45 protein-coding genes and 4 pseudogenes (1 of these 49 running past the window's edge) are annotated in these 57,671 nt (G+C 54.3%); 17 read left to right on the top strand and 32 right to left on the bottom strand.

All coding sequences use genetic code 11. The features are described 5' to 3' along the window. Positions 1 to 54 (bottom strand): annotated as a pseudogene (locus tag ACLRGG_RS03025) (transposase); its annotated part reaches 356 nt to the left of the window's first position; the annotation flags it as partial. Here ACLRGG_RS03025 and ACLRGG_RS03020 point away from each other — a divergent pair. The 3 genes and pseudogenes from ACLRGG_RS03020 to ACLRGG_RS03010 all read left to right on the top strand — a co-directional run. Then, positions 23 to 353: pseudogene (locus tag ACLRGG_RS03020) on the top strand (recombinase family protein); the annotation flags it as partial. The pseudogenes ACLRGG_RS03025 and ACLRGG_RS03020 sit on opposite strands and share 32 nt — an antisense overlap. Before the next feature lie 77 nt (positions 354 to 430). After that, complete coding sequence (locus ACLRGG_RS03015) at positions 431 to 3,145, top strand: hypothetical protein (RefSeq protein ID WP_416248360.1); 2,715 nt, start codon at positions 431 to 433, stop codon at positions 3,143 to 3,145. 289 nt (positions 3,146 to 3,434) lie between these two features. Continuing rightward, a pseudogene (locus ACLRGG_RS03010) lies at positions 3,435 to 3,521 on the top strand (type VI secretion system tube protein Hcp); the annotation flags it as partial. A gap of 202 nt (positions 3,522 to 3,723) precedes the next feature. Here the strand turns inward: ACLRGG_RS03010 and guaA are convergent. Beyond that, complete coding sequence (gene guaA, locus ACLRGG_RS03005) at positions 3,724 to 5,304, bottom strand: glutamine-hydrolyzing GMP synthase (protein ID WP_416248359.1); 1,581 nt, start codon at positions 5,302 to 5,304, stop codon at positions 3,724 to 3,726. A gap of 156 nt (positions 5,305 to 5,460) precedes the next feature. Further along, positions 5,461 to 6,927 (bottom strand): IMP dehydrogenase, encoded by a 1,467-nt coding sequence (guaB, locus tag ACLRGG_RS03000; RefSeq protein ID WP_416248358.1) that lies wholly within the window; start codon positions 6,925 to 6,927, stop codon positions 5,461 to 5,463. Positions 6,928 to 7,098: 171 nt separating this feature from the next. On the opposite strand from guaB, the gene xseA reads away from it, so the two are divergent. The 3 genes from xseA (at position 7,099) to ACLRGG_RS02985 (ending at position 9,935) form a co-directional block, all read left to right on the top strand. Further along, positions 7,099 to 8,469, top strand: a complete 1,371-nt coding sequence (gene xseA / locus ACLRGG_RS02995; RefSeq protein WP_416248357.1) for an exodeoxyribonuclease VII large subunit — start codon at positions 7,099 to 7,101, stop codon at positions 8,467 to 8,469. Between the two features lie 120 nt (positions 8,470 to 8,589). Further along, the gene (locus tag ACLRGG_RS02990) at positions 8,590 to 9,606 is read left to right on the top strand and encodes a M4 family metallopeptidase (protein ID WP_416248356.1); all 1,017 of its coding nucleotides are present in this window, start codon (positions 8,590 to 8,592) and stop codon (positions 9,604 to 9,606) included. Then, positions 9,603 to 9,935 (top strand): protealysin inhibitor emfourin, encoded by a 333-nt coding sequence (locus tag ACLRGG_RS02985; RefSeq protein ID WP_416248355.1) that lies wholly within the window; start codon positions 9,603 to 9,605, stop codon positions 9,933 to 9,935. Before ACLRGG_RS02990 ends, ACLRGG_RS02985 begins: the two co-directional genes overlap by 4 nt. An 82-nt stretch (positions 9,936 to 10,017) precedes the next feature. Here ACLRGG_RS02985 and ACLRGG_RS02980 read toward each other — a convergent pair whose 3' ends face one another. The 10 genes from ACLRGG_RS02980 to ndk all read right to left on the bottom strand — a co-directional run bounded on the left by ACLRGG_RS02980 (position 10,018) and on the right by ndk (position 22,643). Beyond that, positions 10,018 to 12,450 (bottom strand): glucose/quinate/shikimate family membrane-bound PQQ-dependent dehydrogenase, encoded by a 2,433-nt coding sequence (locus tag ACLRGG_RS02980; protein WP_416248354.1) that lies wholly within the window; start codon positions 12,448 to 12,450, stop codon positions 10,018 to 10,020. Positions 12,451 to 12,914: 464 nt separating this feature from the next. Next, positions 12,915 to 14,405: a ribosome biogenesis GTPase Der gene (der, locus tag ACLRGG_RS02975; protein ID WP_416248353.1), complete on the bottom strand. Its 1,491-nt coding sequence runs from the start codon at positions 14,403 to 14,405 to the stop codon at positions 12,915 to 12,917. Between the two features lie 175 nt (positions 14,406 to 14,580). After that, a complete protein-coding gene (gene bamB, locus ACLRGG_RS02970; RefSeq protein WP_416248352.1) occupies positions 14,581 to 15,762 on the bottom strand; it encodes an outer membrane protein assembly factor BamB in 1,182 nt (393 codons plus the stop codon). Positions 15,763 to 15,807: 45 nt separating this feature from the next. After that, positions 15,808 to 16,428, bottom strand: coding sequence for a YfgM family protein (locus ACLRGG_RS02965; RefSeq protein ID WP_416248351.1), 621 nt, complete (start codon positions 16,426 to 16,428; stop codon positions 15,808 to 15,810). A gap of 31 nt (positions 16,429 to 16,459) precedes the next feature. Further along, entirely contained in the window at positions 16,460 to 17,734 is a 1,275-nt protein-coding gene (hisS, locus tag ACLRGG_RS02960) for a histidine--tRNA ligase (RefSeq protein WP_416248350.1), read from the bottom strand. Positions 17,735 to 17,831: 97 nt separating this feature from the next. After that, on the bottom strand, positions 17,832 to 18,953 hold the full coding sequence (gene ispG / locus ACLRGG_RS02955; RefSeq protein WP_416248349.1) for a flavodoxin-dependent (E)-4-hydroxy-3-methylbut-2-enyl-diphosphate synthase: 1,122 nt from the start codon (positions 18,951 to 18,953) through the stop codon (positions 17,832 to 17,834). 38 nt (positions 18,954 to 18,991) lie between these two features. Then, positions 18,992 to 19,981 (bottom strand): cytoskeleton protein RodZ, encoded by a 990-nt coding sequence (rodZ, locus tag ACLRGG_RS02950; protein WP_416248348.1) that lies wholly within the window; start codon positions 19,979 to 19,981, stop codon positions 18,992 to 18,994. Next, complete coding sequence (gene pilW / locus ACLRGG_RS02945; protein WP_416248347.1) at positions 19,971 to 20,702, bottom strand: type IV pilus biogenesis/stability protein PilW; 732 nt, start codon at positions 20,700 to 20,702, stop codon at positions 19,971 to 19,973. Before pilW ends, rodZ begins: the two co-directional genes overlap by 11 nt. Before the next feature lie 83 nt (positions 20,703 to 20,785). Further along, on the bottom strand, positions 20,786 to 21,949 hold the full coding sequence (gene rlmN, locus ACLRGG_RS02940; protein WP_416248346.1) for a dual-specificity RNA methyltransferase RlmN: 1,164 nt from the start codon (positions 21,947 to 21,949) through the stop codon (positions 20,786 to 20,788). Positions 21,950 to 22,211: 262 nt separating this feature from the next. Further along, positions 22,212 to 22,643 carry a nucleoside-diphosphate kinase gene (ndk, locus tag ACLRGG_RS02935; RefSeq protein WP_048915172.1) on the bottom strand — a complete coding sequence of 144 codons (432 nt, stop codon included), beginning with the start codon at positions 22,641 to 22,643 and terminating at the stop codon, positions 22,212 to 22,214. Between the two features lie 268 nt (positions 22,644 to 22,911). Here ndk and sseA point away from each other — a divergent pair, with 268 nt between their 5' ends. Continuing rightward, positions 22,912 to 23,757 (top strand): 3-mercaptopyruvate sulfurtransferase, encoded by an 846-nt coding sequence (gene sseA / locus ACLRGG_RS02930; RefSeq protein WP_416248345.1) that lies wholly within the window; start codon positions 22,912 to 22,914, stop codon positions 23,755 to 23,757. Positions 23,758 to 23,965: 208 nt separating this feature from the next. Here the strand turns inward: sseA and ACLRGG_RS02925 are convergent, their stop codons facing one another. The 6 genes from ACLRGG_RS02925 to trmJ form a co-directional block, all read right to left on the bottom strand. Further along, positions 23,966 to 25,621 carry an FAD-binding oxidoreductase gene (locus tag ACLRGG_RS02925; RefSeq protein WP_416248344.1) on the bottom strand — a complete coding sequence of 552 codons (1,656 nt, stop codon included), beginning with the start codon at positions 25,619 to 25,621 and terminating at the stop codon, positions 23,966 to 23,968. Positions 25,622 to 26,021: 400 nt separating this feature from the next. Continuing rightward, positions 26,022 to 26,792, bottom strand: a complete 771-nt coding sequence (gene sseB / locus ACLRGG_RS02920; protein WP_416248343.1) for an enhanced serine sensitivity protein SseB — start codon at positions 26,790 to 26,792, stop codon at positions 26,022 to 26,024. A gap of 109 nt (positions 26,793 to 26,901) precedes the next feature. Next, positions 26,902 to 28,185 carry an aminopeptidase PepB gene (gene pepB, locus ACLRGG_RS02915; RefSeq protein ID WP_416248342.1) on the bottom strand — a complete coding sequence of 428 codons (1,284 nt, stop codon included), beginning with the start codon at positions 28,183 to 28,185 and terminating at the stop codon, positions 26,902 to 26,904. Between the two features lie 152 nt (positions 28,186 to 28,337). After that, positions 28,338 to 29,498 (bottom strand): IscS subfamily cysteine desulfurase, encoded by a 1,161-nt coding sequence (locus ACLRGG_RS02910; RefSeq protein ID WP_416248341.1) that lies wholly within the window; start codon positions 29,496 to 29,498, stop codon positions 28,338 to 28,340. 112 nt (positions 29,499 to 29,610) lie between these two features. Then, positions 29,611 to 30,108: a Fe-S cluster assembly transcriptional regulator IscR gene (gene iscR / locus ACLRGG_RS02905; RefSeq protein WP_067707973.1), complete on the bottom strand. Its 498-nt coding sequence runs from the start codon at positions 30,106 to 30,108 to the stop codon at positions 29,611 to 29,613. Positions 30,109 to 30,272: 164 nt separating this feature from the next. Then, a complete protein-coding gene (trmJ, locus tag ACLRGG_RS02900) occupies positions 30,273 to 31,001 on the bottom strand; it encodes a tRNA (cytosine(32)/uridine(32)-2'-O)-methyltransferase TrmJ (protein WP_416248340.1) in 729 nt (242 codons plus the stop codon). A 119-nt stretch (positions 31,002 to 31,120) separates the two neighbouring features. Between trmJ and suhB the strand changes: the two genes are divergently transcribed. After that, positions 31,121 to 31,924: an inositol-1-monophosphatase gene (suhB, locus tag ACLRGG_RS02895; protein ID WP_416248339.1), complete on the top strand. Its 804-nt coding sequence runs from the start codon at positions 31,121 to 31,123 to the stop codon at positions 31,922 to 31,924. Between the two features lie 108 nt (positions 31,925 to 32,032). Here the strand turns inward: suhB and ACLRGG_RS02890 are convergent, their stop codons facing one another. Together ACLRGG_RS02890 and ACLRGG_RS02885 are read right to left on the bottom strand one after the other, a co-directional pair. Beyond that, complete coding sequence (locus tag ACLRGG_RS02890; protein WP_416248338.1) at positions 32,033 to 33,118, bottom strand: nickel/cobalt transporter; 1,086 nt, start codon at positions 33,116 to 33,118, stop codon at positions 32,033 to 32,035. Then, entirely contained in the window at positions 33,109 to 33,756 is a 648-nt protein-coding gene (locus ACLRGG_RS02885; protein ID WP_416248337.1) for a DUF1007 family protein, read from the bottom strand. Before ACLRGG_RS02885 ends, ACLRGG_RS02890 begins: the two co-directional genes overlap by 10 nt. A gap of 133 nt (positions 33,757 to 33,889) precedes the next feature. Here ACLRGG_RS02885 and csiE point away from each other — a divergent pair, with 133 nt between their 5' ends. Then, positions 33,890 to 35,158: a stationary phase inducible protein CsiE gene (csiE, locus tag ACLRGG_RS02880; protein WP_416248336.1), complete on the top strand. Its 1,269-nt coding sequence runs from the start codon at positions 33,890 to 33,892 to the stop codon at positions 35,156 to 35,158. A gap of 53 nt (positions 35,159 to 35,211) precedes the next feature. Here csiE and ACLRGG_RS02875 read toward each other — a convergent pair whose 3' ends face one another. Both ACLRGG_RS02875 and glyA read right to left on the bottom strand, forming a co-directional pair. Next, positions 35,212 to 36,348 (bottom strand): 3-phenylpropionate MFS transporter, encoded by a 1,137-nt coding sequence (locus tag ACLRGG_RS02875; protein WP_416248335.1) that lies wholly within the window; start codon positions 36,346 to 36,348, stop codon positions 35,212 to 35,214. A gap of 105 nt (positions 36,349 to 36,453) precedes the next feature. Continuing rightward, the gene (gene glyA / locus ACLRGG_RS02870; protein ID WP_416248334.1) at positions 36,454 to 37,707 is read right to left on the bottom strand and encodes a serine hydroxymethyltransferase; all 1,254 of its coding nucleotides are present in this window, start codon (positions 37,705 to 37,707) and stop codon (positions 36,454 to 36,456) included. A 331-nt stretch (positions 37,708 to 38,038) separates the two neighbouring features. Here glyA and hmpA point away from each other — a divergent pair, with 331 nt between their 5' ends. Continuing rightward, positions 38,039 to 39,223 carry an NO-inducible flavohemoprotein gene (hmpA, locus tag ACLRGG_RS02865; protein WP_416248333.1) on the top strand — a complete coding sequence of 395 codons (1,185 nt, stop codon included), beginning with the start codon at positions 38,039 to 38,041 and terminating at the stop codon, positions 39,221 to 39,223. 60 nt (positions 39,224 to 39,283) lie between these two features. Here the strand turns inward: hmpA and glnB are convergent, their stop codons facing one another. The 4 genes from glnB to ACLRGG_RS02845 form a co-directional block, all read right to left on the bottom strand. Further along, complete coding sequence (gene glnB / locus ACLRGG_RS02860; protein WP_067707944.1) at positions 39,284 to 39,622, bottom strand: nitrogen regulatory protein P-II; 339 nt, start codon at positions 39,620 to 39,622, stop codon at positions 39,284 to 39,286. 140 nt (positions 39,623 to 39,762) lie between these two features. Then, the gene (gene glrR, locus ACLRGG_RS02855) at positions 39,763 to 41,097 is read right to left on the bottom strand and encodes a two-component system response regulator GlrR (protein ID WP_416248332.1); all 1,335 of its coding nucleotides are present in this window, start codon (positions 41,095 to 41,097) and stop codon (positions 39,763 to 39,765) included. After that, positions 41,094 to 41,840 carry a two-component system QseEF-associated lipoprotein QseG gene (gene qseG / locus ACLRGG_RS02850; protein WP_416248331.1) on the bottom strand — a complete coding sequence of 249 codons (747 nt, stop codon included), beginning with the start codon at positions 41,838 to 41,840 and terminating at the stop codon, positions 41,094 to 41,096. The genes glrR and qseG overlap by 4 nt, the downstream gene beginning before the upstream one ends. After that, positions 41,840 to 43,270: a sensor histidine kinase gene (locus ACLRGG_RS02845; RefSeq protein ID WP_416248330.1), complete on the bottom strand. Its 1,431-nt coding sequence runs from the start codon at positions 43,268 to 43,270 to the stop codon at positions 41,840 to 41,842. The genes qseG and ACLRGG_RS02845 overlap by 1 nt, the downstream gene beginning before the upstream one ends. A gap of 815 nt (positions 43,271 to 44,085) precedes the next feature. Here ACLRGG_RS02845 and ACLRGG_RS02840 point away from each other — a divergent pair. After that, entirely contained in the window at positions 44,086 to 44,715 is a 630-nt protein-coding gene (locus ACLRGG_RS02840; protein WP_416248329.1) for a type III secrection system effector, WxxxE family, read from the top strand. 37 nt (positions 44,716 to 44,752) lie between these two features. Then, a pseudogene (locus ACLRGG_RS02835) lies at positions 44,753 to 44,905 on the top strand (Tn3 family transposase); the annotation flags it as partial. A 232-nt stretch (positions 44,906 to 45,137) separates the two neighbouring features. Here the strand turns inward: ACLRGG_RS02835 and purL are convergent. Next, complete coding sequence (gene purL / locus ACLRGG_RS02830) at positions 45,138 to 49,028, bottom strand: phosphoribosylformylglycinamidine synthase (RefSeq protein ID WP_416248327.1); 3,891 nt, start codon at positions 49,026 to 49,028, stop codon at positions 45,138 to 45,140. Between the two features lie 270 nt (positions 49,029 to 49,298). Here purL and mltF point away from each other — a divergent pair, with 270 nt between their 5' ends. Further along, positions 49,299 to 50,756, top strand: coding sequence for a membrane-bound lytic murein transglycosylase MltF (gene mltF / locus ACLRGG_RS02825; protein WP_416248326.1), 1,458 nt, complete (start codon positions 49,299 to 49,301; stop codon positions 50,754 to 50,756). Positions 50,757 to 50,833: 77 nt separating this feature from the next. Here the strand turns inward: mltF and tadA are convergent, their stop codons facing one another. The 3 genes from tadA to murQ all read right to left on the bottom strand — a co-directional run bounded on the left by tadA (position 50,834) and on the right by murQ (position 53,390). Beyond that, on the bottom strand, positions 50,834 to 51,352 hold the full coding sequence (gene tadA / locus ACLRGG_RS02820; RefSeq protein WP_416248324.1) for a tRNA adenosine(34) deaminase TadA: 519 nt from the start codon (positions 51,350 to 51,352) through the stop codon (positions 50,834 to 50,836). A 105-nt stretch (positions 51,353 to 51,457) separates the two neighbouring features. After that, entirely contained in the window at positions 51,458 to 52,096 is a 639-nt protein-coding gene (gene yfhb, locus ACLRGG_RS02815; protein ID WP_416248323.1) for a phosphatidylglycerophosphatase C, read from the bottom strand. A gap of 394 nt (positions 52,097 to 52,490) precedes the next feature. After that, positions 52,491 to 53,390, bottom strand: a complete 900-nt coding sequence (gene murQ, locus ACLRGG_RS02810) for an N-acetylmuramic acid 6-phosphate etherase (RefSeq protein ID WP_416248322.1) — start codon at positions 53,388 to 53,390, stop codon at positions 52,491 to 52,493. A gap of 180 nt (positions 53,391 to 53,570) precedes the next feature. Between murQ and ACLRGG_RS02805 the strand changes: the two genes are divergently transcribed. Both ACLRGG_RS02805 and ACLRGG_RS02800 read left to right on the top strand, forming a co-directional pair. Next, complete coding sequence (locus ACLRGG_RS02805; RefSeq protein ID WP_416248321.1) at positions 53,571 to 54,410, top strand: MurR/RpiR family transcriptional regulator; 840 nt, start codon at positions 53,571 to 53,573, stop codon at positions 54,408 to 54,410. A gap of 317 nt (positions 54,411 to 54,727) precedes the next feature. Beyond that, on the top strand, positions 54,728 to 55,474 hold the full coding sequence (locus ACLRGG_RS02800) for a glycosyltransferase family 25 protein (protein ID WP_416248368.1): 747 nt from the start codon (positions 54,728 to 54,730) through the stop codon (positions 55,472 to 55,474). A 219-nt stretch (positions 55,475 to 55,693) separates the two neighbouring features. Here ACLRGG_RS02800 and ACLRGG_RS02795 read toward each other — a convergent pair whose 3' ends face one another. After that, entirely contained in the window at positions 55,694 to 56,251 is a 558-nt protein-coding gene (locus ACLRGG_RS02795) for a recombinase family protein (RefSeq protein WP_416248320.1), read from the bottom strand. A gap of 23 nt (positions 56,252 to 56,274) precedes the next feature. Between ACLRGG_RS02795 and ACLRGG_RS02790 the strand changes: the two genes are divergently transcribed. Both ACLRGG_RS02790 and ACLRGG_RS02785 read left to right on the top strand, forming a co-directional pair. Further along, entirely contained in the window at positions 56,275 to 56,838 is a 564-nt protein-coding gene (locus tag ACLRGG_RS02790; protein ID WP_416248319.1) for a phage tail protein, read from the top strand. Beyond that, entirely contained in the window at positions 56,835 to 57,428 is a 594-nt protein-coding gene (locus ACLRGG_RS02785; RefSeq protein WP_416248318.1) for a tail fiber assembly protein, read from the top strand. The genes ACLRGG_RS02790 and ACLRGG_RS02785 overlap by 4 nt, the downstream gene beginning before the upstream one ends. The last annotated feature ends 243 nt before the right edge of the window (positions 57,429 to 57,671 follow it).

Raw genomic sequence — 57,671 nt, 5'->3', positions numbered from 1 at the left:
CAGCGCTTCGTTGCGGAAATCAGCCCGTAGCGTAAAACTGGCTCTCGGTACCAGCCTCTATAACCCGGCAGACCCGATGGGAAAAGTGTTCTTTAACGTGCTGGCGACTTTCGCTGAATTTGAATGCGACCTGATACGGCTGCGTACCCGGGTAGGAATGGCCATTGCCCCGGCGAAAGGGAAATTACGGGGAAACAAGCAAGTTTTCAGAGAAACACCAGAAAGAGCTGTACTGGATGCATGGAAACGGGCAGTACTCGATTAGCGACCTGACTAAATTGTTTTCAGTCTCACGGCCAGCAGTATACCGGACGTTAATACGGATCCGAACACTACCGGAAGGGAGTAAATAAGCGAAATGATTGTTAAATGAAAGTAATATAAGCAGAGATATGCGATTAAGTCATTTTACATATTACGGGACTTAATCATGCCAGTATCAGCGTTGCAGCACAGAGTTACAGCCGGAGCTTATCAGATTAAACTTCACAATAATATCAGGGTAAGCTCCACAACACAGGTTCAGGGCATAAACACTGACCGCTCTGCCATCCCGAAAGAAATACTTCATTTTGGAAGCAGTATTAACAGAGCAGTCAATTCTCACGAAGAAATGAGCAGCCCCTCTAACCAGACGACATCGCTGAGACAGGGCATAGCCGCACCGCTGTTTATGCTGTTGAGCCAGGTAAGACTTGATGGTATCCCGATTTCAGCAACAGCTGATATCCCAGCATTCACCTCAGAGGAGTGCGTTTCCCCCTCAGTTTGCCGAAATACAGCGCATTCAGATAACAGCGGTAATAGCTTCAGTGTAATGCTGAGGCCGTTTGCCAATACATTGTATGAAGCCGGTGAGTTTATTGCCCTGCATGACCCCTTAAGATTTCCAGGAGCAGATGCTGCTGTCCTGCAAGGTGGGGGAGTAAACTCAATAACGGCTACAGATATCGCTAAGGATATACACGGAAGTCGTTGCTTATCTGATGAAATTCGTGCAAAAATAGTTGAGATAATTGGTGCCATAGAAAACCGCGAAGATTTAATTACAATAAAGGATGTTATAAATAAAATTAATAGCATTGCCACTGAAGCAGAATATAAATACCCACAAGATACTACTGGAAAAAAAAGCATTGAGCATTTAATTTATCTTATAGAAAACTTAGATAGCATCATATCCGATTTTGAAATAAAGTATCATCAAAGCAGTTTCTGCAATCAACTTAAAATGCAGTTGGGAAATTATATTAAAACTGCAGTTGATATGACTGATAAAAGAGACGTATCAAAGTTCAAGGAATATATTGGAAAAATCCCTTCCCTGAAGTTAACTCCAGACAGCAGAGGAAAAGGATACCAACCAGTAGAAAATCAGGTCGCAGGTAATCTGGTGAGAAGTGTTTACTGGTCCCAAAACGATGAGGGGCATTCAGCAGTATACGGATTAAGATATGAAGCCCATAAAGCTATGCTCACATATATAATCGCTGAAAAAGGGCTTGGTGATTTAAATAAGTTACCTGATAACTGGTACAAAGGCGATGAGGCCTTGCGATTGTCTGGCATACTTTACAGGGATCTGGAGAATAACTTAAAAAATAAAGGGGAAGCTTATCTCATCAGGTCTGCCCGGCAATTTTACTTATCACTCCGTGATTCATACAGTGAAGACGGCACTCTCAAAATCAAAGGATTGAAGAAAAAAACATTATCGTCGTACTCTGACAAAGATAAATTACTTGCACTAAGGCATTACTTCAATAAACCGGTAGATATAGAGTATCATCAGGAAACCAACACGCAGGGGTTTCTTAAAATTGTTGACTTTGTTCTTATATTACAATCAATTTCAGCAGTAATGCGGCCACAAATCTCATCTGGAGGGAATCACAGGCATCATCATAACGGACAAAGAACTGTTACTTCTACTACATATGGTAAACAGCCGGGAGGGAAGGTAAGAAATTTCCGGCTAGAAATTAATAAAAAGAATAATGAGTTGACTATTATCCCAACTGAAGGTTTGGGTTTAAAAAAACAAGGAATGATAAACCGCAAGAACAAAGAGATTCTATCAAGTCACAACAAAATAAGTGGTGTGAAATTTAAACCAGGTAAAGGCAAAAGCAGTAATAAACTTCAGCCCACCGTATCCAGGAAGGTTCGTGATAAAATAATGCCGGATATGTATGCAAAAAACATTGATTCTAAAAAACTTTCCGCTCCGAATGATATGGGTTTGATGCTGCATGAAAATGGCAGAAAATATATCAGGATAGACAAATCCTATGTAGAAGTAAAAGAACGAGAAGGCTATTTTTACATCAAGAAAAATGGTGGAGGGGTAATACACATAGAGTATAGAAATAATAAAATTTATTTAGAATCCCATAAGAAGCGCCTTGCTCGTATAAAATACATGGGCCTTAGTGGGAAAGTAGAGAGACCTGAGCAAATCATAGCTAAAAAATTGCAAATTAGTGAAGTGAGAGCTAAAGAGATACTATCAAAATACGAATTCCCTGGCGGAACCTCGAGTTACACGGAAGCAGATTTTGTCAGTTCAGTCAGGGATACCGGGACGTTCCCCGAGTGGGCTAAATGTTTTAAAAAAATAGAAGCTAATGATTATGTTTCACCCTACATAACAAGCAAAGTTATGGATAATGGGCTGAACGGGTTTAGTGGTAAAAGTAATTACTTTTATAGAGTAGATAACGCCTCACCAGAAACAGTGTTAAAAAATGGGTTTGGAGCATCAGACGGTTATATGGCAATACCAAAGATGCTACCAGAGAATATGGATGGTGTTATTGTTGCAGAAAGCCTTGAAGGAGCACGGAGATATCATTCAATATCACCCCATTCAAATATCTACAAAATTGATGGGAAAAACGTTGAAGGTGTATCATTAAAAGATAATTTTTATACGAATGAAAAAGGACTTAATAATTTTTTGGGAGAAGAATATGAAAAAAAGCGCTCCACCTTACACTCTCTTGCTGAGGATACCAATGGTGCTATCTATCTTGATGAAGTCCATTTAATAAAAGAAACCATTACCCCAGGCGCAATAAGCCTTGTGCATCCTGATGAAATTAGTGGGGATTTATTGTCAGGGCCATGGAATAACTTTATTTAGATAGTGTGTATGACACTTTACAGAGTTACAATGATAATTGTGACTCTGGTTTATTGGTTGAGAAGCCGGGGGTTAAATCCCAATAGAACGGAAACGTACGTTAAGAACGTGACGCTATGATTTCGTAGTCTATAAAATCATGATGTTATCGGTCAGATTTACGTTGATTTGATTACCGGGTTTATTAAAACTGGAAGAGCGAAAAACCGTATGGCTACTGGCATCAAGGGAAAACGTAAACAAACACCTCTTTTCTTTACTCTCCTGTCTGCTCGAAAAAGGACATTACATTTCCACACCCGCAGATTTATGGTTTGAAGATGAAAATGGTTCTCCGATTGTTGGCAGTTGTTTAATGCCACTGCGCCTGGGCTCTAACGCGAACTTTGCAACAGTGCCCTTTTTCAAACCTGAATTCGAAACCAGAGAGTACCATCAAAAATTCCATTGAAAAAACCGTGCTTCCCGTTGCTAAAAGCTGCCAGAAAGTGCCAGACACAAAAACAAAAAAGCCCGCAGTTACGCGGGCTTAGAGGTACTTTACTGCTTTTACGTGCAGGCAGTTGCCAGACGCGAAATCATTCCCACTCAATCGTCGCCGGCGGCTTACCGGAGATATCGTAAACGACGCGGGAAATGCCGTCGATTTCGTTGATGATACGGTTTGAAACACGACCCAGGAATTCGTAAGGCAGATGCGCCCAGTGAGCGGTCATAAAGTCGATGGTTTCCACCGCGCGCAGGGAAACGACCCAGTCATATTTACGACCGTCGCCCATGACGCCGACGGAACGTACCGGCAGGAAGACGGTAAAGGCCTGGCTGACCTTGTTGTACAGATCGGCTTTATGCAGCTCTTCAATAAAGATGGCATCTGCACGACGCAGCAGATCGCAGTACTCTTTCTTCACTTCACCCAGTACGCGCACGCCCAGACCCGGTCCCGGGAACGGATGGCGGTAAAGCATATTGTACGGCAGGCCCAGCTCCAGGCCGATTTTGCGCACTTCATCTTTGAACAGCTCTTTTAACGGTTCAACCAGGCCCAGCTTCATCTCTTTCGGCAGGCCGCCGACGTTGTGGTGCGATTTAATGACGTGGGCTTTACCCGTCGCGGAAGCAGCCGATTCAATCACATCCGGATAGATGGTGCCCTGCGCCAGCCATTTCACATCGGTCAGGCGGGTTGCCTGCTCGTCGAACACTTCCACAAATACGCGACCAATGGTCTTGCGTTTTGCTTCCGGTTCGTCAATGCCCGCCAGCGCATCAAGGAAACGTGCCTCAGCGGGAACGTGAACAATATTCAGGCCGAAGTGGTCGCCAAACATATCCATAACCTGTTCGGCTTCGTTAAGGCGCAGCAGGCCGTTATCGACAAACACGCAGGTCAGACGATCGCCGATGGCGCGGTGCAGCAGCATGGCCGTGACCGATGAATCCACCCCGCCCGACAGGCCAAGGATCACTTTGTCATTGCCGACCTGCTCGCGCAGGCGATCGACGGCGTCCTCAATGATTTTGGCCGGCGTCCACAGCATTTCGCACTGGCAGATATCGCGTACGAAACGCTCCAGCAGGCGCAGCCCCTGCCGCGTATGGGTCACTTCCGGGTGGAACTGCACGCCGTACAGGCGCTTCTCTTCGTTAGCCATAATGGCAAACGGGCAGGTCTCGGTGCTGGCGACGGTGACAAAGTCTGACGGGATGGCGGTAACCTTGTCGCCGTGGCTCATCCAGACGTCCAGCAGAGGTTTACCCGCCTCGCTGAGCGAGTCTTCGATATCGCGGGTGAGCGCACTGTCTACCCCCAGTTCGACCTGCGCATAGCCGAATTCACGCTCGCTTGACCCTTCTACCCTGCCGCCGAGCTGGAGCGCCATGGTCTGCATGCCGTAGCATACGCCCAGTACCGGAACGCCGGCGGTGAACACATATCCTGGCGCACGCGGGCTGTTATGTTCGGTGGTACTTTCCGGGCCACCGGAAAGAATGATGCCGTTCGGGTTGAACTGGCGGATCTGCTCTTCGGTAACGTCCCAGGCCCAGAGCTCACAGTAAACGCCCAGCTCGCGCACGCGACGTGCAACCAGCTGCGTATATTGAGAACCAAAATCCAGGATCAGTATGCGATGTTTATGAATATTTTCCGTCGTCATTTAAGGCGTTTTCCGGCAAAGAAATGAATATAAAAATCGATCGGTTCCGTACGGCAGGTGACAACCAGGGGTTTTACTCGTCGCGCCGTGGACAGATGATCAATAAGCAATGCGGACGGCGAACGGCAGCACGCTGTGCCGTTCGCCGCAGCCATATCAGGAGCCCATGCGGTAGTTTGGAGACTCTTTAGTGATGGTCACATCGTGCACGTGGCTTTCCGAGATCCCGGCGCCGCTGATGCGAACAAACTCCGCTTTGGTACGCAGTTCGTCGATAGTAGCACAGCCGGTAAGGCCCATACAGGAACGCAGGCCGCCCATCTGCTGGTGTACGATCTCTTTAAGCAGGCCCTTATAGGCCACGCGGCCTTCAATCCCTTCCGGCACCAGCTTATCGGCAGCGTTATCGGTCTGGAAATAGCGATCGGATGAGCCTTTGGACATCGCGCCCAGCGAACCCATGCCGCGATAGGATTTGAAAGAACGCCCCTGATACAGCTCGATCTCACCCGGTGACTCATCGGTACCGGCCAGCATCGAACCGACCATCACCGCAGAGGCACCTGCGGCAATAGCTTTCGCAATATCGCCGGAGAAGCGGATACCGCCGTCAGCAATAACCGGGATCCCGGTTCCTTCCAGCGCCGCTACCGCGTCAGACACGGCGGTGATCTGCGGTACGCCCACGCCAGTCACAATACGCGTGGTACAGATTGAGCCAGGGCCGATGCCGACTTTCACCGCGCTTACGCCCGCTTCCACCAGCGCCAACGCGCCAGCACCGGTCGCCACGTTGCCGCCCACGATTTGCAGATCGGGGTATTTGGTGCGCGTTTCGCGAATGCGCTGGAGTACGCCTTCGGAGTGACCGTGTGATGAGTCAATCAGCAGCACATCCACCCCTGCCGCCACCAGCGCGTCCACGCGCTCTTCGTTACCGGCACCGGCGCCTACGGCGGCACCCACGCGCAGGCGGCCATGTTCGTCTTTACAGGCGTTAGGCTTACGCTCGGCTTTCTGGAAGTCTTTGACAGTGATCATCCCCAGCAGATGGAAGCTGTTATCCACCACCAGCGCTTTTTCAACGCGTTTTTCATGCATCTTATGGAGGACAACTTCGCGGGATTCGCCTTCGCGCACGGTCACCAGACGCTCTTTCGGCGTCATCACCGCCGATACCGGCTTGCTTAAGTCGGTAACAAAACGCACGTCGCGACCGGTGATAATCCCCACCAGCTCGTTATCACCGTTCACCACCGGATAGCCCGCAAAGCCGTTACGCTGGGTCAGCGCCTTCACCTCGCTCAGCGCGGTGGTCGGCAGCACGGTTTGCGGATCGGTCACTACGCCGCTTTCGTGCTTCTTCACCTTACGAACTTCTTCTGCCTGACGTTCAATAGGCATATTCTTGTGAATAAAACCCAGTCCCCCCTCCTGCGCCAGCGCAATGGCCAGGCCCGCTTCGGTAACGGTATCCATAGCAGCGGAGAGCATGGGGATGTTCAGGCGAATGGTTTTAGTGAGCTGGGTGCTGAGGTCGGCCGTGTTAGGTAATACAGTCGAATGAGCGGGAACGAGCAGGACGTCGTCAAATGTCAGGGCTTCTTTAGCGATTCTTAGCATGGCAATATCTCAACCTCAGGGTGCGTGAGAACAATTTAAAATATTGCCGCGGCATTATACAGGCCGTAATCGATTGCCTCCAGCATTATTTACGAAAAAACCTTGATCCCCTCAATGAGCCATGTAGTATCGGTTGATTAACCCTCTGATTTAAAGTTTGATCTTCATCACATGTCGCTACCGCCAACCGCCAATATATTTACCGTCAGCCGTCTTAATACCACGGTACGTAAGCTGCTGGAAATGGAAATGGGCCAGGTCTGGCTGAGCGCCGAGATCTCCAATTTCTCCCAGCCCTCTTCGGGTCACTGGTATTTCACCCTGAAGGATGATGGTGCCCAGGTGCGCTGCGCCATGTTTCGCAACAGCAACCGACGCATAACATTCCGTCCGCAAAACGGTCAGCAGGTGCTGGTGCGGGCAACCATTACGCTCTATGAACCGCGTGGTGACTATCAGCTGATTGCGGAGAGCATGCAGCCCGCAGGTGACGGTTTACTGCAACAGCAGTTTGAGCAGCTTCGTCAGCGGCTGACAAGCGAAGGACTTTTTGACCAGCAGGCTAAGCAGCCGCTGCCCGCCCCGGCCCGCCAGGTCGGCGTGATTACCTCTGCTACCGGTGCCGCGCTGCATGACGTGCTGAGAGTGCTTCACCGACGCGATCCGTCACTGCCGGTAGTTATCTATCCCACGCCGGTTCAGGGCGCAGAAGCGCCAGCCAGCATCGTGCGCGCCATCGAAATGGCTAACGCGCGCGCCGAGTGTGACGTACTGATTGTGGGACGCGGTGGCGGTTCGCTTGAAGATCTCTGGAGTTTTAACGATGAGCGGGTGGCGCGCGCTATCTTTGCCAGCCGCATTCCCATTGTCAGCGCGGTCGGCCATGAGACCGACGTAACCATCGCCGATTTTGTTGCTGACCTGCGCGCGCCCACGCCGTCGGCAGCGGCCGAGCTGGTGAGCCGCAATCAGCTTGAACTGCTGCGCCAGCTACAAAATCAGCAGCAGCGGCTTGAGATGGCGATGGACTACTATCTTGCTCAGCAGAATCGCACCTTTACCCGTCTGCATCATCGTCTGCAACAGCAGCATCCGCAGCTACGCCTGGCTCGCCAGCAGACCGGCCTGATGCGGCTTCAGCGCCGTCTTGATGATGCCATGCAGCTTAATCTGCGTCAGGCGCGACGTAAGCATGAAGGTTCTCTACAGCGCCTGAGCGCTTTCCAGCCGCAAAAGCGAATTCATCGTGCGCAGCAGCAGGTTCAGCAGTGGCAGTATCGCCTGCAGCAGGCGATGCAGCAGCAGATGAACGGCAGTAAACAGCGGTTTTCCACGCTGGCCGCCCAGCTGGAAGGCGTCAGTCCGCTGGCGACGCTGGCGCGTGGCTTCAGCGTAACGACCTCCGCACAAGGCCAGGTGGTGAGAAAAACCCGTCAGATCCATCAGGGGGACAGGCTGAAGACCCGGCTCGACGATGGCTGGGTTGAAAGCGAAGTGACCGCCATTAGCCCACTTAAAGCACCGCGTAAACGCAAAGGTTGAATCGATACACCGTTGCGTGCGGTTAGCAGGCAGTGCCACCTACTTCTGGAAAAGTTTAGGCATACTTATGGTTCGTTAACTATACTTTTTTGACACTTACTGTCGATTAAGGAGTTCCGAATGCATTACGGCGTCATTCCTCCCTATATTTTGCGCAAGATTATAGACAACGGCTCTGATGCACAGCAGCACTGTGCCAGGCAAACGCTGGTCCACGTTCAGGCCCTGATGGCGGAAGAGTGGATCAAACCTCAGGGTGCAAAAACCGCAGCGGCAGGCAAAGTTCAGCGAGAAATCTACGATGCCCAGCAGAAAGAGACGCTGCCCGGCAAGCTGGTGCGTAGCGAAGGCGCCTCGGCCACCGGCGATGTCGCCACCACCGAAGCCTATGATTATCTTGGCGTTACCTACGATTTTTTCTGGCAGGCCTACCAGCGTAACTCTCTCGATAATAACGGGCTGGTGCTGAAGGGAACCGTTCACTATGGCAAAAATTACCAAAACGCGTTCTGGAACGGACAGCAGATGGTCTTTGGCGATGGCGACGGCCAAATCTTCAATCGCTTTACCATTGCCATTGACGTCGTGGGACATGAACTGTCTCACGGGGTGACCGAAACTGAAGCCGGGCTGATCTATTTCCAGCAGGCGGGCGCGCTGAACGAGTCCCTCTCCGATGTGTTTGGCTCGCTGGTGAAACAGTTCCATCTGAAACAGACGGCCGATCGCGCCGACTGGATCATCGGTGAAGGGCTGCTGGCAAAAGGCATTAAAGGTAAGGGACTGCGGTCGATGTCCGAACCGGGTACCGCCTATGACGATCCGCTGCTGGGTAAAGATCCGCAGCCTGCCAATATGAAAGATTACGTCCAGACGCGCGATGATAATGGCGGCGTCCATCTTAACTCCGGTATTCCTAACCGGGCATTCTATCTGGCGGCTAAGGCGCTGGGCGGTCACGCCTGGGAACGCGCGGGCTGGGCCTGGTACGATACCGTGTGTGACAAAACGCTGCCACAAAATGCCGATTTCAAAACCTTTGCAAAACTGACCATCCAGCACGGCAAAAAGCGTTTTGACCAGTCGGTAGGTCAGGCCATTGAGACCGCCTGGAAACAGGTCGGCGTATTGCCATGAGTTCCCTCCCCGAGCTGAGCGACGACGCCGTAATTGATGTTGCGCGCGAAGGCGGTTTTGCTTTCATCCCCCGGCTGGCAGAGCCGAGGCGCATTACGCTTGCTCAGCTTGACGGCGCGCAGAAAGAACATGTGTGCAGTGTGCTCCGTCAGGCACTGGCGTTGGGAACGCCGCCCGGAGAGCAGAGCACTGCCGGGCGCGGTGACCAGCGTTATTATCGCATTGAGATTAGCTATGCCACCCCTCAGCGGATTGGCAATATCGTCCTGCAAATCCCGGAAGATCTGGCACCTCCCGCGCTGGTTCAGCTCTGGCAGCACGGCCAGTAACGTTTCTGAGGTATAAAAAAGCCCCCGCCATCGCTGGCGGGGGCTTTTTATTACGGGTCAACGGGGATCACTTCCCCACGCGTTATTTATCCAGCGCGTAGGCAATCACGTAGTCACCGCGATCCGGTGACTGACGGGCACCGCCGGCGGAAATCAGGATGTACTGTTTTCCGGTTTTAGGCGATTTGTAGCTGATTGGACCGCCCTGGCTACCGACCGGCAGGCGTGCTTTCCACACCTCTTTACCGGTGGCGGTATCAAAGGCGCGCAGGTAGTAATCCTGTGTGCCAGCGATAAACACCAGGCCACCCTGCGTTGCCAGCGTGCCACCAAGCGTTGGCATACCCACCGGCATCTTCACGTGCATTTTGATACCGAATGGGCCGGTATCCTGTACCGTTCCAACCGGTACCTGCCATACCACTTTACGCGTCTTCAGGTCGACCGCAGACAGCGTACCAAACGGTGGCTTCTGGCAGGGGATACCCAGCGGAGACATAAAGCGGTTTTTATTTACCGCATAAGGCGTGCCTTTCAGCGGCACTGCACCCATGCCGGTGTTGATCGCTTCACCGCCGTTGCTACCGCGTGAAATAGCCGCAGTATTAGCAGGGATCATCTGCACCCACAGACCCAGACGCATATCATTAACAAAGATGAGATGGTTATTAGGATCGGTCGAGAGGCTACCCCAGTTCATACCGCCCAGCGAGCCCGGGAAGCTAAGGGCTTTATCAGTGCCGGGTACGGTATACAGGCCATCATAACGCATTGATTTGAAGCCAATACGGCAGGCCAGCTGGTCGAATGGCGTGGCGCCCCACATATCAGATTCAGTCAGCGTTTCGGCACCGATCTGCGGCATTCCGACGGACTTAGGCTGGGTTGCGGTATACTGCTCATTCGGAATATTCCCTTTCTTAACCGGGAACTCCTTCACTTCGGTCAGCGGCTTACCGGTCAGGCGATCCAGCACGTAGATCTGACCTGCTTTGGTCCCAATAACCACGGCGGGTTTAGTGGTGCCATCTTTTTCCGGGAAGTCGATAAGGCTTGGCTGCATCGGCAGGTCGAAGTCCCACAGATCGTTATGCACGGTCTGATAAACCCATTTCTCTTTACCGGTTGTTGCATCAACTGCCAGCACGGATGCGCCATATTTATGGTTAAGCGCCGTACGGGTTGCGCCCCACAGGTCAACGGATGAGCTACCCATAGGCATAAATACGGTATTCATACCCGGATCATAGGACATCGGACCCCATGAGTTCGGCGTACTGCGCACATAGGTTTCGCCGGGCTTCAGCTTCGCCGTTGGGTCATCTTTACCCGGGTCGAACGCCCAGCGCATCGCGCCGGTGATCACATCGAAACCACGGATCACGCCGCCAGGCATATCGGTCTGGACGTTATCCGCCACGCGGCCGCCCACAACCACGGTGGTGCCTGCAAGCGTTGGCGCAGAGGTCAGCTGATATTTAGGATCTTCAGCCTGGCCCAGGCCATCTTTCAGATTGACCACGCCGTGGTCGCCAAAGTTCTGGCAGAACTCACCGTTATCGGCGTTGATAGCAATCAGGCGCGCATCAATGGTGTTCATCAGCAGACGACGCTGACAGGTATCACCCGCCGCCAGTGCAGGCTGAGGAACTGGCGTAGAACCTGGAACGTTGGGCTGAGTCAGCGGTTTCGTTGCGTCGAAGTAAGCCAGACCACGGCAGCGGTTCCAGACTTCAGCCTGGGCGTTGACGATGCGCTTCCAGATCTCTTTACCGGTATCGGCATTAACGGCGATAACGTTGTTGTGCGGGGTACAGAGATAGAGCACATCGCCAATCTGAAGCGGCGTCTGCTGATCTTCTGCACCGTTGCCCGTAGGGCTTTCAGGGATATCACCCGTGTGATACGTCCAGGCAACCTTCAGGTCTTTCACGTTATCGCGGGTAATCTGATCCAGCGCGACGAAGCGGCTACCGCCCGGCGTGTTGCCGTAGTTATCCCAGTTTTTTTGCTCAGCGGCTTTATTCAGCGGAACCAGCGGCAGCTCTTTTCCGTCGGCAATGGGTGAGTGCGGCTGAAACATCTGCACGAAGGTGGCGACCATACCGATAGCGACCAGCGCGGCGATGGCCCATGCAGGCTTCGTCGCCGGCGTTTTACCTTCGCGCTTACGCAGAGCGGGTAGCGTAACCAGCGCCAGCAGCAGGAAGCCCGCAAGCGTCATCAGGCGTGACACCAGCGGCCAGAAATCAATTCCCGCATCCTGCACGGCCCAGATGGCAGAGCCAATAAAGACCAGCACAAAGAGGGTAACGGCAGAGGATTTACGACGGAAAAATTGAATAGCAGAGAGAACAGTGACGATACCAGCAATCACGAAATACCAGCTGCCGCCCAGGGAAACCAGTTTTCCACCACCGATAACAAAGTAGAGGCCGGTGGCAAGGAACAGCAAGCCCAGCACAAAGCACCACAAGCCCAGCCATTTAGATGACGGGGCGTTCGTTTGAGACATAATAACCATACTCCTGAACTAAATAGGGCCTTAGCACAATCTTCATTCTCTGTCTGTTAGCCACGCGCGACGCTGGGCCAGAAAGAAAAGAACATTATTCTTTAGTCGCTTATTTTAATTAACATTTTGATACGGGTCTTGCCCGTTTCTCGCTAACCAATACCGCAGTTTTCATCCCCTGGTGGAGAACTGTGTCACTCAGCTAACCAAAAAATTGTACCACGCGGTTCGTAAAGCTATAAACATAAAATTAACAAATAACACACTTATAGACCAAAAATCCGCTTTTGAAACGGCAGGGCGGCGTATTAAAGACGGTCCGCTCAGATATTTAACTCTCCCCAATATCTGTAGGGATATTCCGCCCTGTCTGACGGATGCACTTTGAACGATTTGGAAAAGTTGGTGCTCAATTAATTCACTATTAACTTAAAAATAAAGGGGCCATCTGGCCCCTTTATGGTTTAACGTTTGTTCTTTTTCAGGTGACTCATCAGACGTTTACGCTTACGCTGCTGGTTTGGCGTCAACAGATTGCGTTTGCCTGCAAACGGGTTATCACCCTCTTTAAACTGGATACGGATAGGCGTACCCATCACCTCCAGCGAGCGCCGGAAATAGTTCATCAGATAGCGTTTATATGAATCCGGCAGATCTTTGACCTGGTTACCGTGGATCACCACAATCGGCGGATTATAGCCACCAGCGTGGGCGTATTTCAGTTTTACGCGGCGACCCTGAACCAGCGGCGGCTGATGGTCATCAGCGGCCATATTCATAATGCGGGTCAGCATTGACGTATTAACACGTCGGGTTGAACAGTCATAGGCTTCGGTAACGGATTCAAACAGGTTACCTACTCCGCTGCCGTGCAGCGCAGAGATAAAATGCACGCGGGCGAAGTCGATAAAGCCCAGACGCAGGTCCAGAACATCCTTAACTTCATCACGCGCTTCCTGCGTCATGCCATCCCATTTGTTAACCACAATCACCAGTGAGCGGCCGCTGTTAAGAATAAAGCCCAGCAGCGACAAATCCTGATCGGAGATACCTTCGCGGGCATCAATGACCAACATGACGACGTTGGCATCCTCAATGGCTTTAAGCGTTTTGATAACCGAAAATTTCTCAACGGTATCGGTAATTTTTCCGCGCTTACGCACCCCTGCGGTGTCGATCAGAATATATTCACGACCATCACGCTCCATGGGAATATAGATACTGTCACGCGTGGTGCCGGGCATATCGTAAACCACGACGCGTTCCTCGCCGAGGATACGGTTCGTCAGCGTCGATTTACCGACGTTAGGACGACCGACAATGGCCAGCTTGATCGGCAGGTCGAGAGGGTTAAAGTCATCCTCAGCCTCTTCCTGCGCCTCTTCGCTCTCTTCTGCTTCCAGCGCCGCCCAATAGGCTGCGTTCTCTTCTTCCTCGGTCAGCGGCGCCTGCGGCACCACTTCTTCCATCCATGGCAGGAGAACCATCTCCAGCAGGCTGGTTACGCCGCGTCCATGGGAGGCAGCGATAGGGTAAATTTCACCCAGACCCAGCGCATAGAAGTCAACCACGGCAGAATCAGGATCCATACCGTCGGTTTTATTGGCCACCAGAAAGGTGGGTTTCTGACGCGAGCGCAGATGCTGGGCAATGCCCTGATCGGCAGGCATCAGACCGGCGCGGGCATCGACCATAAACAGCACCACGTCAGCTTCCTCAATCGCCAACAGGGACTGCTCAGCCATGCGCGTTTCCACGCCCTCTTCGTTGCCATCAATACCGCCGGTATCAATGCAAATATATTCCCGCCCTTCGACCTCCGCACGACCGTATTTGCGGTCACGCGTAAGGCCAGGAAAATCCGCCACCAGCGCATCTCGCGTGTGCGTGAGACGGTTAAACAGGGTGGATTTTCCCACATTGGGACGCCCGACCAGCGCGACCACAGGTACCATATTGAAGCCTCATTACAAAAATTAAGCGCCTGACATACACCTTATTCTATACGACAAACAAAGGTTGCTGCCGCAAGGGCTCAGGCTGACGGCGTCAAGAATAACACGCCCAGAGAAAAACGAAACGGCCCCTGAAGAATCAGGAGCCGTTACAGAGTGACGCTCTAAGAAGGTATCAGCGGGTAAACGCGTAAACTTCGCCGCCCTTCGCCTGAATTAACAGCTTGTCGCTGGCTACAACTGGCTCGGTCTGGAAGCCGGAGCTGTCGACTTTCTGCTGGGCAACGAAACGACCATCGTCAGTGTTGATCCAGTGCAGATAGCCTTCGCTGTCGCCAACCACAATATAACCGTTGTAGAGCACCGGCGAGGTCAGGTTACGGTGCAGCAGATCGCTCTGACGCCAGACCGTTACGCCCCCTTCCGTGCTCAGTGCCATCACGCGGTCATCCTGATCAACCAGATAGATACGGCCCGCATCAACGATCATATCGTGTACAGAGCCAATTTCACGCTTCCAGAGGATCTGGCCGGAGCGGAGATCCAGCGCGCTGAGATTGCCATTATAGGCCAGCGCATATACCACGCCGTTCAGGACAATTGGCGTGGTATCCACGTCGGACAGGCGGTCGATTTCCGTTGCGCCCGTCGGCTGGGAAATACGCTGCTGCCAGATAATCTGGCCCTGATTCATCATCACCGCGCTGACGCGTCCGTTGTCACCGCCCACAATAGCCGCACCGAAGGCGGTAGCGGGTGCTGACTCACCGCGCAGCGAGAGGGCTGGCACGTCAAGGTTGACCGTCCATTTCACCGCGCCGTTGGTCTGGTCCAGACCCTGCAACATACCGTTGCTGGTGTGGATCAGTACCAGGCCATCGCTGACCACCGGACGCGAGAGAACTTCACCAGCCGCTTTTGCCTGCCAGGCAATAGAGCCGTCGCTGCTGTTAAGCGCATAAACCTGCGCGCGCTCGCTGCCCACGTAGACGTGTCCACCGTCGACGGTTACGCCGCCGGAGAGCAACGCCGAATGATTTTTAGAGAAAAAGCCGGTTTTTTCTGACAGATCGACTTTCCACTGCTCTTTGCCGTCACCCGCGTTTATCGCTTTGACGATACCGAAGCGATCGGCCGCATAAACGGTACTGTCTGCCCAGGCCGGATGCAGGTTGGAATAGAAATCTCCCACGCCGTCACCGACCGACGTGCTCCAGACTTTTTCCGGGGTAAACTGATTTTCTACTTTTGGCAGCGGCGACATTTTGACCACGTCTTCTTCGCCGCTAAACCATGAACATCCGCTAAGTAAGGTGACTGAGATCAGTCCCGGCAGAAGTATCTTACGCAATTCCATGAAATCCCTCTTGAGCCTGTTTGAGGCAATTTAAACCGCCGGACGTTAGCCCGGCAGATTATTCATCTTCATTTGCAGCATCTCTTTCAGCGCCGGTGACGCATCAGAGGCAATGCCTTTACTCCAGGCATCGCGCGCGCCGTGGGTATCACCTTTACTCAGCAGAGCTTCACCGCGTACGTCGGCGACAATCGCTGTCCAGCCATCACCCTTCACGCTGTCGAGGGTTTTTAACACCTCATCCGGCTTCTTCTGTTGCAGCTGAATACGCGCCAGGCGCATGTTCATTACCGCCTGAAGGTTGGCATCGTTGGTATCTTTCAGCCCGACCTGCAGCTGTTCGGCGGCTTTATCCAGCTGATTCGCATCCACGTAGCGCTTAGCCAGGTCCAGCGAGGCCAGCGCACCATAGGTATTGCTGTTTTCGCGGGCAAACTTCGCCGCCGCATCCAGCGTCGCAGGCTTGCTGGCATCAAGCGCGGTCGAAACCTGCTGATAAGACGCCGAGGCCTGACGGCTGCCGCCATCTTCATGGCTGCTCCAGTAGCGCCAGCCTGCCAGGGCACCAATGCCAATAATCACCCCGATAACCAGCGCCTTACCATTCTGGGCAAAGAACTGTTTTACCGCGTCGATCTGTTCGTTTTCGTTGCTATATACTTCCACGCAAACTTTCTCCTTTTAATCGCGATCCTGCTTATTTCAACATTACCGCGAGCGTTGCTGCAGCATCACGCTGCGCCAGCGTTTGCTGCTCGCCGTTGCGCAAATCTTTAATAACGACCTGACCGTTAGCAACTTCGTCTTCACCCAGCACCAGCGCGACGCGCGCGCCCCACTTGTCGGCACGGGCAAACTGCTTCTTGAAATTGCCGCCGCCAAAGTTAGTCATCAGCTTAAGTGACGGGTCGGCATCACGCAGCTGCTCGGCCAGCTGCATAGCGGCAGACTGCACGCCCTGGCCCGAAGCGATAACATAGACATCGACAATGCGCGTCGGTTCAAATTCAGGATTAACCGCCTGAACTAACAGTACCAGACGCTCCAGCCCCATCGCAAAGCCTACGGCTGGCGTTGACCGGCCGCCAAGCTGGTCGACCAGGCCATCATAGCGCCCACCCGCACATACTGTGCCCTGTGCGCCAAGGCTGCTGGTGACCCATTCAAAGACGGTGCGATTATAGTAATCAAGGCCGCGCACCAGCCGCTGATTAACGGTATAGGCAATGCCAGCCGCATCCAGCAGATTACGCATCCCTTCAAAGTGCTCACGTGATTCATCATCCAGATAGTCACCCAGCTCAGGTGCGTCGTTAAGCAGCGTCTGCACCTCGGGATTTTTGCTGTCCAGCACGCGGAGCGGATTACTGTACATACGACGTTTGCAGTCTTCGTCCAGCACCTCTTTATGCTGCTCGAGGAAAGCCACCAGCGCATCGCGATAATTTGCCCGCGCCTCAAGAGAACCGATGGAGTTCAGCTCCAGACGAACGTGATCGGCAATGCCTAACGCTTTCCACCAGCGCGCGGTCATCATAATCAGTTCGGCATCAATATCCGGGCCCTGGAGACCAAAGACTTCAGCCCCGATTTGATAAAACTGACGGTAGCGGCCCTTCTGTGGGCGCTCATAGCGGAACATCGGGCCGATATACCACAGACGCTGTTCCTGATTGTACAGCAGACCGTGTTCGATGCCGGCGCGCACGCAGCCCGCAGTGCCTTCCGGACGCAGCGTCAGGCTTTCACCGTTGCGGTCATCGAAGGTATACATCTCTTTTTCAACCACGTCGGTCACTTCACCGATAGCGCGTTTGAATAACGGGGTCTGCTCTACAATCGGCAGGCGGATTTCGCTGTAGCCATAGCTCGACAGCACCTGCTTCAGGATCTGTTCAATACGCTGCCATACAACGGTATCCGCAGGCAGGTAATCATTCATGCCGCGAATGGCCTGGATATTTTTTGCCACTACTTTTCTCTCACCCTTTAGCTGGAGTCCCTGGCGAAATGACGTCGCCCGGTTCAGTTCCGGCGGGTAAGTCGTAACTCACCCGCCAGCCGTCAGATTATTTTTCAACCTGCTGGACGTCGATTCGACGAGACGCGTCCAACATTGCCGCTTTTGCACGAATACGTGCTTCCAGCTGATCGATCATATCGTCATTGTCCAGACGCTCACGAAGACGAACGCCGTCCTCATAAAAGCCGCTTTTCTTATTGCTGCCTGTCACACCAAGGGTGGAAACCAGCGCCTCACCAGGCCCGTTCACCACGCAGCCAATGATCGATATGTCCATCGGCGTAATGATGTCTTCCAGACGCTGCTCCAGCGCGTTAACCGTGCCAATCACGTCAAACTCCTGACGCGAGCAGGTCGGGCAGGCAATAAAGTTGATGCCCCTGGCGCGAATACGCAGGGATTTCAGGATATCAAATCCAACCTTAACCTCTTCCACCGGGTCGGCCGCCAGCGAAATACGCAGCGTGTCACCAATCCCCTCGGAGAGAAGCAGACCAAGGCCGATTGCGGATTTCACCGATCCCGCCCGTGCGCCGCCCGCTTCCGTGATGCCAAGGTGCAGGGGCTGATCGATCTGCTTAGCCAACAGACGATAGGATTCTACGGCGAGAAACACGTCTGAGGCTTTAACGCTGACTTTAAACTGATCGAAATTAAGACGATCAAGGTGATCGACGTGACGCATGGCGGACTCAAGCAGCGCCTGAGGCGTCGGTTCGCCATACTTTTCCTGCAGGTCCTTTTCAAGCGACCCGGCGTTCACGCCAATGCGAATTGGAATGTTGTTATAGCGGGCGCAGTCCACCACCTGGCGGATACGCTCTTCGTTACCAATGTTGCCCGGATTGATGCGCAGGCAGTCAACGCCGTACTCAGCAACCTTGAGGGCAATACGGTAATCAAAATGGATATCGGCAACCAGCGGGACGTTAACCTGCTGCTTGATCAAACGGAAGGCCTCTGCGGCCTCCATGGTCGGCACAGAGACGCGAACGATATCGACCCCGACACGCTCAAGCGCTTTAATTTGGCCGACCGTTGCCGCCACGTCGGTGGTACGGGTATTGGTCATGGACTGCACGGCAATAGGTGCACCGTCGCCCACTGGCACCTTGCCGACGTAAATACGCGTAGATTTGCGACGGATGATGGGTGCTTCGTTATGCATGTTTTCTCTCCACAATCACTCGCGGCCGGAAGGATGCGTTATTGCGCACCCACCGTCAGGCGAGCAACCTGGTTGGTACGGATGAAACGACTCAAATCGACCGGCTGTCCCTGATAATGAATCTGGACTGCGCTCGGTGCGCCAATTTTCAGGCGATAAGGGGCAGTGCCGTTAAGGCTAAGTTTACCACCGCTGCGCTGCATGCCGCTGAACAGTTTTTTCCCTGATGCATCGGTCACTTCCAGCCAGCAGTCCTTAAGAAAGTTCAGGACAAGCGCATTACGGTCGGCCGCGGAAGGCTCCACGCTGGCTGCGGCAACGGGCATCTGACCGCTGGTGCTCACCGCTGCGGTATTACCGGCTTGCTGCGCGGATGACGCAGCAGCAGGCTGCTGCGTCACAGGCGCACTTTCAGCCGGGGCCGTCGTAGCCGGTGTGGCGGCAGGTTCCGCCTTAGGCGCAGTTTCAGCAGGCTGGACTGGCTCATTCTGCGCTGGTGCGCTGGCGGCCGTCTGCGAGCCGTCTGCACTGTTATCCGTCAGGGGAATGGACTGACCGTTTTCGCTGCCAGAGGAGGCATTCTGATCGGCCATTGACACCAGATCGTCCTGCGCGGCCTTATGGTTTTGCCACCACCAGGCGCCCGTTAAACCGACCACGACAAATAACACCAGCCAGGTAAAGGTCATCAGCCAGCCGTCGCGTTTTTTTCGCCGCTTTCCTAACGAGAAGCTTTGCATCGGTTCCACTTTCGCCGCGCGGACGGGGGCCTGTTTGGCCATCATCGGCAGCAGCTCTTCCTCCGGTACATGCACCAGGCGTGCATAAGAACGAATGTAACCACGCAGGAAGGTCGACGCCAGATTGGCGGGCGATTTGTCCTCTTCTATGTCCCGAACGGTGGAAAGTTTCAGGCAGAGTCGCTCAGCAACATTCTGCTGAGTAAGTCCCATCTCTTCACGGGCCACACGAAGGCGCTCGCCTGTTGAATTTACTGCTGTTTTGTCTTGACTGGCTTCAGTATTCATTAGCTAAAAAATGCAGGTGCTGTATCGATTGTGGAAAATTTCGCGCCAGCTGCTCCCCGGCGAGCCTGACGCCCTCCGGATGCTGCGCCAGCGCGGCGAAGCGAATCTCTAACCACAGACTTTCCGCCGAAGCAGTAAAGTTGCGTTGATAAACATCTAACAGGAGCCGGGATGAAGCCAGCTCCCTCTTTCCAAATCGCCTTTCGGCTTCTGCCAGCAAAGCCAGGCCTTTATCCGGACGATGCTTTGTCGCATGGGTGAGCGCGGCATCAGCCTTATTCTGCTCTCCCGCAAGGAGATAGCAGTAACCGGCATTCTCTAATGCATCTGCGCGCCCGCCATTTGTCGCTAATTCAGCGGCCCTGCTGAACTGTCGTTGAGCCGCATCATACTGCCCTAAACGACAGAGAAACGCACCGTAATTATTGATTACATCACGGTTTTCTGGGGCCAGAGCAATGGCCGAACGATAAAAGTTCGTCGCGGCTTCATCGTCTCCTTCCCGCTGCTGGTAGCGAGCCAGCGCCAGCTGGGTGCGATAGTCCCCCGGTGCCAGCGCCTCCGCCAGGCGGAGGTTGCGCTGTGCGGCGTTCAGATCGCCCTGCGCCAGATATTCAAGCCCTAACTGTAGTCGGGTTTGCGCCCGTTCGCTGCGCGGCATAGCGGGGCTACAACCCGCCAGGAGTATGGCAATCAGCCATACCAGTAATCCTTTACTCATCCCGGCCTCCCTGAGGTTCAGCGCACTATCCTACGCCAATCCCCTCAGGTCCAACAGCCGCCCCGTCGATGAAGCGTCGGGTTTCAGAGCGCTTTCACAGAAATGGCCTCTCCCGCCATTTTTTTACGCAGCGTTCGCTTCGTGCGGTCAATCACCTCGCCAGCAAGCTGACCACAGGCGGCATCGATATCATCCCCACGGGTTTTACGCACGATCGTGGTAAAACCGTACTCCATCAGTACCTTAGAGAAGCGATCGATACGACTGTTGGAGCTGCGGCCATAGGGTGCGCCCGGGAAGGGGTTCCAGGGAATAAGGTTGATTTTACACGGCGTATTCTTGAGCAGTGCGGCCAGCTCATGCGCGTTATCGGTGCTGTCGTTAACCTGATCGAGCATGACATATTCAATGGTCACGCGGCCCTGATTAGCATTTGATTTCGCGATATAGCGGCTAACCGCCCCTAAAAAAGTCTCGATATTGTACTTTTTGTTGATCGGCACAATTTCGTCACGGATTGTGTCATTCGGGGCGTGCAGCGAAATGGCCAGCGCCACGTCGATCATATCACCCAGCTTGTCCAGCGCAGGTACCACGCCGGACGTGGAGAGCGTGACGCGGCGTTTTGACAAGCCGAAGCCGAAATCATCCAGCATAATTTCCATGGCCGGTACAACGTTATTCAGGTTGAGCAAGGGTTCGCCCATCCCCATCATTACCACGTTAGTAATGGGACGCTGGCCGGTCACTTTCGAAGCCCCGATAATTTTTGCCGCGCGCCAGACCTGACCGATTATTTCAGATACGCGAAGGTTGCGGTTAAAGCCCTGCTGAGCCGTCGAGCAGAATTTACACTCGAGCGCACAGCCAACCTGAGAAGATACGCAAAGCGTGGCGCGATCTTTTTCCGGGATGTAGACAGTTTCGACCTGCTGCCCCCCCACGGTAATCGCCCACTTGATGGTGCCATCCGATGAGCGCTGCTCTTCTGCCACTTCAGGGGCACGGATCTCAGCAACCTCTTTCAGCTTGCCGCGAAAAACCTTGTTGATGTCGGTCATCTCATCGAAATCATCACAGCAGTAGTGATACATCCACTTCATCACCTGATCGGCGCGAAAGGGTTTCTCACCCAGGCTGGCGAAGAATTCGCGCATTTGCTGGCGATTGAGATCCAGCAGGTTAATTTTTTCTTTTTTGGCGGCGACGGGGACGTCGGACGACGGACTCACAATATGTTCAGACATAATTCTCTCGGCCTCGTTGTTACACGTTGTGGCGCTGGGGAATGAAAGTATATACCCATTCGGTGCGGGTGGGCGCAATGTAGTGGCGCGCCTGACGCTTAGCGGCGTATGCGTCCCGACCGCAGACCAATGGATACAAATGAAACGCCCCTGCTGAGCAGACTCTCAGCAGGGGCGCATTATTCTACTCGCGAGCGACTTAAGGTCAAAGGACGTGGCCAAAATAAATTGTAAACGCCCTGCCCTCAGTCTGCGCTATAGATTAGCGGGTACGCGGGCACACTTCGTTTTCGCCAAAGAAATAAGCGATTTCGCGCGCGGCAGATTCAGCAGAATCTGAACCGTGGGTCGCATTCTCGGTGAAGCTGTCGGCGTAATCCGCACGCAGCGTACCTGCCAGCGCGTTAGCCGGGTTGGTGGCGCCCATCAGATCGCGGTGACGCTGTACGGCGTTTTCGCCTTCCAGCACGGAAACCACTACCGGGCCAGAGGTCATGAATTCAACCAGGCCGTCGAAGAAAGGTTTGCCCTGGTGCTCAGCGTAGAAGCCTTCAGCCTGCTCTTTGCTCAGGTGCAGCATTTTGCTACCAACGATTTTGAAGCCAGCGCTTTCAAAACGGTTAAAGATGGCACCAATCACGTTTTTTGCCACCGCGTTCGGCTTTACGATGGAAAAAGTACGTTCAATAGTCATATGGACCCCTGTTTGATGTCGAGTGTAGCCGGCGAAAAGGTTCCCCGGTCTGGAAAATGGCGCCGATTATAGGGGGCATCGTTCGCGTTGCCTATCGGAGATTCAACATATTATTAAAAAAATGCGATCCTGATTCCCACAATTTCTCAACGGTTTCAGTCTGGAGTGGGATCGCTGCGGACCAACGCGAAGGGTGATGGATAACATCTTGTGATGCCTGCCAGGATCGTTGACACTCACTGTTCTCATCACCTTAAGCGAGGCCGCTATGAATCGCTCATTTTTTGTTACCGCTGCCTGGCTGGCAGAACACCTCTCTGATGATGCTGTACAGATCATTGATGCCCGTTTGCTGCCCCCGGGCCTGGAGAAGCTACGCGATATTCAGGCTGAGTATCTGGCGAAACATCTGCCTGACGCCCCGTTCTTCAATATTGAAGCGCTATCGGACCCGCTAAGCCCTTATCCGCATATGATGCCCCGTGCAGAAAGCTTTGCCGTCGCCATGCGCGAACTGGGCATTAGCAGCGACAAACATCTGGTGGTCTACGATGAGGGTAACTTGTTCTCTGCCCCGCGCGCCTGGTGGATGCTGCAACAGGCTGGCGTGAGCCAGGTGTCAATTCTTGCCGGGGGATTACAGAAATGGGAACAAGCCAATCTGCCACTGCAAAGCGGCGAGGTGCATTTGCCTGAGGCCGAATTCGAGGCCATCTTTGACGACGATGCCATGGTGCGTTTAACGGACGTGCTACTGATCAGCCATGAGCAGAGCGCACAGATCGTTGATGCGCGGGCGGGAAACCGATTTCGGGGTGAAGTGGATGAACCGCGCCCCGGCTTGCTGCGTGGACGCATTCCTGGCAGCATGAACGTGCCGTGGAACGATCTGGTGGAAAACGGCGAACTCAAGTCCGCGACGGCGCTTAAAGCGATTTTCCAGCAGCAGGGTGTCAGTCTGACTCAGCCCGTGGTGGCCAGCTGTGGCTCGGGCGTGACCGCCGTGGTGCTGATCCTCGCGCTGAACAGCCTGGGTGTGGACAATGTCCGACTGTACGATGGTTCCTGGGGAGAATGGGGAAGCCGAAGTGATTTGCCGGTTACCCTCGGCTAAGCATCGCGCCATTCATGCCGGGCTATGGCAAAGGTGCCCGTCCAGATGGCCATGACATTTATCAGCGGTGGTTTAACCGGTGCCACCAGCAAATAATATTAGCAAGCGTTGTTCGCGAATGTTGTCAGCGAGCCGCATGCCATAATCAGCATGCGACTCGCCTGTAGAACAGTTTGGCCGCTTCCTTGCCAGCCTGGACTTTACTGCATTATTTGCCCGGTAACGCCAGGGGAATGGACATCTCGTGGCGGAAGAGATTATCAGGATCCACGGCCTGTTTGGTTTTCACCAGACTTTCGGCTTTGTCCCCGTAATAAAGTGTTAACCATTTCGGATCAACTTTCGCATGGTCGGCGGCGGTATATTTCATGTCCGTGTCCGGGTAGTTGATGTAACAGCCCTGATAGCGGCCATCATCGCCGTAAGGTTTTCCGCCCTGGTCAGCAAAACAGGCGGAATAAAGCTTCTGCATCCAGTTTATGCAGTATTGATCGTTCGCTTTATCGGTCCAGTACACCTGGAACTGCGTCTTTAACAATGAGCTGCGCTGATATACCGAGGTCGGATTGGTGGTTTCATCATTGATATTAATACAGCCGCCGTAGGAGTCGATCTGCACCAGCGCCTGATTAAGGAGGGGATCGTCTGCGCCGTTCAGCCCTTCCCACAATGTGGTGATCTCGGTAGGGCCAAAATTACCAATCTGCTGGTCAGATTTATATTTTCCACGCTGATTATCCCCTGATCCATTGAGCGTTTGGGTGGCATAAAGCCAGTCGATTAGCCGCGCATCACTGACGGCGTCCTTGAACTTTCTTTTGCTTTCAGCCTGAGCGTTTACCACGCCGTACGTCATGCCCGTCTCAACAACGTCCGGCACAACGCCAGCCGCCATGGTCATGGTGTCCACAAAGTCAGTGAAGGGCTTTTCCTGCCCGCTGCCATCCACCCGGCCATTATTGCCCGTGTACTGAATAAGCAGATGAATGTCGCCGGTGGAGCGGTGCTGGAGTTTCAGTAAAGAGAAGAGTCCACCATTAGCCTTAGTGATATCCTGGCTGTTCCATTCTGAATCATGGGTGTTAAACCACTGCCAGTAGCTATTCAGGAACTGGCCAAGGTGCGCTTTGTCTTTGAACGTACTCCATGGCCAGGCCAGCGACAGCAGATAAACCTGTTCGGGCGCAGCCGGCAGCTCGGCAAAATAGTAGTTAAGAATAATTCCGAAGTTCCCCCCTCCCGCGCCGCGACAGGCGATAAAAAGATCGCGATCGCTTCCGGTACTTTTCAGGCTGACGTGCTTTGCCAGCAGCGATTTACCATCAGCCGCCGGCACCAGTATATCCACGCCCGACAGCCAGTCGACCGTAAGGCCATGCAAACGGGAGAGCAGCCCATATCCACCCCCGCTGATATGACCGCCAGCGCCGACGGAGTAGCAGGAGCCGCCGGGAATACAGCGGTTTGCCAGTTTGTATAAATTGACGGTGCCATCCCAGTTTTGATTACCACTGGCCGCACGGAACTTGTATTTTGCGCTGATATCCCAGGGTGAGCTGATATCAGCATGTTCACTGAAATCCATTCCTACCAGCAGGCTGAGATCGATTATCGCCAGGGGGGTCGTCCCATCTGCCGCCAGTTTGTTGCTGACAAAGCCTTCATAGCAGTGACCTCCACTGCGCACCGTAATCCGCTGATTGCGCGCCAGAGCGGCATTAGCCGCGGAGAGGACATCTTCACTGTTATTGCATACATAAATATAATCCGCCCCATAGCCCTGATCGGGCCAGCGTAAATTGAAACCCTTCTTTAAAGTTTCAAATCGGGTATCGGTTTTATCAATCAAATTATAGCTACTCATTCTATTTCTCCGTCTCAGTTTAGATAACGTCATAAGATGTAGGAAAATAGCCAATTCATGAGAATGAAGGAAATTAAAGCAGATGGTAATTAGTGCTAATCGGCTTACTTATTTCAGATAGCGACCGTTATGACAGAGGCGCAACTAATATATATGTCCCCTACAATAGCGATCCATTACTTTACTCGCTTTGTTTTTTTTAATATTTTAGCTTGTAAAAAAATCCAGAATAACGCTACCCTGAAGCGCAACATCGTGCAGCAGTATCCGGCGCGGCTATGCAGTAAACCGCATTAAGAGGGTGACTGAGGTTTTGGCCCACCATCGGCTAATCGCGCTGCCGATCAGCCGGCTGATGTGGGCGAGCCATGGGGGCAGCGTTAATATTAGCGGCGTCAGATTAATGCGGTAATTTAAAGTCGCGGAGGAAGCTCCCCCATTTCCGCTGATAAAACGGGGTAATATGTGCAATGAAAAAATGGCTGATGCCTTTTTCATTTTCGATAACCTGACAAATATCTACCGGCTCATCATCCGTTAATGTATCCGTAGCAACGCTACCGGCCGCCTGAATGATATTTTCAATGTCGCTGTCAGCCTCAATACCAATAAGCAGGTTAGTGGAGGCGTCTGCTGACTCTTTTATTAAGGCAACCCAGGCGTGACGCACCTGTTTATGCTTTGCAAACAGCTGGGTCAGAGAGGCGATCATCTGTGCAGGCGGCGCAGCATGTTCAGAGAGCAGCAGGGATGTACCGCCCTCAATGACCGTTTGCTCACCCAGCACATTACCACTCTCACCCAGCAGGCTGGCAATTTCACGCGGTGAGAACGCCTTGCCGGTCGGCAGCTTCGGGTTAAGAAACAGCGTTTCGCCCAGCGTCATTTCAAATAACGCGCGCACCGGGATCACTAAAAAAGGCTGCTCGCCGCTGACCGCCTGCTGCATGGCGGTGAGGGAGGTAAAAAAAGGAATAATGCTGCTGCCGTCGTCTTTTTCCCAGTGCTGTATCTCTACGGCCGGAGCCGCATCGCCTTCTCCCTGTATCGGGCTCTCGCCCGGCACCCAGACGCTGGCGTCCAGCAGTAGGGTGAAAAATTCGGGTCGGTGCGCCGGTTCGTTGGCCGCCAGTTTCAGCACCTCTTCGAGGCGCGGGTTGGTTTCATTCATGGCTCTGATTCACTAAACGTTAACGGGCAGGACGCCGCCTGCCCTGCGGGGCTATATGCCCGTCCCTGGAAGATTTACTCACCCAGGACCATCAGGCATTACCAAAAGATTATTTCAGCAGCAGGTTAGCCACCGCGCGAACGCCCAGGCCGGTCGCACCTGCGGACCACTGATCCACCGCTCCCTTACGGTAGGTGGCAGAACAGTCGATATGCAGCCAGCCCTGCTGATAGCGGCTCACAAAGTGAGAAAGAAACGCCGCCGCCGAACTGGCTCCAGCCGTATGGGATGGAGCCGCGATATTGTTCAGATCGGCAAAGTTAGAGGGCAGGTAGCCACGATGAAACTCCGCCAGCGGCAGACGCCAGAAAGGCTCATTTTCATCTGCGGCGCTGCTGAGCAGCGACTGAGCCAGCGCGTCGTCGAAGCTGAAGAGGGCATGATAATCATTACCCAGCGCCGTTTTCGCCGCGCCGGTCAGGGTGGCAGCATCAATCAGCAGTTCCGGATCCTGCTGGCTGGCATCAATCAAACCATCGGCCAGCACCAGCCGACCTTCCGCATCGGTGTTCATCACTTCTACGGATTTACCGTTGCGATAACGAATTATATCGCCCAACCGCAGCGCGTTGCCGCTGACCATATTATCCGCGCAGCAGAGATAGAGCTTAACGCGCTTCTTCAGCCCGCGAACAATAGCCAGCGCCAGTGCGCCGGTCAGGGTCGCGGCCCCGCCCATATCCGATTTCATCGAATCCATGGATCCACTGGGCTTCAGGCTGTATCCACCGGTATCGAAGGTGATACCTTTACCGACCAGGCAGGCAAACACGGGCGCATTTTCATCCCCGCCCGGATTATAATCCAGCACCAGCAGCGCAGGCGCGCGGGTAGATCCCCGGCCCACGGTATGCAGCCCGGAATATCCCTGTTGGCGCAGATCGTCACCTTTGGTGATGCGATAGCTCATGTTTTCGCCTGCCACACCGGACAGCAGATCGACGGCGCGCTGGGTCAGCTGCTCAGGGCTGAGATCTTCAGCCGGCAGGTTAATGGTATTGCGTACCCAGTCAATAATCTTAAGGCGGTTATCAAATTCAGCACGATCGCTGTCATTCAGATCGGCCCATTCGACGTTACGTTCGCCTTTGGGGCCGCGATAGCCCTGCCAGAACGCCCAGCTTTTCTCCAGATCCCAGTCGCCGCTAAGGCTGACGTGCCGGATCCCCTGCGCATCAATTTTTCTCGCCGCGCGCTGGATAGTGGTCAGGGGATCGCCGCCATTTAGATGAATAGTCATACCACTGTCGTTGCTGGTCAATGTTGCCTTTTCTCCCCAGCGTGGATCTGCCGCTGTCGTTGACAGTGTTATTTTCATTGGTGTTGTTGTCATCGCATGGCTCCTTTTGAGCTGTTCATCGTATTTGGTCTTGAATGCGTCGGTCACTACAATAACCCTTTATTTGCTTTCGTCTAACCCAAAGCGCAATTAAACGCAAAACGGGCCAGTTTTACCCGGCCCGTCAATGGCATAAAAGCATAGCCTCAGCGCATGGCGAGCTCACGCAGGCGACGAATAGTCCGCTGGATCAGCTGAACGGCATAGTCAATTTCTTCTTCGGTGGTGTAACGTCCCAGCGAGAAACGCAGCGAGCTGTGCGCCAGCGCCTCCGACAGCCCCAGCGCCCGCAGCACGTAGGAAGGCTCCAGGCTGGCAGAGGTACAGGCAGAGCCGGAGGAGAGCGCGAGATCCTTCAACGCCATTATCAGCGACTCGCCGTCAACATTACTGAAACTGACGTTCAGAATAGTGGGCACGCCGCCTTCTGCATCGCCATTCACGTACGCGCCGTCAATGTCGCTGATGCCCCGCCACAGGCGCGAGCGCAGCCGGCCAATGCGTGCCATTTCAGTCGTCATCTCTTCTTTAGCAATACCGTAGGCTTCACCCATACCAACAATCTGATGCACCGGAAGCGTGCCGGAACGCATGCCGCGTTCGTGACCGCCACCGTGGATCTGTGCTTCCAGACGAATTCGGGGCTGACGACGCACGTAAAGCCCGCCGATCCCTTTGGGGCCATAGAGTTTATGCGCGGAGAATGACATCAGATCGACCGGGAGCTGGCTAAGGTCGATGGGGAGTTTCCCCACGCTCTGCGTGGCGTCAACGTGAAAGAGGATATCGCGCGCGCGGCAAAGTTCGCCAATGGCGGCAATGTTCTGAATGACGCCGGTTTCGTTGTTGACGTGCATGATCGAGACCAGAATGGTGTCTTCACGCAGGGCGTTTTGAAGTGAGGCGAGATCGATCTGACCGCTGCGCTGAGGGGCAAGCCAGGTTATCTCGAAGCCTTCGCGCTCAAGCTGCAAGCAGGCATCCAGCACGGCTTTGTGTTCAGTCTGGCAGGTAACGATATGCCGCCCTTTCTCCTGATGAAAATGAGCAGCACCTTTGATGGCGAGGTTGTCAGATTCGGTCGCACCAGAGGTAAAAACAATTTCACGCGGGTCGGCGCCAATCAGATCGGCAACCTGATTTCGGGCTACGTCAACGGCTTCTTCCGCCTGCCAGCCGTAGCGATGGGAGCGGGAGGCCGCATTACCGAAGGTTCCGTCCAGGGTGAGAAACTGCATCATCTTCTCTGCCACGCGCGGATCGGCAGGCGTGGTGGCGGCATAGTCCAGATAAATCGGTAATTTCATGACGTTCGGCTCCGTATCGCTCACAACCTGTCGGGTAGCTGACAGTGTGGCGACAGGTCCCTGCTGAGTTCACGAAAGGGAGTCGGGAATCAGCAGGGAGCTTTAGCAACCGTCAGGCACGCAGGTTGACGTTAATGGTTTCATGCGTGCGCCCGGCAGGCACACGATTTTTTTCAGTGGTGTTCTGGCGGTCGGCTACCTCAAGGATATCCTGATTATTGACCAGTTCAGCCAGCGTAATATTGTTCAGGAAGTCACTAATGCGCTCACTCAGATCGCGCCACAGTACGTGGGTCAGACAGCGTTGACCACCCTGACAGCCCTCTTTGCCCTGACACTTGGTGGCATCTACTGATTCGTCAACGGCGGTGATCACCGCACCAACGGCGATGGCATCGGAGGCTTTACCCAGCAGATATCCACCACCCGGCCCGCGAACGCTGGCAACCAGGCCATTTTTACGCAGGCGAGAGAACAGCTGCTCCAGATAAGAGAGGGAGATGCCCTGACGCTCTGAAATATCCGCGAGTGGCACCGGCCCCTCGTGAGAGTGCAGCGCAACATCAAGCATAGCGGTAACGGCATAGCGGCCTTTGGATGTCAGTCTCATGGCGTAAACGACCTCAGTTGTCCCCGAGTGGGGTTTAACAAAATGATGTTCGCAAGTCTGCCATTCCCGAGTGATTTGGTCAACTATTTAACCGAGTAAAATACTCAACTATTTAACCAGGTAATTTACTCAACTATTACTCGCTTTTCGCCGTCAGCCGATATTTACTTTTCGCCCTTAGGCTTCTCCACCGAAGAGAGCATGCCGCGCAGGATATTCAGCTCGTCACGCTCCGGGCGCGCCCGGGTATAGAGACGGCGCAGCTTGCTCATCACCTGGCCAGGATTACCTTCACGGATAAAGCCGCTTCTGACCATCATCTGCTCCATATGCTGATAGAAACGTTCGAGATCGTCCACCAGCGGATAGGGGGATCCCTCATACTCAGGCTTCGGCGTCTCCTGCTGCTGGAGCCAGGCCATGCGCACTTCATAAGCGACGATCTGCACCGCCATCGCCAGATTAAGCGAGCTGTATTCAGGATTGGCGGCAATGGCAACGTGATAGTGGCACTTTTGCAGTTCATCATTGGTCAGGCCCACGCGTTCGCGGCCAAATACCAGCGCAACCGGAGCCTGCTGCCCCTCCTCAACGCTTTTGATACCACATTCACGCGGGTCGAGCATCGGCCACGGCAGCGAACGGGAGCGGGCGCTGGTGCCAACCACCAGGCTACAGCCCGCCAGCGCGTCATCCAGCGTATCAACAATCTTCGCTTCGCCAATGACGTCACTGGCGCCGGCGGCCAGCGCAATGGCCTGCGAGTCGGGTTTTACCAGCGGATTAACCAGATAGAGGTTGGTCAGGCCCATGGTTTTCATCGCGCGAGCGACGGATCCCATGTTACCGGTGTGAGAGGTTTCCACCAGCACGATTCGGATATTTTGCAGCATTAGGAGTTCTGGTCTGTGAGATAATTTGGGGATACTAGCATATTTTCAGGACTTCTTACGATCTCCCTGCTATAATCCGCGCCGTTTTCCCGTTCTTTAACATCCAGTGAGAGAGACCGATGCATCCGATGCTCAACATCGCCGTGCGCGCTGCGCGCAAGGCCGGTAATTTAATTGCCAAGAACTACGAAACTCCAGACGCCGTTGAAACCAGCCAGAAAGGCAGCAACGACTTCGTTACCAATGTTGATCGCGACGCCGAGCGCCTGATTATCGAGGTGATCCGCAAGTCTTATCCGCAACACACCATCATTTCTGAAGAGTGTGGTGAATTAGCCGGTGAAGACAAGGATGTGCAATGGGTTATCGATCCACTGGATGGCACCACCAACTTCATTAAGCGTCTCCCTCACTTTTCCGTCTCTGTCGCCGTGCGCATCAAAGGCCGTACTGAAGTGGCCGTGGTTTACGATCCGATGCGCAATGAGCTGTTCAGCGCGGTGCGCGGTCAGGGCACGCAGCTAAACGGTTACCGTCTGCGCGGCAGCACCGCTCGCGATCTGGATGGCACCATTCTGGCAACCGGCTTCCCGTTTAAGCATAAGCAGCATGCCACCCCTTACATCAATATCCTTGGCAAGCTGTTTTCCCAGTGTGCTGATTTCCGTCGTACCGGTTCTGCCGCGCTGGATCTGGCCTACGTGGCTGCGGGCCGCGTAGACGGTTTCTTTGAAATTGGCCTGAAGCCATGGGATTTCGCGGCAGGTGAGCTGCTGGTACGTGAGGCGGGCGGCCTGGTGACTGACTTTGTTGGCGCACACGGTTATCTGACCTCCGGCAACATCGTTGCGGGTAATCCTCGCGTGGTGAAAGCGATGCTGGCTAATATGCGTGACGAACTGAGCGAAGCGCTTAAGCGCTAAGCCAGTGAGGCCACCCCGCCAGGCGGGATAAAGGGGCCGGGCATCGGGATCGCTTGCCCGACCCGGCCCCTGCTTTTCCATAAGTCAGGTCGTCTGTCGATGCCTGCCTCAGTGCAGAAACATCGGCCGAATGCCGCCAGACATTACCGGCTGAGCGCTCAGCCACAGCACACCGCCCATCAATACCAGCAGCATGCCGCCAGCCAGCGACAATACCGGACGTCCTGCTCTTTTCCACCCCGCCGGAGCGCCTTTGCGGCTGAGCTTAACCGCCAGCGCGCGCGAAGTCTGCACCAGCAGCGCCATCGCAGACACCGTAAACGCCGTTCCTGCCGCCATCGTCAGCGCAGAGAGTATCCCCCACAGATAGACGCCCGTAACCTTAGAAAACAGCAGCATCATAATGGCGCCCGAACAGGGGCGAAGCCCCATCGACAGTACCACCATCGTCTGAGTTTTCAGGCTGACCGCCTTTTCAAGCTGGGCGGCATCCGGTACGTGTAGATGCCCACAGCCGCACCTGACCGGGTGGGAGGGGGAGATTGTCTGTTGCCCGGACCGGGTGGCAGCAGTCCGCTGCATAAGCGTGTGCTGACCCGCAGGCAGGATGCCAGCCGGATGATCTCCGGCTGGCATCATCCGGCGGTATAAGGGCCTGCCCCGCCGCGCCTGCCAGAGGGCTGCTGCTGCCCGCCAGCAGAGCCACAGGCCCAGCCCCATCACCAGCAGATAACTCCCCTTTTCCAGCCAGTAGCTGCTGATATGCAGCTGGCGCGAGGAGAGTTTCAATGCGCCCAGCAGCACGGTTACCAGCATAATTGCCACACATCCCTGTGCCAGCGATGCCGCCAGCGTGAGCTTAAGGCTGGTTTTAACCCTGGTCGGATGGGTGGCGAGAAACGCGGCGATCACCACTTTGCCATGTCCCGGCCCCAGCGCGTGCAGTACGCCATAAGCCAGACTAAAGCCCATCAGCGACAGGCCCGCCTGTCGGGGATGGCTGGCGACCTGTTGCAACAGCGTGGTCATCTGCAGATGAAGCATTTTCTGCCACTGAATGCTTTGCAACAAAATCTGCGACCAGTGCTGCCAGACGACCAGCGCTATGCCGGTAAAAGCCAAAATCAGCAGCAGGGGCGGCCAGGCTGATGATCCCCCACGCAGGGATCGTGGCAGAGGTGATTTTAACGGCATATCAGCGTCACCGACTGGGCAAACTGCCGACCCAGATCATCATCTGCGCGCGGCGCATCAGCTTTATCCAGCGACAGCGCCAGGGCCTGCAGCGCAGCGTTGGGTTTCGGGGTCTTTAGCGTCATTTTGCACTGTTTTTCCAGCTCAGCGGGCACGTGCAGGGATTGTTCAGAATCGTAAGTCATATCCACAAAATAGGTCGGATCAAAGGTCGAGAACAGGTAGCGCTGGCCCGTCAGCGGCTGCGGTTCGGCCAGCGGCAGTACAAACTCGAGTACCGCCTTTGGCCCCTGACGGGAGAGGTGATACGCCGGGGGCAGGTTTTCAAACTTCACCGCTTTGCCCTCATGCCAGAACTCGCTGAAATAGTGCTGCCCCAGCACGTTTGCCATGACCTCTGCCGCCAGTTTTTTCCACACCACGCTGTCGGGGTTCGCGTCGCCCGCATCATAAAGCAGGTCCGCAGAGGTCATTTCATCCATCACCCAGTGCATTTTTAACCCGGTAAGCAGGTTATTTTTATGCACCAGCGTAACCTGCATGCTAATAAAACTGTGGGGGTGCGCCAGCGCATGCGTGGCTGTTGCCAGCAGCATGGCGCACAGCAACAGCCTTTTGCATATGTTATAAAATAACAATTGAAAATTCCTCATCCTTCATCAACAAAATTTGTGACCCGGCTAAAAGCTTTGAATAAATCGGCGGCTGGATCCAGCAGCCGGTAGCGAAGAGTCTATTCTTAGAAGGTTACATTTACCGGGACCGCAGACAATGAGTTCACCCCCCGTTGAGAATTCTGCCCTCTCCACCTCGCAGCGTCACTGCCACCTCCTTTTGACGTTATTTCTTTCTGCCTCATCCACCAGCCTTGAAACCCTGAGCCAGCTTAACGGCGTCAATCCTTCCGTCACCCAACAGGATCTTATTGAAGTTGCCTCAGCAATCCAGCGTTATCACCGGCTGAAGCTTACCTGCTGCCCGGCTGGCCTCTATCGGGTAGAGGGGGAAGCGCTGGATCGGCGGCTCTGCCTGGTCTACTGGCTACGCCGTGCGCTGCGGCTATCGCCAACGTTCATTAAGCATCATTTTGCGCCGGCGATCAGGCTCCAGCTACAGTCCAGCCCGATAGCCCCCTCCCTGTATGATGAGATAAAGCTACATCAGCTGTTAACCCAGTGCGCACTTAAGCTTTCACGCGAGTTCTCCGAGCGCGACGGCCAGTTTCTCCGACTTTTTATGCAGCATATTCTGTGCAATCGCTGCTGCACGCCGTTTACCCCTTCCCAGCGCGTATGGCTTACCGCGCGCATTGAGCACCAGGTCGCCGATGAAATGATGTCGCAGTGGTGGCAGGACAGCGGGCTGATATCGGAACCCGGTGACGTGCTGCTGTTTGCGCTGTTGTTCAGTCAGATGCACATTCCCTCGGTCGACGAGGCGCAGCATGAACACGAGCGGGCCTTACTGCATGCGGTAAAAGAGTTAATTGTGCGCTTTCAGTCGTTTTCCGGCATGCGATTCAGTAATAAGGAGGGGATTTGCAATCAGCTGTATACGCACCTGGCGCAGGCGATGGAGCGGTGCCTGTTCGGCATTGGCATTGATAATACCCTGACGGAAGAGGTGGGACGCCTCTACCCCAAACTGCTTCGCACCACGCAAAAGGCGCTGGCGGGTTTTGAACAACGCTACTGTCTGACCTTTTCGCCCGAAGAGGTGGGGTTGATTACCGTCATCTTCGGCGCGTGGCTAATGCAGGAGAGCGTTTTACAGGAAAAACAGGTGCTGCTGCTGACCGACGGTAACCCGGCGCTCGAACAGCAGATTGAGCAACAGCTGAGAGAGCTGACGCTGATGCCCCTGAACATTAAATATCTTGAGGTCGGCGAATATCAGCGCAGCAGCGCGCCAAAGGGGATTTCGCTGGTGGTAACGCCCTACGCCACCCCGCTGCCGCTCTACTCGCCGCCGCTGATCCACGCCGAGCTGCCTTTACAGCCGCACCAGCAGCAGCGAATTCGCCAGCTGCTGGAGTCGTAAATGTCAGGCCCGGGCCTGGCCGCTGACGTCACGCGCCTGAAACGCCTGGCCGTTCAGGAACCCCCTGGCCGCAGCAACAGCGCGGGCACCACCAGCGCCGCCATCACCCAAAAAATTCCTCCGTGGAGCGGCTGATACAGCACTCCGCAGACCATGGTCATAACGGCGATACCGCCGCCCATCGCCAGGGCAGAGTAAATGGATTGCAGACGGATAACCTCGGCCCCCTGCCGCGCCGCGATAAATCGCATGGCCGCAAGATGGCAAACGGTAAAGCTGCCGCAGTGCAGGAGTTGCGCCACAATCAGCCACGGAAGCACCGTCGTCGCACCCAGCAGGCTCCAGCGGATAAGGGCGCAGACGCCCGACAGCAGCAGGAGCTGGCTGGCACTCCAGCGGCGAAACAGCCGGTGGCTGAAGGCGAAGATGACGATCTCAGCAACGACGCCCAGCGACCAGAGATAACCGACCACGCTGGCGGAGTAGCCCGCGTCCTGCCAGTAAATGGCGCTAAAACCGTAGTAGGCCGCATGTGCGCCCTGCATTAACGTTACGCAGAGCAGAAAGCGCCACACCGCGTTCTCCTTAAGCAGGCGCTGCCACTCCGGCCAGCCTGTCCGCACACTCTGCTTCGTGTCACCCTGCGGCATAACGGAGGGGCGCATAAGCATACCGGCGAACATGGCCGCCACGCCAAGACAGAGCATCGCCAGCACCGCCTGATAAGAGAATACATTCACCAGCACGCCCGTGAGCGCGGAACTGATCACGAATGCCAGCGATCCCCAAAGTCTGACTGGCCCATAGGCCATGCCAATCTGGCTGAGCCAGGTCGATGCCAGCGCATCGCTAAGGGGCACCAGCGGCGAGAAAAACAGATTAAAGGCAATCATCACCAGCAGTAGCCATACCCAGAAGGCGCTCACCCAGAAGCTGAGGACAAAGAGCAGCGACAGCAGTGCCAGCAGGCGGAGTACGGTGATAAGCTGCGAGGGGTGAGTTACGCGAGAGGCAATCAGCAGGCTGCCGAGAAAGCGGGCAATCATGCCGCAGCCGAGCAGCAGGCCGATTTTCTCAGCCGTCAGGCCAGCACCTTTCAGCCAGACGGCCCAAAAAGGCAGCCAGACGCCCCAGGCAAAAAAGTAGGTGAAGTATCCCAGGCCAAGCCAGTAAGCAGAACGAATGGTCATTTTCCCTCCGACGATGTGCGCGCTACTCTGTCAGAGGCGAGACTTAAGATCAAACAACGGGACAATTTGTCCCGTTGTTATCACATTTCAGGTGCGCGGAGCGTATCAGGCATACACGGGGAAACGCGCACAGAGCGCCAGAACCTGTTTCTTCACGCGCTCAATAGTGCCTTCGTCACTGATGTTATCAAGGATATCGCTGATCCAGCCGGCCAGCTCGCGCACTTCCGCCTCTTTGAATCCCCGACGGGTAATCGCAGGGGAACCGATACGGATACCGGAAGTGACAAACGGGCTTTTCGGATCGTTAGGCACGCTGTTTTTGTTAACGGTGATATTTGCACGACCCAGCGCGGCATCCGCTTCTTTACCCGTCAGGTTTTTATCCACCAGGTCCAGCAGGAACAGGTGATTATGGGTACCGCCTGAAACCACGTTATAACCGCGCGCCAGGAACACCTCGACCATCGCTTTAGCATTTTTTGCGACCTGCTGCTGATAGACCTTAAATTCCGGCTCCATCGCTTCTTTCAGCGCGACCGCTTTACCGGCAATCACGTGCATCAGCGGGCCACCCTGGCCACCAGGGAAGACGGCGGAATTCAGCTTTTTATACAGATCTTCGTCACCGCCCTTCGCCAGGATCAGACCACCGCGCGGCCCTGCCAGGGTTTTGTGGGTCGTGGTGGTTACGATATGGGCATGGGGCACCGGGTTCGGGTAGACGTCGGCCGCAATCAGGCCTGCCACGTGCGCCATATCTACGAATAGCCAGGCACCGATGCTGTCAGCGATTTCGCGCATTTTTGCCCAGTCGCAAATACCGGAATAGGCTGAGAAGCCCCCAATAATCATTTTTGGCTTATGCTTCTGCGCCTGGGCGGCCAGATCGTCGTAGTCAATTTTACCGGTTTCATCGATGCCGTACGGCACCACGTTATACAGCTTACCGGAAAGGTTAACCGGCGAGCCGTGCGTCAGGTGGCCGCCATGCGCCAGGTTCATACCCAGAATGGTATCGCCCGGCTGAAGCAGTGCGGTGTAGACCGCAAAGTTGGCCTGAGAACCGGAGTGAGGCTGCACGTTGGCGTAGTCGGCCCCGAACAGCGCTTTAGCGCGATCGATAGCCAGCTGCTCAACGATATCAACGTATTCGCAGCCGCCGTAGTAGCGTTTGCCTGGATAACCTTCGGCATATTTGTTGGTCAGCTGAGATCCCTGCGCCTGCATGACGCGCGGGCTGGTGTAGTTTTCGGAAGCAATCAGCTCAATATGCTCTTCCTGACGCACTTTTTCCTGCTCCATCGCCTGCCACAATTCGGCATCGTAATCAGCAATATTCATATCACGCTTTAACATCCGCATCTCCTGACTCAGCTAACTTCATATCGGTATTTAACGGCCCTTTAGGGCGAAGACACACAGTGTAAACTGTTTTACCAGGCGAGGGGTAGCCACAAAGCAGGCTTTTTACGCAAACGATTGGCCGGAGAGCCGACAAGGGTTGATTACCTTTTTTGCAAGCCTGATTGTCCACCATTTTCGTTATCGCCCCCTTCATCAGGATCCACCTGATGCCTGGCGTGGCAGCCTAATTCCCTGCTAACTGCGCGGAGAATTTTACATCGCAAATTATCGCGCGATAAGATGAACGGGTAAGTTAACTTAATACATAACGCATGGAGAGCCTATGTTAGACGCTAAAACGATTGCCGCCGTAAAAGCCACTATCCCCGCCCTGCTGGCTGTCGGTCCCGCCCTTACTCTACGCTTCTACGATCGAATGCTTCGTGCTAATCCTGAGCTACAGGATATTTTCAATATGAGCAATCAGCGCAATGGCAGCCAGCCTGAAGCACTGTTCAATGCTCTCTGCGCTTACGCCTGCAATATTGAAAATCTTGCCGACCTGCTGCCTGCGGTGGAAAAAATCGCCCAGAAGCACACCAGCTTTGCCATTCAGCCCGATCACTATCAGATTGTCGGTACGCACCTGCTGGCAACGCTGGAGGAACTGCTCAGCCCTGGCGAAGAGGCGCTGGAGGCCTGGGGCAAAGCCTATAACGTGCTGGCGAGTGTTTTTATTCAGCGTGAGGCTCAGATCTATCAACAGGCGGAAGCCAAACCAGGCGGCTGGCGCGCACCGCGGACCTTTCGCATCAGCGCGATTACCCAGGAGAGCGATGGCATCAAAGGCTTTATTCTGCAGCCGGTGGATGGTCAGCCCGTGATGGACTATCAGCCCGGACAGTATCTGGGCGTCTGGCTGTGCGCAAAAACCGTTGAACATCAGGCGATCCGGCAATATTCACTGACCCGCGCACCCAATGGTCGGGATTACCGCATTGCCGTTCGTCATCAATCCGGCGGCATCGTTTCAGGCTGGCTGCATCACCAGGCGCAGCCAGGTGATGAAATCCAGCTGGCTGCGCCGGCTGGCGATTTCTTTCTGTCAGTCACGCCAGAGGTGCCAGTCACGCTGATCTCCGCCGGTGTGGGCCAGACGCCTGTGCTGGCGATGCTGGACGCGCTGGCGGCTCAGCGCCACTCAGCCCATGTCAACTGGTTCCATGCGGCGGAAAACGGCTCAGCGCATGCATTTCGGCATGAGGTCGCCGCGACAGCACAGCGGCTGCCGGATTTCTCACAGCATATCTGGTATCACGCACCGCGTGAGCAAGACAGCGGTCAGTTTGATACGGAAGGTTTGATGAATTTACTGCCGCTGGAAAGTCAGCTGAGCGATCCGGCCTGCCGCTATTACCTCTGCGGTCCGGTGGGGTTTATGCAGGCAGTGGCGCAGCAGCTACTGAAGCTGGGGATTGACGCATCCCGTATTCACTATGAGGTGTTCGGACCGCATAAGGTTCTCTGACCTTCCGGCAGAGATCGCCGTCCATGATGGGCGGCGAACGCTCCGGCGCAAGGCAGGGACTCAGATTGCCTCTTCGTCTTCTTCGCCGGTACGAATGCGCACTACGCGGGCCACGTCGAAAACAAAAATCTTGCCGTCACCGATTTTACCTGTATGCGCGGTGCGCATAATGGTGTCCACGCAGGTGTCGACGATATCATCAGCAATCACGATTTCAATCTTTACCTTCGGCAGGAAATCGACCATATACTCGGCACCGCGATAGAGCTCGGTATGGCCCTTCTGGCGACCAAATCCTTTCACTTCGGTCACGGTCATTCCGGTAATGCCGACCTCGGCCAGCGCTTCGCGCACGTCATCGAGTTTGAACGGTTTGATAATGGCATCAATCTTTTTCATGGCAGACCCTTTTCAGTCCCCCCATCCGGGAGGGCAATGTTTAATCAGACTATGTGCAGCGAGCAGAGACTGTCGCGCGCTCCGTCTCTTTTCAGCATGCTACGCTACCATATCCCATCGGGGCAGCGGCACGGAATATACTATTCCTTAAAATCTGAGGCATCCAGCTCGTGCCGCGACAGCAGCTTATAGAACTCAGTGCGGTTGCGCCCCGCCAGTCGGGCGGCATGAGTCACATTCCCTTTTGTCATCTGAAGAATCTTTCTTAAGTAGTTAAGCTCGAACTGATTTCTGGCTTCCGCAAAGGTGGGCAGCGCACTATTCTCCCCTACCAGCGCCTGTTCAACCAGAGCATCGCCGATGACCGGCGCCGTGCTTAACGCCACGCACTGCTCAATCACGTTAACCAGCTGGCGGACATTGCCTGGCCAGCTGGCGGACATCAGTCGCTTCATCGCCTCAGTGGAAAACCGGCGCACTGAGGGTTTATGGCGCTCGGCTGACTGCTTAAGCAGGTAGTTTGCCAGCAGCGGAATATCTTCCGTCCGCTCCTGAAGCGTGGGGATCTTAAGGTTTACCACATTCAGCCGGTAAAAGAGATCCTCGCGGAACTCCTTTTTCTCCATGGCCTTAGGCAAATCGCGATGCGTGGCGGAAATAATTCGTACGTTGATATCCAGATCGCGGTTACTGCCCAGCGGCCGCACTTTGCGCTCCTGGATCACCCGCAGGAGTTTTACCTGCAACGCCGGTGGCATATCACCGATCTCATCCAGAAACAGCGTTCCGCCCTCTGCTGCCCGGAACAGCCCTTCGCGGCTGCTGACCGCGCCGGTAAAGGCTCCTTTTCCATGACCAAAAAGTTCCGACTCCAGCAGCTGCTCCGGCAGCGCGCCGCAGTTGATAGCGATAAAAGCCTGGTTCGCGCGTGGGCTGGCAGCATGGATAGCCTGCGCCAGAATCTCTTTACCGGTACCGCTCTGCCCGTTGATCAGCACGCTGACGTCCGACTGGGCAACCATTCTCGCCTGCTCCAGCAGACGGAGCATCAGCGGGCTGCGGGTCACGATGCCCTCACGCCAGCTTTCGTCCCCGGCCGGCGCGCGATGTGCCAGGGCCTGATCGATAGCGCTATAAAGGGCATCGCGGTCCACCGGTTTGGTCAGGAAGCCAAATACCCCCTGCTGGGTAGCGGAAACGGCATCGGGAATTGAGCCATGCGCCGTCAGGATAATAACCGGCATGCCCGGCTGCTGCTTCTGGATTTCGCTGAACAGCGCAAGGCCATCCATCTCATCCATGCGCAGATCGCTGATCACCAGATCGATGCGCTCCTTGTACAGCATTTTTAAGGCTTCAGGCCCGCTGGCTGCGGTACAGACGCTAAAGCCCTCGCTGGTTAGACGCATGCCTAACAGTTTAAGCAGGCTGGGGTCATCATCCACCAGCAGCAGATTCGACGATTTTTTTATCATGGCTGCGGGGCATCCTGGGTTGTGTTATCCGGCACGCTGGCACTTTCGCTCTGTGCACCGCCATTTTTATCTGCGTGACCGTTATCTGAGGTATCAGGCGAGCGGCGCGATGAGAGCTGTCGCTCAATGTCGGTCAGCGTTTGCAGCTTGCGGCGAACCAGCATCAGCTCTTTATTCTGGGCGATCTGCTGCTGGCGCAGGGCATCAAGCTGAGCGTCGCTGCTTTGTTGCAGATGATGATAGCGCGTACGCGCTTCGGACAGTTGAAGCTGCGCCAGCTGGTTATCGCGCCAGAGCTGGATGAGCGGCCGCAGGGGGACGGGATAATCACCTATAAACCCATCCAGCCGCTGCAAATACTGCCGCCTTTCCACCGGCGTTTCATTACCATTATCCATCAGTACCGCCTGCTTAAACGCGCTCTGCAAGTCATCTGCCGGCCAAAGTCTGGCCTGCGCGCGTGCCTCCGCAGGTGACAACCTCACTGCACAGTCGATGGTTCTCAGCCAGTAGAGACTGCTGTCAATGGCTTTGTTATCCGGCACCCCCCAGATCTCCCCGCAGGCCACCAGCGAGTAGTTAACGACTTTGATTTCAGGTTCGGGCAGTAAATTCATAGCGCTGACCCGCGGATCGGGCGCGTTGTTCACACAGGCCGCCAGCGCCGTTGCCAGCAATATAGCCAGCGCTACTCTGCAACAGGGAGCAGAACACATGGCTGAAAAAAGGCGGGATGATTTCATTATTTTTCGTTCCCTGAGAGAGTATTAAGTTCGATACGAAAACAGACCGCCGCCGCATCGCTTTCCACCAGCAGGAGTTCTCCCCCCAGCCGATGGATGGAGTCTTTGGCGATGCTCAGGCCCAGTCCGCTACCTTTCACGGCGCCTTTACGCTGGAGGCTGCCCTGATAAAAGGGTTCAAATATTAGCGCCTGCTCGGCAGCGGGGACGGGCGTTCCGGTATTGGCTACCTCCACCAGTACCCTGCCGCCCTGCCGACGGCTGCGGATCCAGATGGTACCGGATTCACTGCCGTAATGTATTGCATTCGAGTAAAGATTATCGATCGCCCGCGACAGCAAGGCAGGTTCGGCAAGGCAGCTTGCTTCGGCGAGATTTACGTCGGTGCGCATCGACTTGGCGCGCGCCGTCAGGCTGTGCGTGGCGATGACCGCTTCCACGAGGGGAGCAAGGGCCACCGGGGCCCGTTCTGTCGGTGCGTCTGACAGTTTGCGATTATAGTCCAGCAGCTGTTCAATCAGCCGCTGGAGATGGCGGCTGCTTTCATCAAGAATGCTCACTACTTCATGCTGATCAGGCGTAAGCGGCCCGGCTATTTCGTCCGCCAGCAGCGCCGTCCCCTCACGCATGCTGGCCAGCGGCGTTTTCAGCTCATGGGAGATATGACGTAAAAACTCATATCGCTGGAACTCCAGCCAGGCCAGGCGCTCACTCAGCCAGAGGATCCGCTGGCCCAGCGAACGCAGCTCTCGCGGCCCCTTTGCAGCCAGGTTATGTCCGGGCGGCTTGCCCTCGCCAAGACGGTTAATCATTCGCTCCACCGCCTTCACCGGCCCGATAATCATGCGGGTGAACAGCAGAACCAGACCGAGGCTGAGCAGAAAGAGGATCAGCGCCTGCCAGCCAAAATACTGCCCCCGCTCGGCAATTTCTCGCTGCAGCTGTAACCCGCGTGAGAACACCACCTCCCGCGTGGACTGCACCAGCTGCGTATTGGCGGCGGAGAAAGCCTCCAGCTCGTCGGATGCGGCTTTAACTGGGCTACTATTGTCACAGGCGATGTCGCTGAGCTGCACCAGCCCCCGCCGCAGCGCATCGTAGATGCGCACATCCGGCAGCACGGATCCGTGTGCATCCAGCATCCGTGCATATTTAACCCGCTGGGTCTGATAAAGACTGGCCAGCATCGGATCGTCAAGCACGCAGTATTGCCGGTAGCTGCGCTCCAGTTCCAGCGCGGTGCGTGCCATCGCCTCACTGCGGCGCACATCGGTGAGGGTCGTCCGGTTGGTTTCTGCCGCGCGATCGCTTAAAGCAGACAGGCTTTCCCATGCCTGCCAGGCCAATACCAGTAGAGGAAGCAGCACTAACAGAAACGCCATCAGCACCAGCTGGCGAAGGGAGCGGGGAAACAGACGCCATTTTTTCACGGAACACCCTCACAGAACATAACGTCTGGATGCTAGCTGACCCGGGGGCGGGAGGGAAGTGCTGCCATCAAAACGAAAAATGGCAGATTCAAAGAATCTGCCATTTGCCCGGAAGCCTGCGCTCCCTGAAATTAGGTGGTGCCTAACTCAACGTTGCGTCCGAAAGTTGATAAAGCCACGGAGTGGACAAATATCGGTTTGGTGGACGGCAGGCACCGTATTGTGCGTCATTCGATGTGTTATGAAGCGCTTGACCGCTTTTGCAGGGCTGTCGTAACGAGGTGAATGAGCCACTGGCTGTGTAAGAGCAATTAACGTGCCACCTCTGCGTTTTTTATTTAATAACTAATTTTTTCAACAACCTGCTGAACATGATTTGTTTTATAAGCAACTAAAACGCCACCTTTGAGCATTAAAGTGTCGCTATTTGACAACAGATTTAACGCCCGTTGCCACATTTGTTAAATAACATAAAGTTAAATGTCTCCAAAGGAAGACAGGTATTTTACAGCCTGTCGTATATATGCAACACTTACGCCATGCATCTTAAGACATATGACTTACTGACAGGAAAGCCCCCCAACGCGCTGAGGCTCAGAGGGGTCAGGTTGGATATCGAAAATTATCATACTTTTAGAATGAATCTTGACCATTCAGATAGCGTTGTGGAATAAATCAGACTGGGGGCGAGCGTCCCTGTGGCTTGTCGGATTTTCAGTCTATAATTGGGTTCCAGCCCCCGAGTAAGAGCGTTATTTTATATAAAAAAATTCAATTTATGCTCTAATACGCATTTGAAACTTTAAGGTGTATATATGAATTCTAATCTTTCGAAAGCGTCATCTTATTTAGTAAAAAAAATATGCAGCAGAAAAATCGAAAATCTGGGGATTGAGTTTGCGCAAAAAAATGGATTTATTGGGAATCTTTTAAATATAAAAAATGAAGTCATTACTTTCTCTTTTAATGGAAAAAAGGAAACATTCAAAAGTAAAGATATCTATTCAGTGATAGATAAAGCCCTCAAAGGTAGTAGAAAAACAGAATGGCTTAAGGAGGAAACGATGAAAATTTTATCCTCCGAGGTTAATAAAACTATCGATGCAGCATGTAAAGAACTGGGTTACATTATAAACAACAAACAGAAAAATGATATTTTTTGTAAAATATCATCGGGGATTGGTAAGATTAAATTAGATCCGAAATGTACGCAAAGTAGTATCTCACAAATACTGTATAACAATAAGTCTGTATCAGAACGGATTGAGAGATTATCTGCTTTTTCGCAATCTCGGGATGAAAAAAATGAATTAACTAATACCCTAAATTCAGTACTGACCAATCGGGTTTTCATGAAAAAGTTTGGGGGTATCGATCTAAATCAGTTAAGAGAAAAAACGGCGGAAGCAATGGTGTTTTTGGTAAAATCAGCTCATAACAACTGAGTATCAACTTTCGTGTTTTTTTAAAGACCCTAAGCCAGAACATCAGCGCTATCGCGCCAGCGGACTGACGCTGTTGACGGTTGCGATCTCACTCTGGAATAACGTGTATACGGAAAGAACTGTCGGTGCCCTAAAGCGCAAAGGGGTTAAGATCAACGAGCATTTGCGGTCGCATTTGCCACCATTAGGTTGAGAGCATATCAATCTGACAGGTGATTAAACCCGAAAAAGCAATAGGATACCGGCTTCCGGTTAGTTTCGTTGCCTGCAATCAGCTAAAGTCGAAAGGGGCAAAAAAACAGTCTTAACGTACAATCATTTTCAATATCCAAACTGGCCTTCAGAATGCCGTAAAGGCGTGATAAGGGCCGGTAAGAGGCCGGAAGCAGCACGCAGCACGTGCAGGCTTCCGGCTACAGCGATTAACCCAGCTGCTTACGCGCATTACGGAAAATACGCATCCACGGGCTGTCTTCGCCCCACTCAGCCGGATGCCACGAGTTACTCACCGTACGGAATACGCGCTCAGGGTGCGGCATCATTATTGTCACCCGTCCACTTTCGTTGGTCAGCGCGGTAATGCCGTTGGGCGATCCATTTGGGTTAGCCGGATACTGCTGAGTGACATTACCGGCGTTATCGACAAAGCGCAGCGCCACCAGCCCCTGATGCTCAATCTTCGCCAGATGGGCCGCATCCCGCACCTCCACGAAACCTTCACCGTGAGAGACGGCAATTGGCATACGCGACCCCACCATACCGTCCAGCAGTAGCGACGGACTGGCAGCCACTTCTACCAGGCTAAAGCGCGCTTCAAACCGTTCAGACTGATTACGCACGAAGCGTGGCCAGGCGTCGCTACCCGGGATCAGCTCATGCAGATTGGACATCATCTGACAGCCGTTACAGACTCCCAGCGCCAGCGTTTGCGGGCGGTGGAAGAACTCTTCGAATGCGTCACGCACGCGAGTATTGAACAGGATGGATTTCGCCCATCCTTCACCCGCGCCCAGCACGTCGCCATAGGAGAAACCGCCGCAGGCGACCAGCGTCTGGAAACGTTGCAGATCGGTGCGCCCCGCCAGCAGGTCACTCATATGCACGTCAACGGCATCGAAGCCTGCCCGATGGAAGGCTGCCGCCATTTCAACGTGAGAGTTAACGCCCTGCTCGCGCAGAACGGCCACTTTTGGCCGCGCGCCCGTGGCGATAAACGGCGCGGCAACGTCCTCTTCCGGCCTGAACGTCAGCGCGACGTTGAGACCCGGATCGCGACTGTTTTTCTTCGCTTCATGCTCCTGATCGGCACAGTCCGGGTTATCACGCAGTCGCTGCATCTGCCAGGTGGTTTCTGCCCACCAGGTGCGCAGCTGGGTGCGGCTCTCGCTGTAAACCGCAGATTCGCCCGAGGTGATAACAAAACGATCCCCTTCCTGTGCCCTGCCAAGGACGTGAACGCAGTCGGCCAGGCCGTTATCCGCAAAGGCCTGCTCAACCTGAGCGCGATCGGCGGCGGCAATCTGAATAACCGCGCCCAGCTCTTCGTTGAACAGCGCCGCCAGCGCGTCATCGCCCAGCGTGGCAATATCGACCTGGAGTCCACAGTGGCCGGTAAACGCCATCTCTGCCAGCGTGACCAGCAGGCCACCGTCTGAACGGTCGTGGTAGGCCAGCAGTTTGCCCGCGGCCACCAGCGTCTGGATGGCGTTAAAGAAGCCCGCCAGCTGTTTGGCATCGCGCACATCCGCGGGTTTGTCGCCCAGCTGGCGATAAACCTGCGTCAGCGCGGTCGCCCCCAGCGCGTTATTCCCTTTACCCAAATCGATAAGCAGCAGCGCATTATCCTGCCCGGGTTGCAGCTGCGGCGTCACGGTACGGCGGACATCCTCGACGCGGGCGAAGGCGGTGATCACCAGCGACAGAGGCGAGGTCATTTCGCGCTGTTCGTTGCCCTGCTTCCAGCGGGTTTTCATCGACATGGAGTCTTTGCCGACCGGGATAGTAATGCCCAGCGCCGGACAAAGCTCCTCGCCTACCGCCTTAACCGCTTCGTACAGACCGGCATCTTCACCCGGGTGACCCGCCGCCGCCATCCAGTTAGCGGAAAGTTTGATACGCTTCAGCGAACCGATCTGCGTGGCGGCAATGTTGGTCAGGGCTTCACCCACCGCGAGGCGACCGGAAGCAGCAAAATCCAGCAGGGCAACCGGCGCACGCTCACCCAGCGCCATCGCCTCACCGTAGTAGCTGTCGAGGCTGGCGGTGGTCACGGCGCAGTTAGCCACCGGGATCTGCCAGGGACCAACCATCTGGTCGCGAGCCACCATCCCGGTCACCGAGCGGTCACCGATGGTTATCAAAAAGGTTTTTTCCGCCACGGACGGCAGATGAAGCACCCGCCTGACCGCCTCGGCCAGGGTAATATCGTGGCGATCCAGCGGCTCACCCACCGCTTTCAGCGTACTGACGTCGCGGGTCATTTTTGGCGTTTTGCCCAGCAGCACGTCCAGCGGCATATCAATAGGCTGCGTGTTGAAGTGACTGTCGGAAAGTGCCAGATGCCGTTCTTCGGTCGCTTCACCAATTACCGCGTACGGTGCGCGTTCACGCTTACACAGGGCATCAAACTGCGCCAGCTTATCCGGCGAAACGGAGAGCACGTAGCGCTCCTGCGATTCGTTACACCATACCTCCAGCGGGCTCATTCCCGGCTCATCGCTGAGGATATCGCGGAGGTTAAAACGACCGCCACGACCGCCGTCGCTAACCAGTTCCGGCATGGCGTTTGACAGGCCGCCCGCGCCCACATCGTGGATAAACTGAATCGGGTTGTCCTCGCCCAGCTGCCAGCAGCGATCGATCACTTCCTGACAGCGACGCTCCATTTCCGGGTTGTCACGCTGTACCGAGGCGAAGTCCAGATCGGCATCAGACTGCCCTGACGCCATAGAGGAGGCTGCGCCGCCGCCGAGGCCGATATTCATCGCCGGGCCACCGAGAACGATCAGCTTCGCGCCCACGGTAATTTCACCCTTCTGTACGTGGTCGGCGCGGATATTCCCCATGCCACCCGCCAGCATAATCGGCTTGTGGTAGCCACGCAGCTCAATGCCGTTGTGGCTGTTTACCTCTTCTTCATAGGTGCGGAAGTAGCCATTCAGCGCCGGACGCCCAAATTCATTATTGAATGCCGCGCCGCCCAGCGGGCCATCCGTCATGATATCCAGCGCCGTGACGATGCGTTCCGGCTTGCCGAAATCTTCTTCCCACGGCTGTTCAAAGCCTGGAATGCGCAGGTTGGAGACGGAGAAGCCCACCAGCCCCGCCTTCGGTTTAGCACCGCGGCCTGTCGCACCTTCATCGCGAATTTCACCGCCGGAACCGGTCGCGGCGCCCGGCCAGGGGGAGATTGCCGTAGGGTGGTTGTGCGTCTCCACCTTCATCAAGATGTCGGTCTGTTCCTGATGAAAGTCGTACTGATGCCGCTCGGCGTCGGCGTAGAAGCGACCTACCGTCGAGCCTTCCATTACCGCCGCGTTATCTTTATAGGCAGACAGCACGTAGTCAGGCGTTTTCTCGAAGGTATTCTTGATCATTTTGAACAGCGATTTTGGCTGCTGCTCACCGTCAATGATCCAGTCGGCGTTGAAGATTTTATGGCGGCAGTGCTCGGAGTTTGCCTGAGCAAACATATAGAGTTCAATGTCGTTTGGATTGCGCCCGAGGGTCTGAAATGCGCTAAGCAGGTAATCGATTTCATCCTCTGCCAGCGCCAGGCCCAGCCTGCGGTTGGCCTGCTCCAGGGCGCTACGCCCTTCGCCCAGCGCATCGACGCTCTGGAGTGGCGCAGGTTCGTGCTGAACAAAAAGTTGTTCAGCCTGGCTCAGCTCAGTCAGCACCACTTCCACCATCCGGTCGTGCAGCATCATACTCAACTGCGACCAGTGTGCGGACGTCAATGTCGGACCTTTAATGTAAAAAGCCAGCCCCCGCTCAAGACGCCTGACCTGCGGCAGACTGCAGTTATGGGCGATATCGGTCGCTTTTGACGACCAGGGTGAGAGCGTGCCGGGACGAGGCGTTACCAGTAGCAGGCGCCCTTCGGGGGTGTGTTCGGCGAGAGAGGGGCCATATTTCAGCAGGCGCTGCAGGCGAACCTTGTCTTCTGCATTTAGGGGCGCGCTGACATCGGCGAAATGGACGTACTCAGCGTATATATCACTCACCGGCAGGTGAGCGTCCTGAAAGCGGGCCAGCAGTTTGTTAATACGAAATGCCGACAGAGCGGGCGAACCACGCAGAATTTCCATCATCAAAGATCTCTCGTCTTCGAAGCGCCGGGCGACGCTTCTTTGGGCGCAACAGGGAAAACGGGGGCCATTATAGAGAATCCCCGCCCTTTACGAAACCGTTTGCGCAGAATATATCGACTTGCGGAATTGGCTGAAAATCGCCCAATTCTATATTAATTCTGTTGCGCAGGGGGCATGAGTTGCGCAAAATGCCCCACGCTCGGGAGCCAATACAAACAACATATACTGCCGCTAAAGACAGAAACCTGAGCGAATTAGAGAGATAACTATTTGAAACACCTAAAATTTAATTATCTTCTCATCGGGCTGATCACCGTGCTGCTCGCGCTTGCACTGTGGCCGGCGATCCCCTGGCATGGGGGGGCGCAGGACCGTATTGAGCAGATAAAATCGCGGGGCGTTCTGCGTGTCAGCACGCTAAATTCTCCGCTGACTTACTACACCATCAATAAAGCACCGGCCGGTATGGATTACGAGCTGGCGAAACGTTTTGCCCGCTATCTGGGCGTTAAGCTACAGGTAACCGTTCGTCAGAATTTGAGTGAGCTGTTTGACGACCTGGACGACGATCGGGCTGACGTGCTGGCGGCGGGACTGATTTATAGCAGCGACCGGTTGAAACACTTTCGTACCGGCCCCGCCTATTACTCCGTTTCACAGCAGCTGGTTTACCGTATGGGTCAACCGCGCCCTAAAAGTCTGGCAGACCTGAAGGGGCGCCTGACGGTGGCCTCCGATTCTGCTTATCTCTCCACGCTGCGAAACATGAAGCAGACGCAGTATCCGAATCTCGACTGGGCCATCTCCACCGATCAAAGTCCCAGCACCCTACTGGAAGCAGTCGCCGACGGCAAACTTGATTATACCGTGGGCGATTCCGTCTCCATTGCTCTGCTTCAGCGGATCCACCCGCAGCTGGCAGTGGCGTTTGATATCACGGAAGAGGAGCCTGTCACCTGGTATATTCAGCGCGATCGCGATGACAGCCTGGATGCGGCGATGCTTGACTACTTCAATGAAATGGCTGAAGAGGGTGCGATGGCACGGCTGGAAGAGAAATATCTCGGACATGTCGGCACCTTCGACTATGTTGATACGCGCACCTTCCTGCGCGCCATTGATGGCACGCTGCCCGCCATTCGCCCGCTGTTTGAAAAGTACGCCAGCGCCATCGACTGGCGCCTGCTCGCCGCGATCTCCTGGCAGGAGTCACACTGGAACCCGCAGGCAACCTCCCCTACCGGCGTACGCGGCATGATGATGCTGACGCGCAATACGGCAGAGAGCCTGTCGGTCAGCGATCGTACCGACCCGGAGCAAAGTATTCGCGGCGGCAGTGAATACCTGACAAGAATGATGGAAAAGATCCCGCAGACGATCCCGGAGGATGAGCGGATCTGGTTTGCGCTGGCGGCCTACAATATGGGTTATGCCCATATGCTGGATGCGCGAACGCTGACGCAGAAGCAGAATGGCAATCCAGACAGCTGGGCCGATGTGAAGCTGCGCCTGCCGATGCTCAGCCAGAAACGCTATTACAGCCAGACCAGTTATGGCTATGCGCGCGGGCAGGAGGCCTATAACTACGTAGAGAATATCCGCATTTACCAGCTCAGCCTGGCGGGATATTTACAGGAGCAGGAGCGCAGGCTGGCCCAGCAGGCCGCACTTGAGGCGCAGCTGGGCCACGCCTATCCGGCGGTGGAACCGCAGATCGCGCTGAACTGATGGACTGATGGGCTGATGGGCTGATGGGCTGATGGGCTGATATTGTGCGGTGGTGGAGCGGTATGACGCGCCGTTGTTTAGCCCGTTTTACCGCCGGATGCCTGCTGCCGCGCTAACTCGCGCTGCGCTTTCTTCTCGGCACGCCGCTGGCGGAAGAAGTCGCTAAGCATGGAAGCACAGGCTTCCGCCCGGATCCCCTGCTCAACTTTCAGCTGATGATTCATGCCGGGATGGCCCAGTACATCCATCAGCGAACCGGCCGCGCCGGTTTTCTGATCTTTGGCTCCAAATACCAGTCGGTCGATACGGCCATGGACCATCGCGCCCGCGCACATCACGCAGGGTTCAAGCGTGACGTAAAGGGTCGTATCACAGAGCCGATAGTTTTTCAGCGCAATACCGCCCTGCCTGATGGCCATAATTTCCGCATGCGCGGTAGGATCGTGATGACCAATGGGCCGATTCCAGCCCTCACCAATAATCTGACCATTCTGCACCAGAACGGCCCCGACGGGCACCTCGCCCTCTTCCCATGCCCGACGCGCCAGCATTAACGCGTGGTCCATCCAGAATTCGTCGTCTGTGGTCGTGTTCACCTGAGTCTCCCGCTTAAAACGCCAGGCATTATATACGCCTGCCTCTGAAAGAACATATGTGCAGGCGTCAAGAGAAGAGGCGGCCGGGCAGGCGGGGAGAGAGGATTATTCCAGCTGCTGGAGCTGTCCCTGCGGCGTCACCCGCCAGCGATGCTGGCAGAAAAACAGCAGCGGATTATCCTGCTTGCTGTCGCTGTAGCCGCTATAGAGTTGCAGCGGCGTACCAATCTGCTCCTCAAGCTGCGCGACTTTCTCATGCCCCAGGCAGCGCATTGCCAGCAGGCGACCACCGTAACCGCGACGCATCTGGCTGGCTATAAGCTTCACTTTCGGCAGAAAGGCAGAGTCGAAATAGACCTGCTCTACCAGCGGCTGTGGGGAGCCGGTGATCAGCCAGACATCGGCGTCGGAACTGTTGAGATAGTCGGTCAGGCGCTGCTGCACAACGGGAAAAGCCGTGACGCGCTGGCGAAACCAGGTGGCGAAGGTTTTTTCCCGGGCAGTGAGCCGGGCTTCACTGTGGCCAAAGGTGATCGACCACAGCAGCAGGCTCATTGGCCATCGCGCCGCGCGTCCGCTGATCAGCAGACCGATACCGATGACCGGCAGCAGCGGCGCCACCAGCAGCAGGTTGAGCGGCTGCCGCCACAGCAGGTAGCGCATAAAAGTGCCAAACATATCCTGCTGATGCAGCGTGCCATCAAGATCGAAAAAAACGACGCGTCGTTGCTGACCGGTTATCAAACATGACTCCCTGAAAATTTTCAAATTCTGAACGTTGTGCCGAAGCTGAAGCAGCAGACTATAGCGGCCTGCGCATAACCATTCTTCTGTCCGGCGCTTCCGGTCACCGTTATCCGGTGCCGATCGCGCACGATAACTCATACCTTAGCAGCGATAATGATGAACGCCAACGCGGCACCCTGCCGTGGCCGCTGTCACACTGCATGGTGAACGCTGACGCTACATCGCTGTGCGTAATACGTTGCGTACCCGATTGCGCCATGCGCAGTGCAGACAAGGCGTAAATCCCCTCCTGGCGCATCCATCCGCTCAACGGTTTGCTTCTCTGCATGGCTCCACCTGGAGCGCTATTTGTGCCGCTATAAGTACCGCTAATGAGCCAACGGCGCGATCGCTACTCTTTATCCTCAAGGGCGGCGCGGAGGAATCCATTATGTTTTGCCAGACCCGCGCTGGCCTGCGCGGCTGAAAGGCCGGTAAGCACCATCAGCACGGCGGGTTTAACCGCATTGTGGGTCTGCTTTAGCGCATTCTCCGCTTCCTGTGCCGTACAGCCGGTGGCCTGACACACCATCCGGCAGGCCCGATCGACCAGCTTGACGTTGGTTGCCTGCATATCCACCATCAAATTCTGATAGACCTTGCCGACTTTAACCATCGCGCCGGTAGAGATCATATTCAGCACCAGCTTCTGCGCCGTACCCGATTTCAGCCGGGTTGAGCCGGTCAGCGCTTCCGGCCCCACCACCGGAGAAATGGCAATTTCAGCCTCTCGGGCAATGGGCGAATCCGGGTTACAGGAAACCGCCGCCGTCCGACAGCCCAGCTGGCGGGCAAAACGCAATCCGCCAATCACATATGGCGTTCTGCCGGAGGCGGCCAGCCCAACAACCATATCGGCTGAGGTCAGGTTCAGGGCCTGCAAATCATCCATTCCCAGCTGTTCGCTGTCCTCAGCGCCTTCCACCGCCTTAAGCAGCGCACCGGGCCCGCCTGCAATCAACCCAATAACCTGGCCGTGAGGGACGCCAAAGGTTGGCGGGCACTCAGAGGCATCGAGCACGCCCAGACGTCCGCTGGTTCCTGCGCCCATATAGATCAGCCGTCCACCTGCGCTAAACGCAGCAGCAGCAGCCTCAACGGCCTGCGCAACCTGGGGCAGCGTCAGATGGACGGCTTCCGCCACCTTTGCATCCTGCTGATTGAATGCCGTTACCATCTCAAGCGTTGAGAGGCTGTCGAGATCCATAGTTTCGCTATTACGTGTTTCTGAAATCAGGGTACCAAGATTCATAACGGGCTCATGTGTGAATTTTTAATTCTGTAATATAACCTGGTAAGGAATATTATATTCGCAGTCGGGCATCGTGGCTCACTTTTAATGATGTTATGCGATAACCGTACCGCCGCGCTACCGGCAGGCTATTATCAGCCCCTTTCGTTCAGGAAATTGTTACTCTCAGGAGATAAATCAATGAGTTCACTGCTGCGCATACGTCAGCTCTATCCCAGTCTGGCGCTCAATGAGCGTCGGGTGGCTGATTTTGTGCTGTCCCAGCCGGATCGCGCACGACATCTCAGTTCACAGAAGCTGGCAGAGGAGACCGGCGTCAGCCAGTCAAGCGTGGTAAAATTTGCGCAGAAGCTGGGTTATAAAGGGTTCCCCGCCCTTAAGCTGGCGCTGAGCGAGTCGCTGGCCGCTAAAGATGCCCTCACCGTCCACAACCTGATCCTGAGTGACGATCCGCTGAAGGCGGTGGGAGAAAAGCTGCTGATGGAGAAGCAGTCCGCGATTCGCGCCACGCTGGATATTAACAGTGAAGCCATGCTGCTTGAGACGCTGAGGCTGCTGCAGGAAGCCAATCGCATTGTGCTGGTGGGGATTGGCGCATCGGGTCTGGTGGCAAAAGATTTCTCCTGGAAGCTGATGAAAATCGGCATGAGCGCGGTCGCCGAACAGGATATGCATGCCCTGCTGGCGAGCGTCCAGGCGCTGGGGCCGGGCGATCTGCTGTTAGCCATCTCCTACACCGGCGAGCGACGCGAGATCAACCTTGCCGCCCAGGAAGCCCAGCGCGCCGGGGCGAACGTGCTCGCCTTCACCGGCTTTACCCCCAACACGCTACAGCAGCGCGCAAACCACTGTCTTTATACGGTGGCCGAGGAGCAGACCACACGCAGCGCGGCAATCTCTTCCACCACCGCCCAGCTAACGCTGACCGACCTGCTGTTTATGGCGCTGGTACAGCGCGATCCCGAGCGGGCCGGGGACCATATCCGGCATAGCGAGGCGCTGGTGAAAAAGCTGGTTTAACGCCAGTCCTGTCAGGACAAGTCATTGTAAGGCAGGGCAAGGCAAGGCAAGGCAAGGCAAGCTTAACGCTGCATATTTAAAAAGTATGCTTTGCCGCTTTCCTTCATTCAACAACCTGCTTATCACAATCTTCAATAAGACGTACTTAGGCATCTGCCGCCATGCACTTCATAGTGAAGCTGTGTAGAAGAAGTCCGGTTTTTTATTTAGGGGTAACTAAAGAAATGTCAATGAAGAAGAGGTGTTGCAGTGGATATCATAATAACGGACAATCTTACTAAAATGTAGAATTCGAGAGGCCGTATGAAAATTTTGTTATCAATTTAAAAAAGTCAGTTTTCCGTAGAGAAGCTATCACCAGCCGTCTTGACGAACTGGGATTAGAATTCGAACTTCTAGATGCAGTCGATGGCCGTGACATGTCAGAGGAAGAAAGAAGAGTCCATACGAAAGAATTAAATTATGCTTTTTTGCCAGGAGAAATTGGTTGCGCATTAAGCCATCAAAAAGCATACAAGAGGATGATTGATAATAATATCTCTGAGGCGTTAATTCTGGAAGATGATGCACTTCTTCCCGACTGCCTTCCATCACTATTAAGCAATGAGATGCTAACCTCCTCTAAACCGGGGATATTACTACTTAGCAGGGTTAACAAATATATAAAAAAACCGACACGCTCACTGAACGGAATTTTTTCAGTCCATTCAGTTCATAATGCAACCACTGCACATAGTTACATTATAAACTTAAGTGGTGCCAAAAACCTCCTTAGGAGTTTGTATCCTATATGGATGACTTCTGACAAATGGAGTTTATTCGAAGATTACTCCCTTGTTAATATTGAGGCTATTATTCCAGAACCCGTTACCCTGGGTGAAAATGCAAAAAACTCAACAATAAATCATAGCAAATGCGATGATGATATTTTAAAGGTAAAAAAAGAAACCTGGGAAAAGCTAATGAAAAAAAGGCCTGTTAGGGTAAGAGTTAAACATCGTCTTCGTCGCGCTATTACGCCAATTTTCAATAAGATAATTGATCAGAAAAAGGGCCCACGCTAAATAGCTGTGCATGATACCGCTTTAGTTCGCTGCCTACCCGGTTGCACCTCGCAGATACCGAGCCGAGCCTTGGCTCGCGCATCCATGCGCCCGACAGTTTGTTTAGCTACTTAGAGCCACCTTTGCACTATTTCAAACAATCATTAAGCCACTGCATAAACGCTGCTATAAAGAAAAGGCCGCTAAAGCCTGGCTGGTGGAGGCTGCTAACTATGAGCATCAACGTAATGCCTTCGCCGGATGATATTTATAAACCGTTTTCTCCGACACATCGTAGATACGGGCAATTTCCGCGCGGCTGTGGCCCTCTTTGATTAACCGACCAATCTGTTCCCACTGCGCATGGGTTAATTTCGGCCGACGCCCGCCAATTCGCCCCTGCTCACGCGCTGCAGCCAGGCCCGCTCGGGTGCGCTCAACGATAAGCTCACGCTCCATTTCGGCCAGCGCTCCCATAATATGGAAGAAAAAACGCCCCATTGGCGTGGCGGTATCAATGCTGTCGGTCAGACTTTTAAAATTAACGTCCCGCTCGCGCAGCTGCTCCGTCAGCATAACCAGATGTCGCATACTGCGTCCAAGCCGATCGAGCTTCCAGACTATCAGCGTATCTCCCGCCTGCAGCATGCGCAGAGCCTTTTTCAGCCCCGGCCTGTCAGTCGCCTTACCGCTGATTTTATCCTCAAAGATCTGCTCACAATTTGCACTCTGAAGAGCCATTCGCTGTAAGCTAGTGTTCTGCTCATTTGTTGACACCCTGATATAGCCAATTAGCACGATTTTCTCCCCCGACAAAAGTCATGAAGTGTGCCAGCAAGGCGTTTATCAGGGCCAGGGTTTGTTTTCGTGGAAACCTTGGTTTAGGGGAAGGCTCGGCAATACCTGTAGGCGTTCCTATTCCATGGCCTACCGCTACCCCCCCTTCAGGCTGGTTAAAGTGTAATGGAGCACTTTTTAACGCAACGTCTTATCCCATTCTTGCATCCGTGTATCCAACCTTAAAGCTACCAGACTTGAGAGGGGAGTTTATTCGAGGCTGGGATGATAACAGGGGAGCAGATAGTGGAAGAACCCTGCTATCTTTACAAGGGGATACCATCAGAAATATTACCGGTGAACAGTCTCTCTCAGTACCTTACAATGGGAAATCAACCGGTGCATTTTTTAATAATGGGAAGAATGCTAATGAAGGTATTTATCCAGACGGAACCACAATCTCGGATGCTCCAGCAGTAGGTAACACTTCGGCAGGGACATCTTCAGCAGGTGAACGAATTTATTTTGACGCATCACGGGTGGTCCCCACCTCCAATGAAAACAGACCACGCAATGTGGCATTTTACTATATTTTGAAAGGTGCATGATGAAAACTATTACACTTAATGATGATGGTCTGGCTAATGAGTCGGGCAACATAACCGTATATCATTATGACTTGCAGACAGGGGAGTATATTGGTTCATCAGAAGAGTTTCTGATGCAAGGTATAGGAATCCCAGACCATTCTACCTTTTTAGCACCACCTCCGGTTGAAAAAGGCATTGTAGCTATATACCGTGACGGTAGTTGGCATATTTTAGTGGACCATCGAGGGGAGATAGTCTATTCAACCATCAATGGTTCTGAAATATATATATTTGACATTGGTGATTACCCTAAAGACACGACGTTTCTCAAACCAGCAACAAAGTATGATACATGGGATGTTCAAAAGTGGATCACAGATGCCAATGCTCAGAAAGCAGCAAGCATTAAAGATGCAGAATTAAAGAAAGAGGTATTGATAAAAGAGGCAAACGAAAAGACTCAGGCATGGCAGACACAGCTTCTTCTCGGGATTATCTCAGATGAGGATAAAGACTCACTCATAACCTGGATGAAATACGTCCAGGCGGTACAGGCTGTTGATCCGCAAACTGCTCCGTCAATAATCTGGCCGGTTAAGCCAGTTTAAGGGGATTGCCACCGATTATAAGGCGGCTATATTTACTCCGAACGGGCTTATACTATTCCCGTCACAGAATGCTATAATATCTTATTGCATTTTATGAATCATTCCTAATTACATTGATAATCTATACTCTTTAAAATGCCCGCTCTCGCGCTGAGGAATCCCCAGTAATGGGCGGGTAAAAAAAGACAGGCATAGAGTTTTGTGATCTACTGATTTGTGCAACCAATTCAATGAGATCACCTC

The organism is Erwinia sp. PPS120 (assembly GCF_047918655.1).
In the GTDB taxonomy this organism is placed as follows: Bacteria; Pseudomonadota; Gammaproteobacteria; order Enterobacterales; family Enterobacteriaceae; genus Erwinia; species Erwinia tasmaniensis_A.
Note: the sequence above shows the minus strand (reverse complement) of the source record. Positions and strands in the feature narration are given on the sequence as shown.

Excerpts from the sequence above, each read along its gene's own strand:
- ACLRGG_RS03015 (WP_416248360.1), top strand. The coding sequence starts at position 431 with ATGCCAGTATCAGCGTTGCAGCACAGAGTTACAGCCGGAGCTTATCAG.
- guaA (WP_416248359.1), bottom strand. The coding sequence starts at position 5,304 with ATGACGACGGAAAATATTCATAAACATCGCATACTGATCCTGGATTTT.
- guaB (WP_416248358.1), bottom strand. The coding sequence starts at position 6,927 with ATGCTAAGAATCGCTAAAGAAGCCCTGACATTTGACGACGTCCTGCTC.
- xseA (WP_416248357.1), top strand. The coding sequence starts at position 7,099 with ATGTCGCTACCGCCAACCGCCAATATATTTACCGTCAGCCGTCTTAAT.
- ACLRGG_RS02990 (WP_416248356.1), top strand. The coding sequence starts at position 8,590 with ATGCATTACGGCGTCATTCCTCCCTATATTTTGCGCAAGATTATAGAC.
- ACLRGG_RS02985 (WP_416248355.1), top strand. The coding sequence starts at position 9,603 with ATGAGTTCCCTCCCCGAGCTGAGCGACGACGCCGTAATTGATGTTGCG.
- ACLRGG_RS02980 (WP_416248354.1), bottom strand. The coding sequence starts at position 12,450 with ATGTCTCAAACGAACGCCCCGTCATCTAAATGGCTGGGCTTGTGGTGC.
- der (WP_416248353.1), bottom strand. The coding sequence starts at position 14,405 with ATGGTACCTGTGGTCGCGCTGGTCGGGCGTCCCAATGTGGGAAAATCC.
- bamB (WP_416248352.1), bottom strand. The coding sequence starts at position 15,762 with ATGGAATTGCGTAAGATACTTCTGCCGGGACTGATCTCAGTCACCTTA.
- ispG (WP_416248349.1), bottom strand. The coding sequence starts at position 18,953 with ATGCATAACGAAGCACCCATCATCCGTCGCAAATCTACGCGTATTTAC.
- rodZ (WP_416248348.1), bottom strand. The coding sequence starts at position 19,981 with ATGAATACTGAAGCCAGTCAAGACAAAACAGCAGTAAATTCAACAGGC.
- pilW (WP_416248347.1), bottom strand. The coding sequence starts at position 20,702 with ATGAGTAAAGGATTACTGGTATGGCTGATTGCCATACTCCTGGCGGGT.
- rlmN (WP_416248346.1), bottom strand. The coding sequence starts at position 21,949 with ATGTCTGAACATATTGTGAGTCCGTCGTCCGACGTCCCCGTCGCCGCC.
- ndk (WP_048915172.1), bottom strand. The coding sequence starts at position 22,643 with ATGACTATTGAACGTACTTTTTCCATCGTAAAGCCGAACGCGGTGGCA.
- sseA (WP_416248345.1), top strand. The coding sequence starts at position 22,912 with ATGAATCGCTCATTTTTTGTTACCGCTGCCTGGCTGGCAGAACACCTC.
- ACLRGG_RS02925 (WP_416248344.1), bottom strand. The coding sequence starts at position 25,621 with ATGAGTAGCTATAATTTGATTGATAAAACCGATACCCGATTTGAAACT.
- sseB (WP_416248343.1), bottom strand. The coding sequence starts at position 26,792 with ATGAATGAAACCAACCCGCGCCTCGAAGAGGTGCTGAAACTGGCGGCC.
- pepB (WP_416248342.1), bottom strand. The coding sequence starts at position 28,185 with ATGACAACAACACCAATGAAAATAACACTGTCAACGACAGCGGCAGAT.
- ACLRGG_RS02910 (WP_416248341.1), bottom strand. The coding sequence starts at position 29,498 with ATGAAATTACCGATTTATCTGGACTATGCCGCCACCACGCCTGCCGAT.
- iscR (WP_067707973.1), bottom strand. The coding sequence starts at position 30,108 with ATGAGACTGACATCCAAAGGCCGCTATGCCGTTACCGCTATGCTTGAT.
- trmJ (WP_416248340.1), bottom strand. The coding sequence starts at position 31,001 with ATGCTGCAAAATATCCGAATCGTGCTGGTGGAAACCTCTCACACCGGT.
- suhB (WP_416248339.1), top strand. The coding sequence starts at position 31,121 with ATGCATCCGATGCTCAACATCGCCGTGCGCGCTGCGCGCAAGGCCGGT.
- ACLRGG_RS02890 (WP_416248338.1), bottom strand. The coding sequence starts at position 33,118 with ATGCCGTTAAAATCACCTCTGCCACGATCCCTGCGTGGGGGATCATCA.
- csiE (WP_416248336.1), top strand. The coding sequence starts at position 33,890 with ATGAGTTCACCCCCCGTTGAGAATTCTGCCCTCTCCACCTCGCAGCGT.
- ACLRGG_RS02875 (WP_416248335.1), bottom strand. The coding sequence starts at position 36,348 with ATGACCATTCGTTCTGCTTACTGGCTTGGCCTGGGATACTTCACCTAC.
- glyA (WP_416248334.1), bottom strand. The coding sequence starts at position 37,707 with ATGTTAAAGCGTGATATGAATATTGCTGATTACGATGCCGAATTGTGG.
- hmpA (WP_416248333.1), top strand. The coding sequence starts at position 38,039 with ATGTTAGACGCTAAAACGATTGCCGCCGTAAAAGCCACTATCCCCGCC.
- glnB (WP_067707944.1), bottom strand. The coding sequence starts at position 39,622 with ATGAAAAAGATTGATGCCATTATCAAACCGTTCAAACTCGATGACGTG.
- glrR (WP_416248332.1), bottom strand. The coding sequence starts at position 41,097 with ATGATAAAAAAATCGTCGAATCTGCTGCTGGTGGATGATGACCCCAGC.
- qseG (WP_416248331.1), bottom strand. The coding sequence starts at position 41,840 with ATGAAATCATCCCGCCTTTTTTCAGCCATGTGTTCTGCTCCCTGTTGC.
- ACLRGG_RS02840 (WP_416248329.1), top strand. The coding sequence starts at position 44,086 with ATGAATTCTAATCTTTCGAAAGCGTCATCTTATTTAGTAAAAAAAATA.
- purL (WP_416248327.1), bottom strand. The coding sequence starts at position 49,028 with ATGATGGAAATTCTGCGTGGTTCGCCCGCTCTGTCGGCATTTCGTATT.
- murQ (WP_416248322.1), bottom strand. The coding sequence starts at position 53,390 with ATGAATCTTGGTACCCTGATTTCAGAAACACGTAATAGCGAAACTATG.
- ACLRGG_RS02805 (WP_416248321.1), top strand. The coding sequence starts at position 53,571 with ATGAGTTCACTGCTGCGCATACGTCAGCTCTATCCCAGTCTGGCGCTC.
- ACLRGG_RS02790 (WP_416248319.1), top strand. The coding sequence starts at position 56,275 with ATGAAGTGTGCCAGCAAGGCGTTTATCAGGGCCAGGGTTTGTTTTCGT.
- ACLRGG_RS02785 (WP_416248318.1), top strand. The coding sequence starts at position 56,835 with ATGATGAAAACTATTACACTTAATGATGATGGTCTGGCTAATGAGTCG.